Below are 53964 nucleotides of genomic sequence, written 5' to 3'. Positions count from 1 at the left end.
TGCTTACTTACAACCTTCTTAAAGGTCTTCCCTAAGCAGCGGAGGCGCATTATAGGGAGGGATTTTTCGGAGTCAACAACTAAAAAAGATTTATTTTATTTTTCTGACCAAAGCTGCTCATACACCTTGGAAATACCGTCGAACTCACTCTGAAGAGAGAACTTCTCCCGCACAATCTTTTGACCTTCAGCTTTGAAGGACGCCAGATCCGTTCCACCGTCTAAAATGGATATAAGTGCATTTTGCAGTTGATTCTGATCCCCACAGTCAACGAGAAGACCATTCTTACCTTCGACGACCATATCTTCATAGGCACCCGTTTTCGACGCAACGACAGCAGTACCCGAAACCATAGCTTCTATGGGTACAAGCCCAAACCCCTCATAAAGCGCCGGCGCACAGACGATATCCAATGCGTGATAAACCGCGGGCATGTTTTCCAAGCCAACTTCGTTTAACCACAAGAAACGATCTGAAAAACCCGCGGCTGATATCAGATTTATAAGCTGCGTTTTAAACGGTTGGTATTTGGCCGTTGCTTTACCGACGATGACTGCGCAAACATCGTCATACAGTCGCATACTTTCCAACATACTTCGTACGAACAAATCGGTGCCCTTTTCAGGCCGAACACGACCGACAATGCCTACCACCCGCCCCCTTCCCGCCAAACGCGCCAATTCAGGCACAGTAGCTAAACCATGCTCAAACCGCTGAAGGTCAACACCGTGGGGAACAACCCTATAGACGTGAGGAACAAAAGAAGCTGCTTTCGAACTGCACGCAATGACGGCATCCATTTTTTTAATCAATTGTCTTGGATACCAGCTGTGGCGGCGAATAGCCGCGCTGGTAAAGACAATGCGGACATTAAGGTGAAGTAAATCTCGAGCGACTATCGCCCAAAACATTTCATTATTGCGGCGAACATGCCATATGCGAAACGGCCTGTTAAAAATAGGCATCCGCAATATTTTCCATGCTTCATACAAGGTCACGATTGAGTAACCCGACATTGGCTTGCGGAACACCAACGCGGTGGAAAATGTTTGAGTTGTTGCGGGTACCAGTGCTCGAACTGAAGAACTGACGCCTGAAATGCGGTGATGCAAGTCACTCAGAAGCAGCTCTACATTATTGTCCTTGGGCGTTTGTTTAGGCTTTATGGGCTGCCTCCAGGTACTCTTCAGATTGCATTTCCAAAAGACGACTGACCGTGCGCTGAAATTCAAATGACAATTTGCCATCCAAATACAAGTGCTCAACAGCCTGCTCCGCCGTCAAAAGCAATTTCACACTGCGATCATAAAATTCATCCACAAGATTAATGAAGCGCCGGGCGGAGTCATCGTTCTTCCCGTTAAAAACTGGAATATTACTGATCAGTACAGCATGGAACCGTTGAGCAACCTCGATGTAGTCATTCTGCGATCTGGGACCTTCACAGATATCCTTAAAATCAAATAAGACAACGTCATCGCACACCCAGCGGGCTCTTATCTTTCGCCCTAGAATATCCAGATCTGCGTCGGATTTCGCTTCATCGACATCGGGCGCCAGCTTCTGAAAACTGGTCATCAGATTTTGCTCGGCAGCTTCGTCGAGCGGCGAATGAAAAATCTCTACCTGCTTGAGGGTGCGCAATCGATAATCCGTGCCGCCATCGACATTCAGGACGGCAACATGTTGTGTGATTAATTCAATTGCCGGTAGAAACAACTTCCGCTGCAGCCCATCTTTATAGAGCTGATCCGGCTCAATATTAGATGTAGCAATGAGCGTTACGCCTTCGTCGAACAAAGTTTCCAGTAAATTTGCTAAAATCATTGCGTCGCCAATGTCACTGACAAAGAACTCATCAAAGCACAGAACGCGAACTTGTTCAGCAAATTCGCGTGCGACGATCTTGAGCGGGTCCGACTTGCCCTTGTGTACCTTCAATTGTTCATGAACCAAACGCATGAAGTGATGGAAGTGCAGACGATTCTTTTCCGGAAAGGGAATGGCGTCGTAGAAGGTATCCATCAAATAGGTTTTGCCTCGACCGACACCACCCCAAAAATACAATCCCTTCACTTTATCGGGCTTTGCACCTAATTTGGCCGATAGCTTGCCGTACCAGGCTTTTTCCTTGCCTGAACGTTTTATAAGCTGCTCGTAAACACCTTGCAACGCTTTGACGGCCTGCTCCTGTGACAGGTCATGGGTAAAGTCTTTACGGGTCAAATCTTGCTGATAACGAGCCCAAGGCGAATTCATTCGTCACTCCAAACCAAATAATGCGGCGATTGTATCGTGGCCACCCAGACAATCAATGACTGTTAGGCACAATTGTTTAAGCCTTATTAATTATGTCGCACAAATCGGAAGACGCTATACTTGAATCTGTGCACAGTTAACTTTTGGAGACAGATACAATGCAAATGCAATGGACAACTTTTGCTGCCGCCCTTTTTGCTGCTTTTTTAGTCGGCGCCCTGATCAGTCGGGTGCTGTTGAAAAGGGATGGACAGGACCGCTCCGGGTTACGCAGACAATTGGATGAACTGAAGCAACAACATCAATCCTATCAGATTAACGTAACTGAACATTTCAGCCGTACGACGGAATTGATTGAAGAGCTGAACAAAAACTATTCCCGTATTCAGGATCATTTAAATCATGGTGCGGAACAATTCGTAAAACCCGAATATCGACTGGAGTCTGCTCGTTCGGGTGAAACCAGACTGGAAGACCTGGCACCTGTCAGTAAGCCTGTCACAGATGAACACACAGGCCCCCGCGATTACGCGCCCAAAGCGCCGAATGAGGAAGGTACGCTGTCAGAGACTTATGGTCTGAAGCGAACGGATTTCATTACCGATGAAGAAAAACCCGCAAACTGATTGTCTTAGAATAGACATATAGCAAAAAGCTCTTAAACATGTAATTAAAATAACAAAAAGCTTTGGTATAGTTCGCTCACTGTCATCTACTCTGTGAGCGAACCATGGCTTTACAAAACTTTACCCACCTTAAACAGCTAGAAGCTGAAAGTATTCACATCATTCGTGAAGTCGTTGCGGAATTTGATAACCCTGTGATGCTCTATTCCATAGGTAAAGATTCCGCGGTTATGCTGCATTTGGCCAGAAAAGCCTTTTTCCCGGGGAAGCTGCCTTTCAAGCTTCTGCATGTCGATACCGACTGGAAATTCAAGGAAATGATCGAATTCCGCAGTCAGATGGCAGAGAAATATGATCTCGACATTCTGGTTCACAAAAATCCAGAGGGTTTAGCTCAGGGTATCAATCCATTTGATCACGGTAGCTCTAAGCATACTGACATCATGAAAACCCAAGCCTTGAAGCAGGCCTTGGATAAGTATGGCTTTGATGCCGCATTTGGCGGCGCGCGACGCGACGAAGAAAAGTCCCGCGCAAAAGAACGCGTGTATTCATTCCGGGATAGAAATCATCGCTGGGACCCAAAAAACCAAAGGCCGGAACTTTGGAATGTTTACAATGCCCGAATCAACCGCGGAGAGTCCATTCGAGTTTTCCCTCTATCTAACTGGACAGAACTGGACATCTGGCAATACATCCATTTAGAGGGCATCGACATTGTTCCGCTCTACTTCGCCGACAAACGGCCGGTTGTTAATCGTGACGGCATGCTTATCAACGTAAATGATGACCGTATGAAATTACTGCCCAGAGAAAAAATCGAATACCGCAACGTTCGATTCCGAACGCTCGGCTGTTATCCGCTGACCGGTGCCGTTGAATCGACAGCGACAACACTTCCTGAAATTATCCAGGAAATGCTGTTGACCACAACGAGTGAGCGACAAGGTCGGGCCATTGACCATGATTCTTCAGGGTCAATGGAAAAGAAAAAACAGGAAGGCTACTTCTGATTACGGAGCATTACTATGTCACATCAATCTGATTTAATTTCAACCGATATCAACGCCTACCTGGAACAACATCAGAATAAGGAGTTGCTGCGTTTTCTGACCTGCGGAAGCGTAGACGATGGCAAATCAACACTGATCGGCCGATTATTGCATGACTCCAAAATGATCTATGAAGATCAGTTAGCTGCCATTGAAAAAGACAGTCAGAAATCGGGCACAACCGGAGAGAAAATCGACCTAGCTCTACTCGTAGACGGTCTTCAAGCAGAACGTGAACAGGGCATTACCATTGACGTTGCCTATCGCTATTTCTCGACCAGCAAACGCAAGTTTATCATTGCGGACACACCGGGACATGAACAATACACTCGGAACATGGCCACCGGCGCTTCGACCTGTGATTTGGCCATCATCTTAATTGACGCCCGTTATGGCGTGATGACGCAAACACGCAGACACAGCTTTATTGCCCACCTGTTGGGGTTAAAGCATGTCATCGTGGCCGTAAACAAAATGGATCTGGTCGATTACAGCCAAGAACGTTTTGAAGAAATCCGTGCGGATTACCTGGCCTTTTCTGAACAGTTGGAGATTCCTGACATACGCTTTGTGCCTATTTCTGCGCTAGAAGGTGACAATGTCGTCACCATCAGTGATGCCATGTCTTGGTTTGAAGGCGAGCCGTTAATGGCCTTGCTGGAAAACATCGAAATTGCCAGAGATCACAAGCTCGAACAGTTTCGCTTGCCAGTGCAATATGTGAACCGACCTAATCTGGATTTTCGCGGTTTCGCTGGCACGATCAGCGCAGGCATCATTAAACCGGGTGACGCTGTTACCGTATTGCCGTCAGGTCAATCTTCGACGGTTAGCCGAATTGTGACATTCGACGGTGATCTTGACCAAGCGCATGTGGGTCAAGCAGTGACTCTGACATTGAACGATGAAATTGATGTCAGTCGCGGCGACATGTTAGTGCGTAAAGGTGAAAAACCGTTTATATCGCAAGCATTCAAAACGACGTTAATCTGGATGCAGGACTCCGAACTGCAACCCGGTCGACAATACTATTTCAAGATTGGGCATCAACTCACCAGCGGCACTGTTACCCACATTGAGCAGCAAATTGATGTGAACACCATGGAGCGCAGTAAGGTCGATCGCCTGGCTTTGAATGCTATCGCGGAAGTGACTATTCAACTGAACAAACCTGTCGTCGTTGACTCCTATCGGGAAAACCGCAGTACCGGGGCTTTTATTGTCATTGACCGACTATCAAATGGGACCGTTGCGGCAGGTATGATCATTGAGCCCACGGATTCTGTTGAGCGTGGCATGGTGACTGACCAGGACCGGGAAAACCGACATCATCAAAAACCAGTTACGTTGCTGATTAATGACGAAGACGCTGCTGAAAAAGCGGTCGCTCTGGAACAAAGCCTTTTTGCTTTGGGCCATACTGCCGTCATTGTGCGCGCTGAAGATGCATTAACCGTATGTCCGTATATTGAAGCAGCGGGTTTGATCGCTATTGTCGCCGGAGGCCAAGAACTGCCGTTTGGTATCCGAATAGACACCAGCGACATTAAACACGCTATTGAAGGCTTGAATAAGCAGGGAATACTACTGGACCTTTAACAGAACAAGAGGAGCCCACGGCTCCTCTTCTTTTAGCAATATAATGGTCTTTAATTGTTAGACCGGAATCGGCAAATCAATAAACTGGACGTCCAGATCAAATTGTTTTGCCAGATGATCACCCAAGGCCTTAACCCCACCGCGCTCAGTTGCATGGTGCCCAGCAGCAAAATAATGAACACCGCTTTCGACCGCCAAATGAACTGTCGGTTCGCTTATCTCGCCAGAAACAAAGGCATCGACACCGGCGTCAATAGCCGCCTGAAGATAGTTATCCGCGGACCCCGTGCACCAGGCAATGGATTCAATATCATCGGAATCTTCGCCAATATGCAATACATCATAATTCAACACTTCAGACAGTTTGCGCCTCAAACTGGCCCCGGTTTCCGCACCATCAACTTGCCCCAATAAACCAACAGCGCCGGGTAAATCCCCCTCGATTGTCCAACCCATCGTGTTAGCCAATTGGACGTTATTACCAAAAGACGGATGAATATCCAACGGTAAATGGTAAGCAAACAGGCTCATATCATGTTCAAGCAAGGTCGCTATGCGACTTTTCTTGATTCCGGTAATGACTGGGTTTTCTCCTTTCCAGAAATACCCATGATGGACCAGAATTGCCTGTGCGTTGTGAGCGATCGCTTCTTCTATCAGCCGTTGACTGGCTGTTACTCCTGTCACAATCCGTTCAATGTGCTCGCAACCCTCCACCTGCAAACCGTTTGGACAATAATCGCTGATGTTTGATACATCGAGTAATTCACTTAAATAGGCTTGTAGCTCTGAGCGCAGAACAGGCATGATAGAAACCTCTTTGAGTTGTTATGTTTAATTTATTATGTCACCACAAACACGTACAAAAGACTGGATTCTCCCAATTGCCATTGGCCTTGTTGTGGGTTTGGTCATTCTTCTTTACCAGTACTGGCAGAAGCCAATCAGTAGTGAGCGCGAACTCACGTTAAAAACCAGTTATGCAGATATTATAGAACCTGTTTTGCCCTTTACCGTCAGCATTTTGAGCAATCGCAATAGCGATCAGAATATCAGTGCCTTAGCAGAAGACCCGTATTTTTCAAAATTTATAAAACCCGGCCCCAGACAACAAACCAGCTTAGGGTCTGGCATTATCATTAATCGACAGGGCACGGTGGTTACCAATGCCCATGTAATTAAGGAAGCCAATGAGATCATTATACTTACAAATGACGGGGACCTTGTCCAAGTCAATCGAGTACTGATTGATCCAGAGACAGACATAGCGGTGCTGGATACGAACTTGCAAATCAGTGCGGACTTACCATTCGAGATGAGTGGAGAAGACCGAGTAGGAGACCTAGTGTTTACCATTGGCAATCCGTTTGGGATTGGTCAGTCTGTCTCAATGGGAGTTATCAGCGCAACCGGACGACAACAACCAGGATTGACTCAGTTAACAGACTTTATTCAGACCGATGCGGCCATTAATCCCGGTAACTCTGGTGGTGCGTTGATAAACGCCAACGGAAAAGTCATTGGCATGAATACAGCAATTTTCTCGTCAACAGGCGGTTCACAAGGCATTGGCTTTGCCATCCCCTTTATGCACGTGTTGAGCGTTGCGCAAGAACTAGCACGGAACGGTAAGGTAACACGTGGCTACTTGGGAATCGATGTCGCCGAACTGACACCGACAGAATTGGGGGATTTAAAAGCAATGGCAGCCTTAAAGGTGACGTCCATAGCCCCGGGCAGTCCGGCTGCCCAGGCGGGTCTCATGGTTGGTGACACCCTGTTGGAGATCAACAACACACCAGTCCAGAGCCGTATCCAGGCAACGCGAATTATTTCTCAACTGATGCCAGGTAAGCGAACGTCTATTCTGATCAATCGCGAAGACGAACGCATTACGCTTGAAGTTACCCTCAGTGTTAAAAACTGAAGATCCTTAGCGTCGGACCCAGAGGCTTATTGAACAAGGCGGTACATCAAAGGTAAGAGTGCCCGAAAGCTGCGACATTCGCGCACCGCCCTCCAGCTGTTCCCACTCAGACGTTAGCGGTATAAGCCTATCGCGACATTCCAACGAACAGCCTTCACCGCGATTCAACACAATGAGCGCTTGTTCCGATTCCAAAACACGCGCAAACACCAAGCAATCCGATTCCGCGTAGAGGTCAACGACAGCGCCGGAGGCCAAACTGGTCAACGTCGTTCGGTGTTTAATCCAACGCTGGGTGTGCTCAAACAACCCCAGATTCCACTCGGCCTCGTCCCATGGAAAGGTCCCGCGGCATCCTGGATCATTCTCCCCTGTTAAGCCAATTTCTGTCCCATAATAAAGGCAGGGTGTACCGATGTAAGTCATCAGGAAGCCAATTGCGACATTCAGCAACTCAACATTTCCTTTCAGCATGGATAAGAATCGCGGTGTGTCATGACTGTCTAACTGATTGAACTGCAGCAATTGATGTTTAAAAGAAATTCTGGCCCTGGTTTCACGCAACCACTTACCGAATTGCTGTGCGTCCAGTTTTATCGGATGCAACGCAATATCGAGACCGGCAAAAAACGCTCTGACCGGATGGGCAAAGCCAAAATAATTCATGGCGCAATCTTCCTGATCGCCCTGCAACCAGGCTGTCGCTTCAAAGAAATGCTCCCCTAACAACAACGCTTCGGCGTTTTCCGACTTAATAACCTGGCGTAACTCACGCAGATAGTGGTCGTTGTTCTTAGCGCCTGACCCTTCGCCAATCATGTGAACCACATCCATTCGCCAGCCGTCGATATTATAAGGCGGCCGCAACCAATGCCGAATCACGGAATCGCCGCCTGTGATCATGTCTTTCAACACAACGGGGTCACTAAAATCCAATGTCGGTAAATTTTTATGCCCTTTCCAGCTCGCGTAACCGTGTTCGTTGAACACATACCGGGCTTTATCTTGCTCAGACCCGGCGAGTGCTGCCTGAAACCAGGGATGCATGATACTGGTATGGTTGATCACGGCATCCAGAACGACCTTCATCTGGTTGGAATGGGCCGTCTCGATCAGCTGTTGCAACGCGCTGTTACCGCCAAAATGTGGATCGACATTAAAATAATCGATCGTGTCGTATTTATGAGACGACTGAGAGGTGAAAACGGGGTTAATGTACAGTGCAGTTACACCGAGCTGTTCCCGAAGATAAGGCAAACGCTCTCGTAATCCGATTAAATCCCCGCCAAAGAACTCAAATCCGCCGGTTTTATGGTCGGGTTGCTCGTGCCACTGCTTGGCGACGATATCAACGCGGTCAAGATACCGATACTCGCCACTGAAAGGAGACAAAGTCGGGTCACCATTTGCGAAGCGTTCCGGGAATATTTGATAGAAAACCTGCTCCGATGGCCATGCAGGAATATGTGCATCGTGACTAACGCGAAACATGTGAATATTGCGTGGCATGTGGGGCTCTGTTCCCGCCGAACCCAGCCAACAGGAATCATCCTCACCGACAAATTTAAACAGGTACTCCGTTTGATGGGTATGTGGACTCTTAGTCACCTCAGCGTCATAGAAACACCAAAGACCCACCCTTTCCTTCGCGCTCATGGCAACGAGATATTCTTCATTATCTGGCTCAATGCGGACAAATAACTGCTCGGGTTGAGGGTCCTGAACCGCCAGCCGCAACAAGAGAGTCTGCCCAGAATCTGAACAATATCCGTCTATCGCTTCATGAAAGGCCAGTACATCCATCCTGATCACTCTTATTTCATTATTGTGGGGATTATTGAACCAGAGGAGGTCCGGCAAACTAAGGGGGAATTAGCAAAGGGGTGCAATGCGGGTCTGGAATTATACGTTTAACCCGGCGAAACCATGTTCGCCAGGTGTTCACATGGTCATCAATTCAACAAAGAAGTCAGTGCGTTAACCAATAGCTGGTTTTCCTCACTGGAGGATACGTTGATTCGAAGGCAATCGTTCAGGGCCGGGTGCGAGCCGTCCAGTGATTTGACCAGAATTCCTATGTTTTTCAGACCTTCATGGATCGACTTTGCCTGACCAGGCGCTGTTCTGACTAAAATAAAATTAGCCTCACTCGGGAAAACCTGCAGGCTACCAAACGCCGACAGTGAAGCGGACAATTGCTTTCGCTGGCGAACGATTTCAGCGGTTTGATTAGTTAAAACATCATAGTGCTGCAAGGCAAAGGCTGCAGTCATCTGCGTTAAACTGTTGATGTTATAAGGCAGGCGCAACTTGTTAATTTGCTCAATCCAGGCTTCGTGACCAAATAACATACCCAGTCGCAAACCGGCCAAACCAACCTTTGAAAAGGTGCGCATAATCAGCAGATTCGGAAAGTCTTCCAGCCAACTCATATAATCTGCTTCGGTAAAGGCAGTATAGGCTTCATCGATGACGACCAAGCCGGGAGCTGCTTCGAGAATACGACGCAATTTCTCATTGCCCCATAGATTCCCGGTCGGGTTGTTCGGTTGAGCCAGAAAAATAACCGCGGGCTTCTCTACCTCAATGGTTCTCAACATAACTTCCAGGTTTATTTCAAACTGGTCATTAAGGGGAACTCCGACATAGTCCATCCCGACAAACTGAGCGACCATTTTGTACATCACAAAACTGGGTTCCGGTGCCAAGATTTTCCGGCCGTCGCCATTCACAGCCATGGCAATTAATTGTATTAACTCATCAGAGCCATTGCCTAACATCAGGTCGACACCCTCTGGGATATCGAACACGTTTTGAATGCCTGCCTTCACTTCAGGGGCATCGGGATGCGGGTATCGATTGACATGAGCGGCCGAGATCAGCGCAGCCCACTCCTGTTGCATTTTTTCAGGCCAAACAAATGGGTTTTCCATAGCATCCAGTTTAATCATTCCATCGGAATCCGGCACATGATAAGCACCGATCTTCCGAATATCACTTTTTACCCAGCGAACAATCTGTTCGTCTAATTTATCTCGAAAATCAGTCATTGATTCGTTGCTCCGCACTTCGGGCATGCGCTGTTAACAGTTCACCCCGCGCTAACACAGATACGACTTTTCCCAATTCACTAGCAGCGCCTGAAGATGCTCCAATGATCGAGCTGCGCTTCTGAAAATCATACACTCCCAATGGGCTAAAAAACCGAGCCGTGCCGCTGGTAGGCAACACGTGGTTCGGTCCAGCGCAATAGTCACCCAATGCTTCCGAGGTGAACCGCCCCATAAAGATTGCACCCGCATGTCGGATATCGGCAAGCCAGCTCTCCGGGTTATCGATGGACAATTCCAAATGTTCCGGGGCAATTTTATTGATTAACGCTTTGGCATCTTCAAGCTGGTCAACTTTAATAAAAAGACCACGATCATTCAGCGACTCAAGGATCGTTTCCTGACGTTCCATGGTCGGTAGCAGTTCTTCGATAGAAGCCAATACGGCAGACAAATACTCATCACTCTGAGAAATTAAAATGGCTTGAGCATCGTGCGAATGTTCCGCCTGCGAAAACAAATCCATTGCAATCCAATCTGGATTGGTTTGCCCATCACACACAACCAATATCTCACTGGGTCCGGCGATCATATCGATACCCACCTTGCCGAAAACCTGTTGTTTGGCCGTCGCCACATAGGCATTACCGGGACCAACAATTTTGTCAACCGCAGGAACCGTTTCCGTTCCGTAGGCCAGTGCGGCAATAGCTTGCGCACCACCCAGTAAATAGACCTCAGACACGCCCGCGACATATGCAGCACCCAACACAAAATCGCTAACCTGACCATCGGGTGCCGGGGTCGCCATGATGATGTTACCAACACCGGCAACCTTTGCCGGCATTGCATTCATGATGACCGACGATGCCAGCGGTGCCACACCACCTGGCACATAAATCCCCACACGATCCATCGCCGTAATCTGTTGCCCTAAAGTAACACCGCTCTCATCCTCATATTGCCAGCTTTGCGCGACCTGCTTTTCGTGATAGGACGCCACTCGCTGCGCTGACAAAGTCAAAGCCTCTTGTTTTTCGGTTGGCAATCGATGAAATGCGGCTTCAATGGCATCTGCAGTCAACGTCAGTTCGGTCATACTCTGTACCGCAAAACGGTCAAATTTTTCGGAATACTTCATCAGTGCAACGTCACCATGCTGGCGCACATCCGCGATAACATCCGCAACGACTTGCTGCATGGTCGCGTCTGAAACACTTTCCCAGGACAGCATATTTTCTAACTGTTGCTCGAATCCGTCATCGTTAGCATTCAGACGGGTTAGCTCTAATTTGCTCATGCACTCTTCGCCTTTTTTTCTACTGCGGCTGACAACATTTCAACAATGGGTTGAATTTTTTCATCTTTCATTTTTAACGCTAACCGGCTGGCAATCAATCGACTGCTGATGTCAGCGATAAACTCATCTTGCTCCAGACCGTTCGCTGTTAACGTATTCCCAGTGTCTACGATATCAACAATAGCGTCCGCCAAATGCATGATGGGCGCCAGTTCCATGCCGCCATAGAGTTTAATTAACTCCACTTGTCGCCCTTGGGCAGCAAAATATTTCTTAGCAACATTAATGTATTTGGTGGCGACTTTCAGGCGGCCTTGAGGCAGTACCTGATCTTTAATTTTTGCGGTCATTAATTTGCAGCGCGCAATATTCAGATCGAGCAACTCGTACATTTCTTCGGCGCCATGCTCCATTAAAACATCCTTGCCGGAAACGCCAAGATCAGCCACGCCGTATTCCACATAGGTTGGAACATCGACTGCACGGATCACAATAAAATGGACATTGGGTTGCGTGGTTTCAAAAATGAGTTTGCGAGATGTGTAGACATCTTCAAGAGGTTCGATCCCAGCCGCCGCAAACAAGGGTAGTGTTTCTTTGAGTATTCGCCCTTTAGACAATGCGATGGTAATGCTTTGCGCGCTTTGTTGCATGTTAACTCACTACATTCCGTTATAAGCTGCAAAAGGCGCTGGAAAGCGCCTTTTGCAGAATCAATTTACAGCATCAACCCGAAATTCGCCGGATTGACGCGCCTAAACCCGCCAACTTTTCTTCGATGCATTCGTACCCGCGATCCAGGTGATATATTCGATCCACCAATGTATCGCCTTCGGCAATCAGACCGGCCAACACCAACGAAGCAGATGCACGAAGGTCGGTAGCCATGACCGGTGCACCCTTCAGCTTTTGTCGTCCTTCAATAACAACCGTGTTGCCTTTGATCTTGGCTTTTGCGCCCATGCGCTCCAGCTCACTGATATGCATAAAACGATTTTCAAAAACTGTTTCTTCAACCGTGCCCGTACCTTCAGCAACGGCATTCAACAAAGTGAACTGGGCTTGCATATCAGTTGGAAACGCGGGATAAGGCGCTGTTGTAATGTCTACGGCTTTCACCTGCTTACCGTTCATATGAATTTCAACCCAGTCGTCGCCCATGCTGATTTCGGCACCTGCTTCACGCAGTTTGACTATGACCGACTCAAGATGTTCAGGGATGACATCTTTAATACGGACGCGACCGCCTGCGACAGCACCGGCTACCAGGTATGTGCCTGCTTCAATTCGATCGGGTATCACATTGTGATGGCAGCCATGCAGTGATTCGACACCTTCAATGGTGATTGTGCCGGTACCTGCCCCAGAAATTTTGGCCCCCATGGCGATAAGACAGTTCGCCAGATCAACGACCTCAGGTTCTTTTGCCGCATTTTCAAGTACGGTTGTTCCTTCGGCCAATACGGCGGCCATCATAACGTTTTCCGTACCTAAGACCGTGGTCTTATCAAAGAAAATTCGGGCCCCCTTTAAACGACCATTACTGCGAGCGCGGATATAACCATCGATGACGTCAACCTGAGCACCCAAAGCTTCCATCCCTTTAATGTGAAGATCGACAGGCCGACTGCCAATGGCGCAACCACCCGGCAACGAAACATTAGCTTCACCAAAATGTGCCAGCAAAGGACCCAGCACAACAATCGATGCGCGCATGGTTTTCACCAACTCGTAAGGGGCTGTGTATTCAGTGATTCCATCAGCGCTGACCTCAACACTCATGTCTTCATTCAAAACCACATTCACCCCCATACAGCCTAACAAGCCAATCATGGTGGTAATGTCATTCAAGTGCGGTAGGTTGCTCAGTCGTACGGTATCTTTGGTGAGCAGGGTCGCAGCTAAAATCGGTAAGGCTGCGTTTTTGGCACCGGAAATGCGAACTTCGCCATCGAGCTTTCCGCCACCGGTTATCAGTAATTTGTCCAAAAAGAAATTCCTTACTCTGCTTCAGTGGTGGTTTTTAACGACATGGTCACCGCGTGGATCTCACCGGAAGCAATTTGATCATTAAGTACGGCATAAACCATCTGTTGACGAGCAACCGCACGTTTTCCCGTAAAATCATCGGAGACCATGCTGATGTCGAACTTGGCCCCCTCACCTGCCACATTAATTTGGGCGCTTGGAAAGGCTTCGGTTAACAGGGCTTTTACGTCTTCGGCAATCATGCGGGTTCTCAGCAATACTTAAAAAAGGGCGGCCGATTATACGCAAAGCCGCCGCAAATCGAAATGGCTAGCGGGGATATTTCACCAACCATCGTGAATGGCCGGACTCAAATCTACATTGCTTTACCCCTTGCTGCTCTAACGTTGATATCATACGGGTCAAAGCATCATTATGCGCAATACCACACTTCATTTATCACAATGCCTTTCCACCTTTATCAACCAGACTGAAACACCGTATAGATTCGTGCAACTGCATCTATCTGTAAGACTTTTTAACAGGAGGCCGGTCAAGCCAATACATGCATGTTGAGTGCAAACGAATTTAAGATTCAAAGGACGGTCTTGTGGTCAACGCCTCATTTGGGCGAGAAGACTCAGTGCTTCCTGCGTCTTTGATCGCTCGGGTTACCTTGTTCAGCGATCAAAGCACAGACGCTGGATTATAAGTCCCTGAAATTGGTACTCTTGTAGGCTTCCTCAGTGATACGTTCCCATTCGACTATGGTTTTGTCGAGATCGCCTTTCGCCTGCTTGTAGATCTGTTCAAACTGAGTTCGAAATGTCACTCCCAAATTAATGCCATTGAAAATCGCGTTCTGCATTTTCCAATCGTCGCCCTGCTGGCTGTAATACACACTCTGCACCAGTGGGTACTTTGGCCCTTCTGGTGAAACTACCTCCATGTAGACACGCGTATTCCGCAATGTATCTTTCTTGTCATCCTGACTCGGCAATAAATTCACCTCATAGGCACCAAAGGCATAAATACCGCCAGCATAGGTATTCACCAGGCTCCTCTTGAAGGTTTCCAGAAAACGAACCTTTTGTTCGGTGGTAGCTGTGTTATAGGCGTCGCCCATGACACGTCGCGCGATAACTGAATAACCAACCACGGGTTCCAGAATTTCAGAAACTTCATTTAAGTACTGCTGCCGGGCTGTCTCTTCTGTATTGCCTGCGTATTTTCTGACCACACTGAGTACCGCTTGGACGCCCATACGCACACTTTCTTCCGCGCTACGGGACGGCTGAAAAGCAAAGACTGAGGCTGTTATCATCAGACTCATCAGCCCGACCAATGTTATTCGAATGATCCTCAACATAGTTATCTCCATAAAATCGTGTTGAATATAAACCACCAACTGCGGTGAGATTATGGCCTGCCTAACGGAATGTTAACAGGTCCAAGTTTAGTGGCTTCGTGATGAACCGGAACTGAAGATCGCCTGCAAGTGTCCCGAGTCGGAAGTTCATATTGTTTCAGAGGGAATGGGGAGCGCTAGTACAAGGCGCTCTGCGTAGAGAATATGGAGATCTTTTCAAGAAGAGCAACGCCGTAATAGTGTTTTCCATAAGCTCCCTTCGGGCGCGACATTCAAGCACTCTAGCGTTGTTCTGTCTCTTATCAATGGAATCACCATTGACTGCGAGACACGCCTAGCTATAGAACATGAATGGCACGCTGAATTCATGCGAACTTCTGACTCAGGACACCAGGGCCTGTTAATACTAATTTAATCTAGCGATGATACATTCTAAGCCATCCAATCAAGGCACGAGAAGCGACCTTTGGTTACGCTATACCAGCGATGAGCAACAAAGATTGACGGCTTTTTTAGGCGCAACGCTTAGGGTCAGGATCAAGATGCCTTATTCTGGGGTTAGATTCTTTACTGTGTGTGAGAGACAGAAAAACACTCATAGCCATATTTAACAGACGGATAATCCACCCATTTAACTCGCGTTGTTAGATCTATACTCGGCAATATACAGAACGAATGGGTGAATAAATCTGCCACTGTCGGCGATTCACGCAATTTACTTCAACCAAAGGCTTGAAACATTGCATTCCAAGGCCAAAGTCCGTTAAATGCGCCCAATTTTCCAAAAAGGTTTTACACATGTTTTTGTTCTCATTAGCCATCATTGTTGGCCTCGTTTTCCTGGTCCTGAGTGCAGACCGCTTCGTCGCCGGTTCAGCCGCGATTGCCAATAATTTCGGCGTTCCGCACATTATCATCGGTGTTACGATCGTCTCACTGGGCACATCCGCACCGGAAATCATCGCGGCCATCATTGCGTCATTAAACGGCAAAACAGAACTGGCAATGGGTAACGCTATAGGATCCAATATTGCCAATATCGGCTTGGTCTTGGGTATTACGGCTCTGGTAGCACCAATTCCGATCAGCAAACGACTCATCACGAATGAAAACCTGATCATGCTGGCAGTGGCCGCCCTAGCTGGATTATTACTGTTCAATCTTTACCTCGGTTTCATCGAATCTTTGCTACTGGTCGCCGTGCTGATTGCTTTCCTGGCCTGGATATACATTCAGCACACATCGACAGAACAGCCAGAAGCAGATGAATTTGAAGAGGATATCCCGTCTGACATGGCCACCTGGAAAGCCATTCTCTGGTTTGTCGTTGGCTTAGCCGTATTAATTGCCAGCGCACGCCTCTTACTCTGGGGAGCCATTGGTATTGCGGATCAATACGGCATCAGCGAGGCGATCATAGGCGCGACCATCATTGCCGTGGGCACCAGCTTGCCTGAACTTGCAGCATCAGTGGCCAGTGCCTTGAAAAAGCACCACGACATAGCCATCGGAAACATCTTAGGTTCAAATATCTTTAATATTCTCGCAGTGCTGGCCGTGCCTGGCTTGGTTGCCCCTGGCTCATTCGGCAGTCAAGTCTTTGACTTGCACTATTTGTTCATGATGGGCATCAGCCTGCTGCTGTTCACCATGCTTTTTGTACAGGGCAAACGTAATGCCAATTTGGGTCGTTATATTGGCACGATATTTGTGTTAGTGTATGCCGCTTATGGATATCTCAATTATCAAGCCGTTGTGACCCTGTAAGCCATGTCGAACAAAAATTACCTTAGCATCGCAAAACGAACATTTGAACTCGAGATCAAATCGTTACAGACACTGGAAAAAACACTCGACTCCCAGTTTGAGGATGCTTGCAACATTCTGCTGGCTTGTACTGGCCGAGTCGTCGTCACAGGAATGGGCAAATCCGGACACATAGGCAATAAAATTGCCGCAACTCTTGCCAGTACCGGCACCCCTGCATTTTTTGTTCACCCCGGTGAAGCCAGCCACGGTGACATGGGTATGATCACGGCGGAAGATGTGGTTATCGCCCTATCAAATTCTGGCGAAGTCACAGAAGTTGTTACCTTACTACCACTCATTAAACGCTTGGGTGCAAAATTGATCGGCATGTCAGGCAACAATCAAAGCACCCTAGCCTTAGCCAGCGACGCCCACCTTTACACAGGGGTCGAGTCTGAGGCTTGCCCGCTGAATCTGGCGCCAACCTCCTCCACTACAGCCCAGCTGGTGATGGGGGATGCCCTTGCAATCGCGCTGTTAGAAGATAGGGGTTTCAGTGCAGAAGATTTTGCGTTTTCTCACCCTGGGGGCAGCCTGGGTCGAAAGTTATTGTTGAAAGTTGCAGACATCATGCACACCGGAGATGAGATTCCAGCGGTATCTCCCTCCGTAAAGGTTGCAGAAGCACTAATGGAAATGACTCGAAAAAGCCTGGGCATGGTGACCATTCAGAATGACAACCAATTACTGGGGATTTTTACCGACGGCGATTTACGCCGCGCCATCGATCAAAATGTTGATTTTAAAAACACCCCAATTGAAACAGTGATGCATTCTCATCCGCGGACAATCCGGGCTGACATGCTTGCCGCCCAAGCGTTATATCAAATGGAAGAATACAAAATCACCTCGCTGGTCGTCACCGACATTGACCAGGTCATTGGGATACTCCATTTGCACGACATTCTCAGAGCAGGTGTCGCCTGATGCCGACCGTAAAAACCGCAGCTTTATGGGCGAGTATAGCCGTGGTTCTAGTCATTTTTTTTTGGCTGAATCAATCGCCGCAACAAGACCAGGAAGACACCGAGAACGCCTTAGTATTGCCTGACAATCCGCCTGATATATACGTTACTGGCATGAAACTCTCCCGGTTTGATGAACAGGGAAATCTTGTCATGACCACCCTAGCGGACTCACTAGCAGTCTATGAACGTGACGGCAAAAGCCTTTTAATCAATCCTGATGTTATATTGTCGAGTAACAACAGTGAAACTTGGCGGATTCAGGCAGAAGACGCTGTTTTATACAGCAATGAAGACCTTGAGTTCCTTAACAATGTGCGGGTCCAGCAACTCAACACCGATCCAGCAACTCAGATTACCAGTGACTACATTAAAGCTACCCAGCAAGGTAATTTCATTGAAACCAACAAGCAGGTGCATATTGTCAAAGGTAAGCAATCAATGAACGCAATAGGCATGACAGTAAATCTTGATACAATCGAGCCCGTAATCCATTTACTATCTGACGTGAGTTTTATCTATGACCCGTCTTAAACGCTTTCTTAGTATGACCCTTATTACAACTAGCCTGGTCAGTCTGGCCTTTGCGGTTCCAGAGGACCGGGACAAGCCGATTACCGGTCGTGCAAATTCGACTAGCATTGATGCAAACAGCGGTAAGACAGTTTTGGTGGGAAAAGTCGTTATCCGCCAAGGTTTGCTCACCATTCAAGCTGACAAAGTCACCATGCAGAACGACCCCCAAACCAACGAAACCCAGTTCCTCGTGGCTGAAGGCAATCCGGTCATTTTTACCGACACCCCTACACTGGATAAACCCAGTGTAAGAGTCACCGGTCAACAAATTGAGTTTCTGGTTAGTAAAGATCTGGTTATTACCAATGGTGATGCGCAGATTACCAGCGATAACAATCAGGCGTCGGGCGAGCGCATCGAATACAACCTGGTGACCGAATTTATGACTATTGAGGGCGAATGCGCACTTTCTGACAATGAGAGTTGCGAACAGGCTGAATTCATCTTACAACCTGGGAAAAACGACTGATGGCCCTCCTAGAAGCGAGCCATTTGGCAAAAAGCTACAAGAAACGGCCAGTCGTGCAGGACGTGAGCATACAAGTGGAAGAAGCACAGATAGTCGGGCTACTTGGGCCAAATGGTGCGGGCAAGACCACCTGTTTTTATATGATTGTCGGGTTGGTTCCAGCGGACAAAGGCAGCGTGATGATTGGCGGCACGGAAGTCAGCCGCTTGCCCATGCACGCCCGGGCAAAAAAGGGAATTGGGTATCTTCCGCAGGAAGCTTCCATTTTCCGGAAATTATCCGTTGAAGATAACATTCTAGCTATTCTTCAAACCCGGAAAGATTTAAACAAACAGCAACAGAGAGAGCGAATGGAAGCGCTTTTGGAAGAATTCAGCGTTACACATATTCGCAAGAGTATGGGCATGGCACTGTCCGGTGGCGAACGTCGCAGGGTGGAAATCGCCAGGGCACTGGCTATGGAGCCCAAAATCGTCCTGCTTGATGAGCCATTTGCTGGGGTGGATCCCATATCGGTCGGCGATATTAAAGAAATCATTTATCATCTGCAAAAACGAGGAATTGCGGTGCTGATAACAGACCACAATGTACGTGAAACCCTCGACATCTGTGAAAAAGCTTACATTGTGGGCAATGGACACATCATTGCCGAAGGCACCGCTGAAGAAGTTCTCAGCAATAAAACTGTTCGTGAGGTATATTTAGGCGATCAGTTCCGTTTGTAATTACTGTACAAGTCATCAACCTGTGATACCTGTATTGAGTGAGTAATAAGTAAGTATGAAAACATCGTTACAACTTAAAATGAGCCAGCAACTGACCATGACGCCTCAGTTGCAACAAGCAATTAAGTTATTACAACTGTCCACTCTCGATCTGCAACAGGAGATTCAACAAGCTCTTGAGACGAATCCGATGCTGGATGTTAAAGAAGACGATGGGACCGACGGTCCATCATCACAGGATAGCAATAACAACAGCAGCGATGACGGCAACATTGATCACAGTGAAGATGCGAGCAAAGAGCTCAGTGTGCAGGAAACCATTCCCGATGAACTTGCTGTGGACAGCTCTTGGGATGATATATATACACACACGCCCACCAGTCATGGTATTGGCTCTGCTGATGACGATTACAATCTGGAAAATGTCTATGGCACCACAGACTCCCTACTTGATCACCTACATTGGCAGTTGAACCTAACGCCAATGACCGACAGGGACCGGGTGATCGCTGAGTCATTGCTCGAAAGCGTGAATGAAGAAGGCTACCTGTCCAGTCCGGTTGACGAAATATTTGAAGGCTTGCATAAAGAGCTCTCCACCGAAGAAGATCCACTGGAGGAAGATGAAGTTCAGGCCGTGTTACATCGGCTGCAACAATTCGACCCCCCGGGCGTCTGCGCTGCGGATTTAGCGGACTGTTTATCGATTCAGCTCAAACAGTTACCGCCGGAGACACCGAGCCGCGATATCGCCATTAAAATTGTTGAAAACCACATTGAGTTGCTGGGCACCAAAGATTTTGCGCAACTCATGCGCAAGACACGCATTAAAGAAAGTGAACTTCGCGATGTATTTGTCCTGATTCAATCGTTGAACCCACGGCCCGGCAGCTTCATTGAATATGGCAAATCGGAATATGTTGTACCGGATGTCATCGTCAGCAAAGACATCAAGAATAACCGATGGCTGGTCGAATTAAACCCAGAAATCGCACCCAAGCTGCGGGTGAATGCTTCGTATGCATCCATGGTTAAACGCGCGGATAACTCGTCGGACAATAATTATCTGAAAGATCACCTGCAGGAAGCAAAATGGTTCATCAAAAGCCTGCAAAGCCGTAATGAAACGCTGTTGAAAGTCGCCACAACCATCGTTGAACATCAACGTGGTTTTCTGGATTACGGTGACGAGGCCATGAAACCATTGGTGCTGCATGATATTGCCGAAGCAGTCGACATGCATGAATCAACAATTTCACGTGTGACAACACAAAAATACATGCATACTCCCAGAGGAATCTACGAACTGAAGTATTTCTTCAGCAGCCATGTCAGTACGGACTCAGGCGGTGAATGCTCCAGTACGGCGATTCGAGCATTGATCAAAAAATTAATTGCGGTCGAAAACACCCGTAAACCACTGAGCGATTCGAAAATAGCGAGCATGCTCGGTGATCAGGGTATCAAGGTCGCCAGACGCACCATTGCCAAATATCGTGAGGCAATGAACATAGCACCGTCAAATGAACGTAAGAGTTTGATTTAAAGCATGTTTGTAACTTGAAGTTTTGGCAAACAACAGCAATATTTATAACTAAGAACAATTTCAAAGTTACCGACAATTCATGTCGGGTGCGGTGATAACAGTAACGTTGTCACCTGCTATGCTCCAGCCCATTCGGGCTGGCACAGGAAAAAACTGCAAGAGGAGCAGCCTATGCAAGTCAATATCAGCGGTCACCACGTTGAAGTCACTGAAGCCCTCCAGAGCTATGTATCCAATAAAATCGAAAAGCTGGAACGCCATTTTGATCAAATTGGAAATGTACAAGTCACCTTAAGCATCGAAAAAGAACGACAGAAAGCTGAAGCCTCCATCAACGTCAAAGGCGGACAATTACACGCGGATGCCGTTCACGAAGATTTATACGCCGCTATCGACCTGATGAATGATAAACTTGATCGTCAGATCATTAAGCACAAAGAAAAAAACATCGACCGCAAACACGGGAATTAATCCATCTTATGATTCCTTTGCACCAGGTACTGAGCGCCGAACGAACGTATGTTGAAGACTTCGGCGCAAGCAAGAAAAAAGTACTGCAAACAATCGCTGAGCGTCTTTCGAAGACGCTCAGCGACGTTTCAGACATCGAACTTTTCGATCAACTCATCGCTCGTGAACGACTCGGCAGTACCGGAATCGGTTCAGGCGTCGCGGTACCTCATTGCCGTCTCAATGGATTGCACTCCCCTATTGCTGCACTCATAAAGTTGCCGCAAGGTGTGGATTTCGAAGCGATCGATAAAGCGCCCGTCGACCTTATTTTTGCATTAATCGTACCGACCGATGCAACCGACGAACACCTACAACTACTGGCCAGCGTGGTGGAACGCGTCAACAATCCAGACGTTCTGCACGTTATCCGCAATGCAACGACTTCCGAAGCCCTTTATGAGCAATTTATAGGGACCCAACCTTAAACACGAGACACTAGACGGTATGACTTCTGAAGACTTTCGACTGATCGTGATCAGCGGCCGTTCCGGCTCTGGTAAGTCCACGGTACTAAACACACTGGAAGATGCCGGTTTCAATTGTATTGATAACCTCCCCCCGTCAATGCTTCCGGAACTGGTCAAGTGGATGAGCCATTCGGCAGTGAACAAGCGTATCGCGGTGTGTATCGACGTGCGCCTTTCCACCGAAGGTATTGGTGATCTGCCCGAAATTCTGGACAGTCTGGGAAGCCAGATTAGTCCAGAGGTGCTGTATCTGGATGCAGATGAAACCATGCTGCTCCAGCGCTTTTCTGCCACGCGACGCAAGCATCCGCTGACCAATGCGCAAAATTCGCTCGCGGAAGCCATCCGCCAGGAAGGGCAATATCTCGTGCCCATTGCCAACCGTGCGAATCTGAAAATTGACACCAGTACGTTGTCAGTTCAGGAGTTGCGAGAACAAGTTCGCAACCGATTGATTCAAAAACCCAAGGGGCTAGCCCTGCAGTTTTTAAGTTTTGGCTTTAAACATGGGTTACCGAGGGATGCGGACCTGGTATTCGATGTTCGATGCTTACCGAATCCCTATTGGGACAAAAGCCTGCGCATGTTTACCGGCCGAGACAAACCAATACAAGACTTCCTGCGTAATGAAGCCGCGGTGAATGAGATGTATGAGGATATCCGACAGTTCATGACTCGTTGGCTACCCCATTATGAAAATAACCAGCGCAGCTATCTCACAGTTGCCATTGGTTGTACTGGTGGTCAGCATCGATCTGTGTACCTGGCCGAGCAATTGTCTGCTACCTTTAAAGAAATCTACACCTCCACGCACATAAGACACAGAGACCTTGGGCAGGATACAGAGTGATCAAAAAAGAAATCACCGTTATTAACAAACTGGGTTTGCATGCCCGCGCCGCAGCCAAGTTAGTCGCTGCGGCTTCACACCATTCCAGTACCGTCCATGTTTATAAAGAAGGTCGGCAAGCAGATGCCAAAAGCATCATGGCGGTGATGATGTTGGCCGCCTCGAAAGGCTCCAATCTGGTCTTTGAAATAGATGGCAAAGACGAAGAAACCGCTTGGGACGCCATCAGTACATTAATTAATAATCGCTTTGACGAAGAAGAGTAACCTTAAACCTCAGTACACCCCACTATCAAGAGACCCGATATGGCACTAACCCTCGATGAAGCCAAACTTGACCAACATCGAACCGCCATACTGGAGGCGCTGGATAACGATGATCTGGACATCATTGCCAATCTGTTCAGCGACGAGCTTGCTGTTGCCGATATCGCTCACCTATTAGAATCTACACCGTCCAGATTACGGGCCGCGCTATGGGCTTTTGTCGATGAAGACTTGCAGGGTGAAGTTCTTACCAATCTGAATGAAGACATCCAGCAAAGCTTCCTGAGCCGAATGTCAGCCGAAGAAATTGTTGAAACGACTGCGGATATTGAAAGCGATGATCTGGCCGATATTCTGCAGCAGATGCCGGCTGACGTTTCCAGCCGCGTTCTGCAATTGATGCCTTCGGACAATCGCATTGAAGTAGAAGGCTTATTGGCTTTTCCGGAAGATACCGCCGGTGGCCTGATGAACACGGACATGGTGACCGTCCGAGCGGATGTTACGATTGAGACCGTTCTGCGTTACCTGCGTAAAATAGATCTACCTGATCCACTCGATGTCCTCTGGGTCGTCGACCGTGGTCAGCGCTATCTGGGTTCACTCGCCATCACGCAGTTACTAAAATCAAAACCGAATGTTTTGGTCACCTCGGTGATGGATCAACGAATAGACGGCATTCTGGCCACCGAAAGCGAGGAACGCGTCGCTCAGATATTTGAACGACACGATCTGGTGTCTGCGCCGGTCATCAATGACGATGGCCTGCTGATTGGTCGAATCACGATTGACGACGTGGTCGATGTCATTATCGACAACGCAGACCATAACATGATGAGTATGGCTGGCCTTGATGAAGAAGACGATGCCTTTGCACCAGTGGTAAAGAGCAGCCAGGACCGCGCCGTCTGGCTGGGCATTAATATGGCAACCGCGTTCATCGCTGCGGCAGTGATGAGTCAATTTGAAGCCTCAATCGCACAGATTGTAGCACTGGCTGTACTCAGCCCCGTCGTCGCCAGTATGGGCGGCATTGCAGGCAGTCAAACGTTGACGCTGATGATTCGTGGCATGGCAACCGGCCACATCACGCGGGCCAATCTGAGTTGGATGATAATGCGGGAATTAGGTGTTGGGCTCATCAATGGATCTCTTTGGGCACTGGTCATTGGCGGAATCACAGTACTGTGGTACCAACAGTTTTCTCTGGCGTTCGTGATTGCTACCGCTATTCTGGTAAATATCTGTTTAGCAGTCCTCTCTGGCACATTGCTACCCTTTCTCTTAAAATCAGCTCGCATTGATCCAGCTTTATCGGGCAGTGTCATATTGACAACCTTAACCGATGTCTTTGGCTTTTTAACTTTCTTAGGGTTAGCAACTCTATTTCTACTGTAAGGCACTACGAATGAGCGATTTTGACGACACATTTGATGACGACGATATTGAATGGGTCAGCAAGTCCGAAATGAAACGCGAAATGCACAAGCTGCAAGCGTTAGGTGAACGACTGCTAAAAGTAAAAGCAAGCCAGTTAAAAGAATTTCCCTTGTCGGATGAAATGCGCTCTGCCATTGACGAAAGCAAACGAATCAAGAGCCACGAGGCCTCGCGTCGTCACCTGCAATACATTGGCAAAATCATGCGTGGCGAAGATATCGACGCGATTCAGCAATGCCTCGACAGATTAGACCCTTCATCAGATCTGTACTTGCGAGTGCAGAACCAAGCGGAATCCTGGCGCGAAAAGCTGATTCGTGACGCGGCCGCCGAAGGTGAATGGTTCGATTTATACCCAAACACAGATAGACAGCCTTTCCGGGCGCTGGTCCGGGCAGCGCGGAAGGAACAGCCACAAGACGCAGATGCGCCCATCAGCGGTGGCAAAAACAGTAAAAAATTACTGCAGTGGGTAAGAAATCAACTCGCTCAGTGATCTGGAAAACGACTGCCGTCGTAAAATGGATACGTTTCAATGACAGGCAGATTTATCAATGGCAGCGTTGGCTTACATCGACCCTCGCAATACCCGTAAAGGTAAAGCAATGACCGAACAGCAGCTGCAGGAGCGTGAGCATTACGCCGACCTGCTGGAATTGGTAGCCACTCGTCAGGATACCGAAGCTTTTCAGGCAATATTCGAACACTTTGGCCCTCTGATTAAAGCCTTTGGGGTGTCCTCTGGCTTGCACTATCAAGGAGATCATCTTCCTGAAGAGCTTGTGCAGGAGGTTATGCTGTCTATTTGGCGGAAAGCGGCGCTCTTTGATCGACGAAAAGCGGCGCCCTCGACCTGGATCTTCACCATCGCTCGTAACCAACGCATTGATATGCTGAGGAAACTTAGCAAGTATCAAAACGATATTGACGCCGATGACGTTTGGGATCTGGAGGGCGACACTAACCTCTTTGGCGAAATCAGAGAAAGCCGAATCCAGAATCACGTACAGCAAGAATTGAATAAACTGCCCATTGAGCAAAAACAGATTGTCGCCAAGGTTTTTCTTGAAGACAAAAGCCATCAGGAGGTGGCTGACGAACTTAACCTTCCGTTAGGGACAGTAAAAAGCCGAGTACGACTGGCCATGCAAAAACTTAAAGTACACTTGGGAGCAACCGAATTATGAGCAACTGGCACCCAAGCAGCGATCAACTGATTGAATATTCCAGCGGTTCCGGATCTACTGCGCTCAGTATTGCGATTTCGACTCACCTGCATTTCTGTGCAGATTGCCGACATCATGTGAATGAAATTGAAAGTACAGCGGCAGTCGTCTTTGAACAGCAGCAGGCGTTGTCTCTGTCTACAGGCAGCTTCGACAGCCTGATGGCAAAGATCAAACAAGCACCTCAGGTGCCTGCTGTTCAGGAACGCGTGGCGAAATCGCCGACGCGCTTCCCGCCGGTGATTGAAAAGCTGATTAAACGAGACACCGAATCTTTGACCTGGCAGAAGCCGATGAAAAATCTGCGAGTCAGCAGGCTTCTGAAAGATGAGACGGGGATGATCCTTGGCTTACATCACATGACCTCAGGTGGTCGAGTGCCTCATCACACGCACCGTGGCAATGAGATCAGCGTGGTCATTGAAGGGGGGTTTTCGGACGAAATGGGCTCTTATGGTCCGGGTGATTTCATTCACTTGTCGAAGGAACATTTTCACTCACCTCAGGCTGACGCAGATGGTGACTGCTGGTTGCTGTCCATCGTGGAGGCTCCCGTTAAAATTACCGGCCCATTGGGCTGGATAGTAAATCCCTTTCTGAAGCCTTAGTTATTTTTAGCGAGTCGTTTACGGAAGTAAACGACTCGCTCTGTTTCCTCGAAGCCCAGTGATTTGTGCACCACCTGCCTCACCTCGTTGTCTATTTCAGTGTCAACAGCAACTTCCTCACACCCCACAAGACTGAACCACCCTAACGCCTTGTCGACGAGCAACTTGGCAATACCGCATCGTCTGGCCGCTTTTGTTACGAAGATACCTTCTAGGGCCTGTTAACACTATTTTCATGGGCGTTGCCATCGGTCAATACAGTGACAACGAGGCGGAATGCGCTATATGTAGCTAATTACAGGAGCAAATGACAACGATGCCTGTCGCTGAATTGATCCCGGCCCTTCGGGTTACGCCTAATAAACCGTCAATCTTTTTTACTCGCCGCTGTTATGGAGTAACCATACGACGCTTCTCGTGCCTTGATTGGACGGTTTTTAGAACGTAACAACGCTAGATTAAACTAGTGTTAACAGGCCCCATAACCAACCGGTGACGATTGCGTACCATTGACATATTCCATTCGCACCGCCCCCTCCAGAAACCCGTCTGCGATACCCTGGTCATTTGTGGACATCCACTGTTGAAAGCGTTCAGGCTGGCCTAGTAGCTGCTTTATCTCCGACAAGTGCTGTTCAGTTGAACAATGTCCCCACAACTGCTGGCGCAATTCAAGCCAAGAGTTCAGATCCTGAGCTGAAATCGACTTAATCATCTGAAGTATCCAAATTTGGAAAGGTCTGTGAATGCCGGTCTAGCACTTCAAATAACGAATAGTACACAAGCCCGCTTTGTCGGCTGAGGCCGATCTCGCAGGTTCGACTGGTTGAAATTCCATAGTCACAGTCTTTTACTTTCACCGCCAATTCACTAAGCGCGGAAACATTCAGTTCCGGTTGTGTGAAGCCTTTATCACCGGCAAAACCACAACAGCCGATGTCCTCGGGCCGTACCCAATTCGGCGCCAACTTGTTCAAAACCCGAATCACGCTGGCTTCAATGCCCTGCTTTTGAGTACTGCAAGTCAAATGCACCGCCACTTTTGCGGATTCTGGCTGTACCGTTAGGCGATTCAATAAAAACCGATCAATAAATTCACTGGAATCGTATAAATGCAGGCCACGCTTACGAGCAGATTCCTTCAATTGCAACGCGCAGGGGCTGGTATCCGACAAAATGGGGTATCGACCACCACTGGAAACCTCCCAGAGGGCATCCAGTACCTCGTTCATCATCCGGTCGGCAACCTGTTGATGCCCTTTAGAACGGAACGGCTGACCGCAGCACAAGCCGCGAGTCGGCTGCGGATACACAACTTTCAGTTGCGCTTTGGCCAATACGCTTTGCACCGCCTTGGGGATGCTGACCCGGTCATCTTGGGTAGACTTGCCCATTGATTGGCTGACACAGGACGACCAGTAAACAACAGTATCCTGGGCTGTCGGATCAATACGCTCGTTGCGCGCATAGATCGGCTTAGTGCGGCCCGGTGTGGTGGCCAACCATACCGGGGTTCTTTGTTTGGTCATCTTGCGCAGCCCCCAACTCCACCGCTCCAGCCGCTCGGCACCCAATAGGGTTTGGCAAAGATAGCTCATGACTAAGCCTAATCTTGCCCAACTGGCAAGGGCCGCAAAATGACGCGACATTCCCGAGGCAAGAGTCTTGTAGCGGTGATTTTCACGGGAACGCAGTTTCAAAACCAGATTACCGGTATTAATGCCTACCGGACATTTCATTTCACACAGACCGGTGGCCGCACAGGTATCAATGGCCAAGCGGTTGAAATCCCGGTCCCATTGGCTCGGAATTGCCTCCTTTTTAAGCTGCCTGCGCTGGGTTTCACGATATGTCGCGATACGTTGCCTGGGCGTTAAGCTCAGGTTCTTACTCGGGCATACGTCTTCACAAAATCCACACTCGATACAACGGTCAATCGTCTCGTCAGATTTTGTCATGGACTTCAGGTTTTTTAAGTGGACTTGTTGGTCTGAATTCAAAATGACCCCGGGATTAAGAATACCTTGAGGATCGAACAAACCTTTTAATCTTTGCATGATCTGGTAAGCATCAACGCCCCATTCCAGCTCAACAAAAGGCGCCATATTCCGGCCGGTACCGTGTTCAGCCTTCAGAGAGCCTCCAAACTCAACTGCCACCAGTTGGGATACGGCGTCCATAAACTGCTGATAACGCGCCACTTCCTGATCATCTTCAAAAGATTGAGTAAACACAAAGTGTAAATTGCCCTCCAGGGCATGACCGAAGATGATTGCCTCTCTGTAATTAAATTGATCAAACAACTGCTGTAACCGAGTAACACCGTCCGCTAATTGGTCAATCGGAAACGCCACATCTTCGATGATCACGGTGGTACCCGCTTCGCGCACAGCGCCAACGGCCGGGAATGTTCCCTTACGAATGTTCCAGTAGCCTTCAATCGTCGTTACATCGGTAGTAAAGCCGGTACTGTCCAATATGGTTCCATCAGTCAGCACCGACTGAACCAGCTCAATGTTGCTGTTCAATAACGCCGCATCTGCACCACGAACATCGATCAGCAAGACGCCACCGTTCGGTGGGAAATTTTTTGCGAATGCAGGTAAACCTGGCATATGTGCAACAGACGCCAGAGACCTTGCATCCAGCAACTCCACCGCATCCACCGGAGTTGATCGCAGCCGCGACACGGTCTCCGCACAATCAGACAAGTCCACAAATGCCACCATGGCAGAAGCGCGCCACTGCAAGTCTTCGACTGTAGATAGGGTCACCTCACTGATAAACCCCAGCGTACCCTCAGAACCGACCAGCAAATGACAAAGAATATCAACCGGGTCCTCGTAATCGAGAAACGCGTTGAGACCATAACCGGTCGTATTTTTCAGCCGGTATTTGTGACGAACTTTCTCGGCGAGTGACGGGTTATTGAGGAGTTCTTCCCGAATACCCAATAGTCCGGCTAATAATTCCCGATGCGTTTCTCGAAAACGAGCAACATTGTTAGCATCCCGCGTGTCCAACATGGCTCCATCAGCCAGAATGACCCGCAGATCGCGCAACGTGTGGTAACTGTTATGCTTAGTGCCGCAGCACATACCACTGGCGTTGTTGGCAACGATACCGCCTATTTTACAGGCGTTTATTGAGGCAGGATCCGGACCAATTTTACGCCCGAAAGGTTGCAGGGCGCGGTTTGCTTTTGCCCCAATAACGCCCGGCTGCAAGTGAATCACTTCACCCAATGGTTCAATACGCAGTTTCTGCCATTCTTCTGTCAACATAATCAACACGCTGTCCGTCACGGCTTGTCCAGAGAGGCTGGTGCCAGCCGCGCGAAAGGTTAATGGCACTTTATGCCGCTGCGCCAGATGAATGAGTGTGACGATTTCCTGTTCGTTATCCGCCAGAACAATCGCAGCAGGCAGCAAACGGTAGAAACTAGCGTCCGTACTGTAGGCAAATCTCCGGAATTCGTCAGTGATGATCCGCTCAGTGGGTATATGGATATGTAACTCTCGCAGATAAGATTCAAACAAAGATTTTGCTCCCGTTGTTATTATTCTAAATGGCGTTAAAGGGCAGTATTAATAGTTCGCTGATATTGGAGCCAATGCCGTTTCAAAAGCGACAGTCCGTCGCAACCATGAACTTCAAACCTTTGCCAACACAGTGACTCTACCTGTCAATGTTCCACATGCCGCTATGGAATGTAATGCACCAGACCCGACACCACAAATTGTAACCACCTACCACGGCTCCTCCGACGCCACCACGCCCTACTTTAGTCGGATTTGGTCGCCAACAGACTTGTTTCGAGCACCCTGCTGGCACTATAACAAGAATATCCACCAACTGGTCTGACCAATATGACGAAGCTAAACCTGCTATTGGACCAAATGTTGTTAAATATTGAACAGCATATCTGGCCTGTCGATACCAAGCTGCCTTCAGAGCGTGACTTAGCGACGTCATTTAACGCAAGTCGAGCCACAGTTCGCGAAGCGATTACCACGTTAAAACAACGGGGACTGATTCGTTCACTGCAAGGATCCGGGCATTATATCCAATCCTCAGAAACCAACACTCAGGCAGAATTGTTTGTTTGGAACAATGTAGAACTCAGTCATGGGGAATTGCGAGAATACCGCCTGGCTATTGAATCGCAGTGCGCTTATCTTGCTGCCAGCCGAGCAACACAGACGCATCTCAGAGCTTTAGAGCGCGCGCATCGGCACCTGAAACACGCTCATATCACTCAGGATCTAAAAGCAGAAGGATTGGCTGACGCCCGTTTTCATCTGGCGATTGCCGAAGCCAGTGGCAACCGTATATTGGCCCAAAGCCTGAAAAGCCTGTTCTCACTGCTACGGGCGAACGTGACTCAAAACATCGGTACATTATCGCGGCGGCCAGAGACACGGTTACGGCTCATGAAGCAACACACGGCTTTGTTCGAGAGTATTTATTACCGAAAACCGGACAAAGCCAGAACCCTTGCCCAAGAGCATATGGCCTTCGTCGACCGCATCTTAGCGGACCACTGACAACGCAGGCTTCTCCATAGACACATGTACAATGCCATCTTCAAGAAACGCCGAAGAAGACACTTCAAAACCAAACTGCCGGTAAAAATTCGTCAGATAGCGTTGAGCACCGATGCGAATCGGGAAATCCGGAAATAAGGTTTCACACTCACGCACTGCCCTTTGCATCACCTGTTGACCGACTTTCCGACCGCGTTGATCAATGCGATTGGCGACTCGCCCAATCGAACAGGCATCGGTATAGGAGACACCAGGCGTCAGCACTCTGGCAGTGCCCACCAGCTCGCCTTGACGATAAGCTAATACATGCCAGGCATTCTGATCTTTGCCATCCGCATCCTGATAGGGGCAATTCTGCTCTACGCAAAAAACCGACATGCGTAAACTCAGCAGATCGTATAGCGTATTGGTATCCAGTTGCTCAAATGGCAGGCAACGAATCACAAGCGAGTCAGACGTTTGACGATAGTCCATCACAATCGACCGTCCTCTTTCATGCGCTCCAATGTGTCGACAATAGCCTGCGTTTGCGCATCGTACTCGATATTTACTTGATCGCCCTCTGAGAGCTCACCAAAGGTAGTGACAGACAGCGTTTCAGGTATCAGATACACATTGAACTGATCCTGAGTGACTTCTCCGATCGTCAAGCTGCAGCCATTCAGACCGACAAAACCTTTCGGAAAAAGGTACTTACGTTGCTGGGGATCTATGCTGAACCAAATGATCCGGTTATTTTCGGGATATTCGATTTTCGACACCGCAATACAAGCCGACACGTGACCCGACATACTGTGCCCACCAATGTCATCACCAAATCGAGCAGCACGCTCAACATTGATGATATCCCCCTTTTGAAGGGCCCCTAAATTGGTGATGCGCAGCGTTTCCATCATAACGTCGAAATACGCTCGGCCACCGACAATCTGCGTCACCGTCAAGCAAACCCCATTTAGGGCAATACTCGCCCCGATCTGCAAATCGGTCTGCTGCCTTTGCGTTAATTCAATAGAAAAGGTTTTTAATTGGTCGAGCGAACGCTCAATGGAGATGGGAGTTTTGTTTTGTACGATACCAGAAAACATGTTGACGACCCTATGAACGCAAAAACTGTGTTTTACTTCATTCGGGCAACAATAATCAAGGAAAGACGACAACAAACCGCCCTTTAACTATGGCCATATCAGTTTTTGATGCCTTAGATTCAGAATAAAGCCGAGCATTTATCAGGCTAATCCAGCGCGACCTGTATGTCACCTTTCACATAGAACGCAGGCATATCGTAATCCTGCAACTTATTATGCGAAATCATATCTATTAACTCACGGATATAGTGCTCTCCGCGAATACTATAGCCTTCCAGACCCCATGCCAGATACGTGCTGTCGACGGGTAATTTCAGCAAACGAATTTCTGCGCGGATGATTCTTAACATATTGTACTGATGATGCGTGTTAAGGTTGCGAAAGTAGCTGGCCACAGAATCCGACACAGAGTCGAACACTTTAACTTCGTGTTTCGCATCCGAATCTCGCCCACTTGGGACAAGGCCGCAACCTTTGGTGAAACACCATTGGCCAAAGAGATTGTTACCCTCAACCGCAAAACGGCTGGTTCCCCAGGCGCTCTCGTTGGCAGCTTGGGCCAAAACCAGCGAAGCCGGTATGACATCCACTCGCAAGTACATCTCTCGGAAAAACTCAGCAGAGCCTAGTTCCTCATCCACTTTATAGTAGTCGGCCAGTTCACTTAACAACGACTGCTGCCACAAGCTTAATGTGGTATCGCGCCGAATTTCAGCTTCCATCAACTTAAGCCAAGCACGTTCTGCCTGAACCTTTTGATTCATGTTGGCGACGATAGGATACAGAAACTCAAAAAAGGTTTGCTTCTTCTCTCGGACATCTGAGATGGCGGCCATTTCCGGCAATACCGCGGATTCAATCGAAAATTGAGCAGACAACACGGGAAGATCCGCCGCAGAACTGTACGAAACAAGACTAAGGAAAATCAACAGGCATGTAAAAAGAGGTTTCAGAGACAAAAGATAGCCACCTTCCCTGGGTTCATGTGAGGCGCGCGATTATAAACACCAATGATCAATAATCAACCAATCGCGCGATTAGTTATCCTTGCTCAATCCATTGAGGAAGGTACATTTTCTTACCTACGGCGCTTGTCTGAACGTTCAGAACGAATACGAATAGGCTGTAACGTTGGCTTTGACTGGCTTAATACAATCATGGCAACACATAAAACGACAACTGTGACAATAACCATAGACCACCTCTCTTAGCAATGAAGCTTTAATGTCATTATTAGGCTGAATCCTACAAAAACAATTAGCTTTACAAAAAAGTATAGCCTTAAAGTCGAAAATAACCACTTTCTTCAATGGTGGGAAAAAACCAATACCAATTTCAAAGCTAACACCAGCAGTGTCAACGCTGGGAAAAACCAATTTAATTGTTTGCGCCATGCATTCATCGGAAGCTCCTCGTGTATAACAACAGACGAGACCTAGCGCGCTGCAAATCACAGAGATCGAACCTGGCGGGATAATCGATGCTGGCCTCGTCAAAACGGCGCGCACCTTACCAGAATTCAATCTGGAAAAAATACCGGTAACAAAAAATTACACTTACTGAGGTTGATAGCGTTAGCAGCGCGGATACTCAGCGCTGCTTAAAAATTAATCCGACGTTCGGGTGGGGATAGCAGTCGGGAAACTGGTGACGGTCGCACGACCCTTTGAATCACTGATTTTGGGTGTCCCCTCCTTTTCGACTTCGTCAATTCGAACAATCGAATGCATCGGGATGTAAGAGCGCTTAACACCACTAAACTCTTTCTGTAATCGCTCTTCACCAGGATCAACCAACAACTGACTCCTTTCTCCGAAAATCAGCTCTTCAATTTCCAAAAAACCAAACATGTCACTTTGATAAATCTGACTGCAATACACCTCATACAGTTTGTCCTGATTCACAAATTTCACGCGATATACAGATTTAACCTTGTTCATAAGCCTCTGATACGTTCCTGCAAGGTGGGTAGTCTACCCTTTACCTTTCGTTTTTACATAGATTGTTGGGAAATCACTCAACCACAGGTATAATTCCGCGCCCAGAAATTTCAACCTTCAGAGTAGTAATGACCAAGAAGCTTTTTATCAAAACACACGGCTGTCAAATGAATGAATATGACTCAGACCGCATGGCAGACTTGCTGGGCGAGAGCCATGGTTATGAAATGACAGATGATGAAAATGAAGCCGATGTAATTCTGCTCAACACCTGTTCGATTCGTGAAAAAGCGCAGGAAAAGGTTTTTCACCAGCTGGGCCGCTGGAAAACACTGAAAGACAAAAAACCGGGGTTGAAAATTGGCGTTGGTGGGTGCGTAGCCTCCCAGGAAGGTGAAGCGATCTCAAAACGTGCCCCGCATGTCGATATGATTTTCGGACCTCAAACCCTGCATCGCCTGCCCACCATGATTGACGCAACCGATGCCGCGGCAGAACAAGCTGAAAATCATATTGCTCTGGTTGACATTACATTTCCGGAAATTGAAAAATTCGATCACCTGCCGGCACCGAAAAGCGACGGTGTGTCAGCGTTCGTTTCCATTATGGAAGGCTGTTCAAAATATTGCACCTTCTGTGTGGTGCCCTACACCCGAGGCGAGGAAGTGAGCCGACCGTTTGACGATGTCATCGCGGAAGTCGCCCACCTGGCCGGTCAGGGCGTGCGGGAAATCAACTTTCTTGGTCAGAATGTGAACGCCTATCGAGGTCCGAGACATGACGGCGGCGAAGCAGATTTAGCGGAATTGATTACCTTGGCAGCTCAAATTGAAGGCATTGACCGCATACGATTTACCACCAGCCACCCGGTTGAGTTTTCTGATAGCCTGATTGATGTCTATAACGACGTTCCTGAATTGGTCAGCCACCTTCACTTACCGGTGCAAAGTGGTTCAAACAACATATTAATGGCTATGAAGCGCGGCCATCTGGTTGAGGAATATGTTGATAAAATGGAGCGTATCCGAGCTAATCGCCCCGATATCAGTTTCTCGTCAGATTTTATAATTGGCTTCCCAGGTGAAACAGCCCAAGACTTTGAAGACACCATGAATCTGATACAACGCATTGGTTTTGATCATTCATTCAGCTTTATCTACAGCGCTCGGCCAGGCACACCCGCTTCTGACCTTGAGGATGACACGCCTGAGGCGGTTAAGAAGGAACGTTTACAGATTCTGCAACAACGCATTATTCAGCAAGCTGCGCAGATCAGCCGGCGCATGGTCGGGACGACACAGATTGTTCTGGTCACGGGCACCTCCAGCCGAGACCCAGAAGATCTCTGCGGTCGCACTGAAAATAACCGCAACACCTACTTCATTAGCGATGACCACAGCCTCATCGGCAAGTTCGTGCAGGTCCGCATTACCGAAGCGTATGCGAACAGTTTGCGGGGAGAAGTCATCAATGCGGACCTCGCTTATTAACCTAAAAACTCAGTTTATATAACCATCTGATATAAAATCCCAGCAGATTAAACGAAAGTCTTTTTGACATGACGTTGATGCTGGGTATGCTTGACCTAACAGCTTCTGAGGAATTGCACGACTTTGAACAACCCATCTGTTGAAGACAGGCCCGTTGCCGATACACCAACCCGTCTGTTCACTCTCGAACCTGATCACCCTCAACGACTCGCCTCATTATGCGGTCTGGCCAACGATAATTTAAAGCAGATAGAAAGCCGGTTGGATATCCGAATCCGGAATCGTGGCAATCAATTCCAACTGGAAGGTGAAGCAGAACAAATTGTTACTGCTGAAGACATCATCAAGCGGCTTTATCGAGAGACAAAAGGTGGCAAAGATCTGCCACCCGACACAGTGCACCTGTTTCTGCAGCCCGCCGAAGTTTCGCGCGTTCAACAGTCGCGGGAAGAAGGCAAGTTACACGAAGATAAGTTGTACGTTGTCCACACGCCAAAATTAGTTGTTCGACCCCGCGGCACGAACCAAAAGCGTTACGTACACAATGTGCTGAATCACGATATCAATTTCGGGATTGGGCCAGCAGGGACCGGTAAAACGTACCTCGCGGTTGCCTGTGCCGTACAGGCACTTCAGCAAGATCAGGTGAAACGCATTCTTCTGGTGCGCCCAGCCGTTGAAGCGGGTGAGAAACTGGGTTTCCTGCCGGGCGATCTGAGTCAGAAAGTCGACCCCTATTTGCGACCGTTGTACGATGCACTTTATGACATGCTGGGCTTCGAAAAAGTCGATCGAATGATTGAGCGTAATATCATCGAAGTGGCTCCTTTAGCCTATATGCGGGGCCGCACACTCAGTCACAGCTATATTATTCTTGACGAAAGCCAGAATACCACCCGAGAGCAGATGAAAATGTTCTTAACCCGTATCGGCTTTGGCTCCACCGCTGTCATAACCGGCGACCCAACTCAGATAGACCTACCCAAAGGTCAAGCTTCTGGTCTCAGACATGCTCTGGAAGTCCTGGAACAAGTACCCGGTATCAGCTTTACGCATTTCCAGTCGGGCGACGTCGTCCGACATCCGCTAGTGCAACGAATTGTGGACGCTTACGAAGCAAACGAATAATGACGAGCATCGATATCGATTTACAACAGGCAAGTCAGCACGCTGACATTCCTCAAGCCGACATGTTTGCCTTGTGGGTTAAGGGCGCACTAAAAAATTTCCGTGAGAACGCAGAACTGAGTATCCGCGTCGTCGATGAGACGGAAAGCCAATCGCTCAATGCGCAGTATCGGGGCAAAGACAAACCCACCAATGTACTATCGTTCCCGTTCGATGCCCCCCCTGGCATCCCCGCCAGCGAAATAAATCATCTACTGGGCGACCTGGTCATCTGTGCTCCGGTCGTTGCGAGAGAAGCGATTGAACAGAATAAGCTAGCCGAGCATCACTGGGCTCACATGGTCATACATGGGACCTTGCATCTGCTCGGTTTTGACCATATTAATGACGACGAAGCATTAGAAATGGAACAACTGGAAAGGGATATTCTTGCCGAATTAACTATCCCTGATCCATATTTTGGCGAACATGAGGATTTAATCGAGCCATGAGCGACGAACGACCGACGAGTAGAAGCCCCGGTAAAAAGTCATTTTTTGAACGACTGGGCGATGCTTTTACCGGGGAACCTAAAGATCGAGAGGAACTACTCGCAATTGTGCAGGAAGCGCACCAAAACGACATTCTGGATGATGATTCATTACGCATCATTCAAGGTGCCATGAATGTGTCTGATCTTCACGTCCGGGACATCATGATCCCCAGGTCACAAATGGTCAGTCTCGATCATGATGAAACCATCAAAGAGTGGACTGCCAAGATCGTGGCTTCAGGCCATTCCCGATTCCCGGTTCTCGGTGAGAACCCAGATGAAGTCATCGGGGTTTTGCTGGCGAAAGACATGTTATCGTTGAGCCTAAAGACCGATTTCAACGAGGCTGAAATGCAAAAGCAAGTCCGTGAAATTGTCCGCGATGTGAACTTCGTTCCGGAAAGCAAACGGGTTAACGTATTGCTTCGTGATTTCCGCAAAAACCGCAATCACATGGCCATCGTGATTGATGAATATCGCGGCATCTCAGGACTGGTAACCATCGAGGATGTTCTGGAAGAGATTGTGGGTGAAATCGAAGACGAACACGACGATGAATCCATTTCCAATATATATTCGAACGGTGCCGGCGCTTTTATCGTGCAAGCGCTCACACCGATCGATGATTTCAATGAGCACTTCGCGACGAACTTCAGCGATGAAGAGTTCGACACCATCGGAGGCATTGTCATGCATGAATTCGGACGCGTACCGAAGCGTGATGACACCATTACCCTCGGTGATCTAGTCGTCCGTGTCACAACGGCCGATAACCGCAGGGTACGGGCTTTTGAAGTCAGTGTCGCTGGATAATCCACCAGAAAAATGTAAAAAAGGCTTCATATGAAGCCTTTTTTCGTCAAATCCAATGTCTATAGTCAAAACATTCAGTCAGGTAAATTCTCAACACAAATCAAAAACTAAAGCGACTTTTTTGAGAATGGCTGGGTCAACAAAATCAAACGCGGTAGTAATGTTAACGAACCCATTAAGGCGATTGCCATCGCCAATGCGGTCAATAACCCGAAATAAATGGTCGGTTTAAAATTCGACAATGCCAGAATAGAAAACCCCATGATGATGGTTATGGATGTGTAGAAAATCGCCTTCCCAATGGATTCATGACTGCGCTTGAGCGCGCGAGCATAGTTCCCATCGATTTCAAATTCACTTTTGTAACGCACGATATAATGGATGGTGTTATCGACCGCTATACCAATGGTGATACTGGCAATGGTAATGGTCATAATGTCCAGCGGAATCCCCAACCACCCCATAACGCCAAGTACCAGCAAAGCTGCAAGAAGGTTCGGAACGAGCGCAATGGCCGCGACTTTCCAGCTTTGAAACAACACCAAAAACATTAATAATATACCAACAAACACCGCACTTAAGGTCAGGATCTGCGAACTGAACAGACTCTGCAGCATGTTGTTATACAGTACCATCATACCGGTAAGTTGTACTCGATCAGGCGCAAAACCTAGCTCATTCTCAAAGTCAGACTGCATCCGTTTTAACAACGCATCCCGTTGTAAGCCTTGCATCGAATCGAGAATGCGTACACTGACCCGAGCTTCATTGTTCGCTACGGACACATAAGGGTCGACGACGATCGCACGAAATTCCTGAGGAATAACCGAATACAATAACGCCAACTGAATATTGGTCAGTGGTTGTCCATCGTTGAATTCTTCCGCTATCTCAATCATCGTCGCCAAAGAAATTACCTTACCGGTCTCAGGCAGGCTGTCCAGATAACGATGAAGTCTTTTAATTTCTTCAACCTTATCCGTGGTAAACCAATATTTATCTGGGTCGTCTTCACCAACAAAATCATCTTCAAATGAGCCGATTCCACCTTCTTCCATCGCCAGAAAATCTTCCGTCACAAACTCGTCACTGAAATCGTCAGAAAAATCGTCGCTAAAGTCATCAACAAACTCGTCTGAACTGGCTTCTTCCCAGGCATCTTCATTTACAACGCCTGACGAATCACGGAGGGAGGGGCCATCCTCATTAACGAATTCTTCGAGTCCATCACTAAAATGTAGAATAACTTCCAGTGGCGTCGTCCCCCCAAGGCGCTGATCGATAACCGTCATACCTTGGTATATCTCCGTTTTTTCATCGAAATAATCGATAAAACTGTTTTCGACAATCAGCCTGGAGGCGCCGATTACAGTAAATGCTGTAAGAGCGAGACTGCTTAACAAAATCAGCTGGCCATTGCGTAGGGTGAACTTAGCCATCATTTTGGTTAAGGGGCCGCCCTTACGTTCTTCACCGGTACGGCGATCTTTGCCCAGCAGCATTAACATGGCAGGAAAGAGAATAAAGGTCATCGTGAAGGCAACACAGATTCCCACGGTCATCATCCAACCAAAATTAATCACTGGACGAATCCCACTGGCGATCAACGAAACAAATGCCACCCCCGTTGTCAGTGTCATATACACACAAGGAATGGCAATTCGCCGAATAGTAGTCACTACGAGCTCACGTTGATCCCAATAAGGATGCTGTCGCAACAGCTCTCGGTAGCGTACAACCAGATGAATATTCATGGACAGCGTCAGAATAAGCAGCAGTGAAATGAAGTTGCTTGAAATAACGGTCACTGGCCACTGCCACCACCCCAAGACTCCCAGCATGGCAACGACCACAGCGCTGGAGCAGAGTAACGGCAACGCGACCCAACGAATCTGACGAAAAATAACGGCCAGTGTCACAATAATCAACAAAAATACGGCTGTACCAAAAATCAACAAATCACTTCGGACAAATTGAATGATATCGTCTGCAATCATGGGTACCCCGCCAAGGTGTAATTCACCGTAGGATTGGTAGCGACCCATAATTTCCCGGATCTGTTCAATATCCTTATGCAACAATGCGGCGGTTTCTGAGTTATGCTCGAAGATGAGCTGCTCAACTAACTTCAGCTGCACATCAGCACCGGATTCCGGCTGCAGTTCAGCTTGCATACGCAACTCGCGCCGCATATTAAGCAAGTTCGCTTTGGTTTCATCAATCGGGAAATTGATCTGCAGGGCGGTCGTATTCTCATCCAGATTTAGTAATAGATTCACATACAGAGGGCTATTAGCGAGCTCACTTCGAGCCATGGCAATATCTGCTGCTGGATCTTCAAGAGTCTTGATATTGGAAACCAACTCTGACATCGGGACGGGAGGATTCGACAATAGCGGCACATCCATGACGGTCACCACAGACTCTACCCGCTTGATGGTGCGTAGTTCGTTACGCAAAGCAGTCAGTTTGGAAAGCGCTTCGTCACTGAACAGTGGCTGATTCGGCGTAAAGGTTAAAACTAAAAATTCCTGAGACCCGTAACGATCCGATATTTCCCGGAAATATTCCAGAGATTGATCATTTTCCAATAATAGACTTTCGGCGCTCGCGTCCAGCGTAAAATGGCGAGCTTGAATCCCGAGCAAGATAAGCACCAAAACCACCCAGAAAAACAACCAATGAGACCTCTCTTCGATCAGTGTTTCGTAGTACCGCTGCACTTTTCCGAGCATGCTTTAAATCCTTTTCATCATTGGGTCTTTCTTGAATTTAACCGAACTGTCACATTGCAGCAGCCAGTATATAGCCCTGCTATACCGGTTTCACCTAATCGATACGATCAACGCATCCATTGCGAACGCGCGCTACCTAAACGAGAGATTTCCCTTTTGAAGTGCAAGAATTTTCGGCAATGGCACCACACTCGGAAAGCCTCCCAGCATGATACCAAGAATATGTTATGTCACGAGGTGAGCGTGGACCTTAACCGAAACCAACGAGGTACGAGTTTACAATACTGTTCATATCGACCGCCAAACGCTTTGACCAATTGCTTTTCTTCGACCCGGATATAGGAAGTTCGGAGTATAAAAACAAACAGTGCGACCACCAACCAAGGGGTTACGCTACCAACCCATAAAGCCAAACCAGCAATGATCAACACCAGACCAAGATACGCAGGGTTTCTGGAAAATCGGTAAACACCGCTAGTCACCAGAATACCTGCGTTTAAATTGTATTCACCATTGTCATTGATGACACCTTTTTGCCGCAACTCCTTGTCTGCCATCAGGTTCAATGCAGCACCGATCACAATGGGTATGAGGGCGACAAAATTCAGTGGATAATGCAGCACAATAGCGCCAGGACGCAGGAAATGCACAGCAAACACTCCCAGCATCATCAACAGCCCTATTGCTGGCGGGAGGATGGGCGGGCGTTCAGACATAATAATAACTCAACAAGATTTAACTCAGTGTAAATTTCCAGACGCTTAAATTCAGCGGTCAAAAGTCACGAGACCCGAAATTCAATGAGAAGATAACCTCTGGCAAGACTGATAGACGTGACAGGTCACTACATGATCATTCACCATACCAACAGCCTGCATGAACGCATAACAGATAGTAGGACCCACAAAACTGAATCCCAGTTTTTTCAGAGCTTTTGACATAGCTTTACTTTGCTCTGTCTCCGCAGGTATGTCTTTCAAACGGCGAAATGCATTGTCGCGAGGTGAGTGGTCGACAAAAGACCAGAGAAACTCACTGAAATCGCCTCCAGCCTGTTCAAATGCCAGCAGAGCCCGCGCATTATTTATCAGCGACTGGATCTTTAGCTTGTTGCGGACGATACCGGCATTCTGCATCTGAGTCAGCACGTCATTTTCGGTCATCGCAGCCATCTTCTCGGGGTTAAAGTTAAAAAACGCCGCTTCATAGTTAACTTGTTTGCGCAGGATGGTAATCCAACTTAAACCTGCTTGCTGCCCGTCTAGGCACAGCTTTTTGAACAGTTCCGTACGGTCATATTCAGGTCGCCCCCAAACCGTATCATGATAGTGTTGATATTGCGGATCCTCACCACACCAGCCACAGCGTTCCATAGTCGCTCCTTACATTATCACCAGATTATCGCGGTGTATCAGCTCGGGCTCATTCAGATAACCGAGAATGGCCTCGATCTGATGCGTCGATGACCCGATAATTTTTGCTGCCTCCAGGGCATCGTAATTAATCAGTCCTCGCGCAACCACAGTTCCTGCTTCCGATTTAACCGACACACATTCGCCCCGTTGAAAATGACCGGACACTGCTTTGACGCCAACAGCAAGTAGACTTTTGCCCTGACTACGCAATGCATGTATTGCCCCCTCATCGATTACAATCTCACCCTTCATTTGCAGATGACCCGCCAGCCATTGTTTACGTGCTGCGATGGGTTCCAGGTCTGGCACCAGTCGGGTACCAACTGATTCGCCGTGTCGAAGACGAGTCAGTACATTGTCAATTCGGCCCCCGGCAATTACGGTCACCGCGCCCGACCGGGCTGCTAATTGTGCTGCTCGGACCTTCGTTGCCATGCCACCACGACCCAGTTTGCCACCACCACCGGCGACTTCGACAAGCTTCGGATCCGTCGCATTCGCCATTTCTATCAGCGATGCGGCTGGATTATGGCGTGGATCCGCATCGTACAATCCGTCCTGGTCAGTCAACAGAATCAAAGCGTCCGCCTCGACGAGGTTTGCAACCAAAGCACCGAGGGTGTCATTGTCGCCAAAGCGAATTTCGTCTGTGGTGACCGTATCATTCTCGTTTACAATGGGAACCACAGGCATATGCAACAAGGCCCGCAAAGTGTTGCGTGCATTCAGATAGCGCTTGCGATCCGAGAGATCCTCATGAGTCAGCAAGATCTGAGCGGTATGCAATTGCGACTGCTGAAATAGATCTTCATAGGTCTGGACTAACTTGGTTTGCCCGACAGCTGCAGCCGCTTGCAGTAATTCCATGGTGTCGGGACGATCGGTCCAACCCAGCCTTGCCATACCCGCGGCCACGGCACCCGATGACACCAACACGATCTCTATACCGCGTTGCTTTAACTCAGCCATTTGCACAACCCATTGCGCAATACGCTCAACATCCAGTCCCTGCCCATCATTCGTCAACAGGGCAGAACCAATTTTTACGACCCAACGTTTTCCATGAGTCAACGAGGCCTTACTCAATTCGTTTTTCAAGGTAGATTCCCGACAGCCTTTCTGAGGCAAGAGTTTAGATGAATCACTGCAGAACAAAAACGGCGACTTACGCAGAACTTTATTTCAATTTCCCAACAACGTCACCAGGCTTAACTGCGTGTAATTTGCTTAACCGAGAAATATCCGATATCCCAATCAAAAAAAGGTGCCTCTGGCACCTTTTTGTCAACAAGCTATCCGATTAAGGCTCGTAGATAACCTCAACATCGTAATCATCGTCGTCGTCATCCTCACCGGCTGCACGGGCTGCGGCTCGGGCCGCTTTGCGCCGGGAGGACAGCAGTTCAATACGATCACGAGCTTCGGTCTCAACTTGCGCACGCATATCTTCGTCTTCTTCCGCTAACTCAGGGTTCTCTGCCAGTTCGCGATTACGATTTTCCAACCAAGTCATCAAATCACTGGCCAATTCTGCAGTACCCAGCTTTGCCATGGCGGAAATGACATACACAGGTCCCTGCCAATCCAACGCATTGATGACAGATTCCACTAACGCATCGCGCTCGTCTTCTGGTACCAAGTCGATCTTATTCAACACCAACCAACGCTCACGCAGCGCCAATGTAGGACTGAAGGCTTCCAGTTCATTGGCAATGGCCAACGCATTGTCAGCCGGGGTCGATTCATCAAACGGGAACATATCAACAATGTGCAATAACACACGAGTACGCACCAAATGCTTAAGGAAGCGGATACCTAAGCCGGCGCCATCAGAGGCGCCCTCAATCAATCCTGGGATATCGGCCATCACAAACGAACGCAGCTCGTCAACTCTCACTACACCCAGGTTGGGCACCATTGTAGTAAAGGGATAATCTGCAACCTTCGGTTTTGCTGCACTGACCGAGCGAATCAGCGTTGACTTACCGGCATTCGGCAATCCCAGCAACCCAACATCCGCCAATACTTTCAATTCAAACTTGATGTTGCGGCTTTCACCTTCCTTCCCCGGCGTTGACTGACGAGGAGCTCGGTTAGTCGATGATTTAAAGCGTGTATTACCCAGACCGCGGGCGCCGCCTTCGGCAACTTTGAATGTTTCGCCATGGTGCTTAAGATCCACCAGAACTTCATCCGTATCGACATCTATGACCGTCGTACCAACTGGCACGACTAACGTCGTGTCTTTACCGCCGCGGCCAGTCATATCTGACCCCATACCCTGCTGGCCATTTTCAGCCTGAAAACGCCGGGTATATCGATAATCGATCAGCGTGTTGACGTTTTCATCCGCTCTAACCCAGACACTGCCACCGAAACCACCGTCTCCGCCATCAGGACCGCCCTTTGCAATAAATTTTTCACGGCGGAAACTGACACAGCCCTTACCGCCCTTGCCCGCTTCAACTGCAATGGTGGCTTCATCTACAAACTTCATAGTGTCTAACTCTTCATTAATCGTGTTTCAGTTTAGCTGAACTTATGGATATCTCTTTTCAATACTCATTAAGAACACTGACCTGCAAAAAAGGGATACCCATAAGATCGGCACTTCTGCCCTGTGGCAGTCTCTGTCTCTGTCCAAACAAAAAAGCCCCGCGTGAGCGAGGCTTTTTCTGGTTGCTGCGTAATTACGCTACGATGTTAACAAACTTACGATTGTTCTCACCTTTAACAACGAATTCTACCTTGCCGTCTGCTTTAGCGAACAACGTATGGTCTTTACCGATACCAACGTTGCTACCAGCGTGGAAACGAGTACCACGTTGACGAACAATGATTGAGCCTGCTGTAACAGTCTGACCACCAAAGGCTTTTACACCCAAGCGTTTGCTTTCAGAGTCACGACCGTTTCGGGTACTACCACCAGCTTTCTTGTGAGCCATGAGTTATCTCCGTTATGCCTTAATACCAGTAATTTTAACTTCGGTGAACCACTGACGGTGGCCCATTTGCTTCATGTGGTGCTTACGACGCTTGAATTTCATGATCTTCACTTTTTTGTGACGACCTTGAGCGATGATTTCAGCAGAAACCACAGCACCTTTCACAACTGGCTGTCCAATATTGAACTTGTCGCCATCTGCTACTAGTAATACTTTGTCAAAATTGATTGAAGCACCGGTTTCAGCTTCAATTTTTTCAAGCTTGAGCGTTTGCCCTTCGCTTACGCGGTATTGCTTACCGCCAGATACGATTACAGCGTACATGTAATTCTCCAAAATTAGTCGTTAACCGATCCTGTTTTCCATTTCTACCTGCTTCTAAAGGCGACGCCTACGCTGTTGGCACCCTATGGCAGGGAATGATGCACTCCGATCGGGCGGCAGATAATACGGATTTGCCCTCATCGATGCAAGTCGTTTTTTGACCACCTTGACAGCCTCCTGCCAGCACCCTAGCATCACGCGCAAAAGCCACTTACAGACACCTCGTTCAATGGACCAAAAAGCCGTATTTCAGACCGTTGCCAGCGACTTTGACGCCGTCAATAAAACCATTCATGAACAACTCGCTTCCAACGTCCCCATGGTCGAAAAGGTCGCAGAACACATTATTGACAGTGGTGGCAAGCGCCTTCGGCCGATGCTGGTGCTATTAAGCGGCGGATTAGCCGGTACAATAGATACACGACACCACCTGTTAGCTTCTATTATCGAGTTCCTGCATACCGCAACATTGCTGCATGACGACGTTGTTGACAAATCCGACATGCGGCGCGGCAAACCAACCGCCAATGCCAATTGGGGGAACTCTCCCAGCGTTCTGGTTGGCGACTTTCTGTATGCCCGTTCTTTTGAGATGCTGGTCAAGCTGGGCAATCTGGATGTTATGGCACGGCTCTCCGCAACCACCCGGGTAATCGCCGAAGGTGAAGTGATGCAATTAATGAATATCAAAAACCCGAATACCTCTGAACAGCAGTATATGGAGGTCATTACCGGTAAGACAGCGATACTGTTCCAAGCCTCCGCCGAGACAGCCGGCGTTATTTCAGGTTATACACCGGAACAGAATCAAGCGCTGGCGGATTACGGCCTCAATCTGGGGTTAGCCTTCCAACTGATTGACGATGTCCTAGACTACGCTGGAGACTCACAAACCTTGGGTAAAAATGTCGGTGACGATTTAGCCGAAGGAAAACCCACACTTCCGCTGATACATGCGATGGAACACGGTACGGAAGAAGATAGATCCATCATCCGCGAATGCATTCGAAAAGGCGGTTTGGTGCATTTAGATACCGTACTCGACATCATCAAACGCACAGAGTCGCTCGAATATGTTACGACCAAAGCGGAACAGCACGCACAACAGGCGAAGGAATGCTTAAACCAATTCAGTGACTGCTCGTATAAATCCGCTATGTTAGCCTTGGCCGATCTGGCGGTTGCCCGTAACAGTTGATGCAATGGGCTGCTCAGACTGAGCAGGCCCGCTCAATCAAAATCCACTAACGGTCTGCCCCTTTGGCAACCTGACCGTTAACAAAAGCCTGCAACGCCAGAAAATCAATATCTGAGACAAACTTGAATTCAATCCCATATGCGGCGGTACTGTTGGCCAACTCAAAGCGATCCAACTCGGCCCGGATTACAGCTTCGATTGAAATCAGCCGCGTAACATGACCAATGACAACCTTACCACTGATCAGAATCTGATCACCAATAGCACCCACAGGATCTACGGACTCCAATCGAGCACCCGTTGTCGACAAGTCGACAATGGCACCGAAGGTTCGCTCCCAGGTTGCATCTGATTGATTGACGATCGACACCTGAAGATTTGCCAATACGCGTTCAGACTTACGTACCGTACCGACCTCCACTTGCGTCGGCCAACCCAGATGCAGATAGTGCAATGGCGTGGTACAGATGTGCACGACCTGGCTACGAAAGGCGCATGCTACCTTGTGTGCAAAAAAACGGCATATCAATGTCTGCTCTTTGCGCAGCAATAAAGGCCGATTTTCACCCAACATTGGCGTAGTTACCAGCACTGAACGCCCCGGAACCATACCAATGAAGGTACCCTTGTGACGTCGCCCATCACCACCTTCAACCTCAAGGTTTATGTTCAATCCTGCTGCGAGGCGCATTTTGCTGAGATCATTTGAGGCCATTACACGCCGTCACCTTAATACGTTTTGTAAGATAGATCGGACAGAACGCCCGATTCTTGAGTGCTTTCAGCCGTGAGACGAAAACTTTTCTTTCAATACATCATGAATACTTCGACGCCAGGGACGTTGCTTAATCCCAAAGGTCGACAATATTCTCTTACATCCAAGTTCATAGTTTTCCAATTCGTTGACCGCATCAATCATGCCTGGGCTATTGCCCTCTTCAAGGCTTTCAACCTTCACTTCGGTCATTGACTTCACAACAGTTATGACTGTTTTTGCGAACGTATGCATGGTGCACGCGTCACTATCGGCATAGTGATACACACCCCACAATTCAGGTTCCGCGCCGCAGTCGACCTGTTCGGCCATCGCAACCAAAACCTTAGCCGCCGTCATAGCATAGGTCGGGCACCCACGCAGATGACCTGACACCTTCAACGTTTCCAGCCGGACAGCAGCACCAACCAATTGAGTCAGATAGTTACCATCCTGTTCACTGAACAACCAACTGGCTCTTAACAAAACCGTTTTCGACCATCGCTCGACGACTTCCTGCTCAATATCGATATAGGTTCGGCCCAGGGCCGAATGAGCATCGGGCAAGTCAGTTTCCACATAGGCTCTTGAGCTTTTCCCCGCAAAGACAAGTCCGCTGGAAAGCTGAAACAGAGGCTTATGACATTGCGCACAAGCTTCAGCAATGCTGTTGGCCAGACCTAACCAGAACGGTAGATCAACGTCAGTACCTTCGGAAGGCTCTTCAAACAACACATTCACAACATAGCTACAGGATTGCGCAGCAGCAACGATCTTCCCAACCTCATCCGGTGATGCCAATTGCTCGGAAGAACAGGCTTGATAAGGTATTTGACGACTATCGAGGTACTGAATAAGTGATCGACCGACCTGACGATCGCTGCCGAGAATGAGGAAACTGAGAGAATCTGAAAAATCTGGCACAACACACCTAGCTGAATGAACGATGTCAGAATTATAGGCAGCTGCTAGCGAGAAGCACAGCGTTGAAGCAGGATATGGCAATTTGCCAACACCGATTTCTCCGTCGTTCTGCTGACTAGCCCTTGCTGAACTAAAAAAACCCGGTCTAAATCCGGGTCTTTTGGGTATTAATTTAGAATGAGAAACTTATCCTCAAAAAGGGATATCATCATCAAAGTCGTCAAAGCCACCTGGTGCTGGCTGAGCCGGTGGCGGTGTCTGCGTTGCCGGTTTCTGCTGAGGTTGGTTCGAGTAACCACCCGATTGCGGCTGATTAAAACCACCCTGAGCAGGTTGATTATAACCGCCCTGAGCAGGCTGATTGTAGCTACCCTGCTGAGGTGCCTGCTGCCCGAAGCCCTGATTACCACCGCCGTCATTTCGACCACCAATAAATTGCATTTCATTACCGACAATATCGGTTGAGTAGCGATCTTGACCGTTTTGATCTTGCCACTTACGAGTCTGCAAGCGACCTTCAATATAAACCATTGAGCCTTTACGCAGATATTGAGCAGCGTTTTCTGCCATACGTCCAAACAGTGTTATGCGATGCCACTCGGTATGTTCTTGCCGATTGCCCTGCTCATCAGCTCGGCCGATTTCATTGGTTGCTACATTCAAGTTCACAATTTGTGTGCCTGACGCAGTGGACCGGACTTCCGGATCCTGCCCGAGCCGACCCAAGATGATGACCTTGTTCACTGTACCCTTTGCCATAAACGTTCCTATCTGCTATTTCTCTAATCAATTAACTATCCTTGAGATTTACCCTAACCTCAAGGACAAATTCAGTTAGCCAACTGACTCGGTTGGCGTCGTTTGGGTCGATTTGACCGGTTTTACCAAACCCAACAATACAATCCAGACAATCTGTGCGCCAAACCCAACGGCGACAATCGGCAACAGCTGCTGATTCGCAAACAGCAGACCACCTACCATGCCACCTGCAGCCGCACCAATGAACTGCGCCGTTGCGAACACCCCCATCGCTGTGCCTCGGCTTTGCGCTTCAGCCTTGCGACTCAACAGCGAAGGCAATGTTGCTTCGATGAAGTTAAACCCCACAAAAAACAGCAACAATGCCAGCGCAGACGCAGCTCCAGCCTTCACACCGACCAGAGCAACCAGCGCAATGGAAATCAGCACTGCAGCCAAACGCAAAAATTTCACCTGAGCGTTGTTGCGCTCTGACAACATCATCATGGGTGCCATGCCTAAAAAGGCAATGATCATGACCGGAGCATATACCTGTCCGAGATCATCCGCCGCAAAACCGCGATCAACTAACACAATAGGCAAGGCGACAAACAACGCGGTCATGGTCATATGCAGCAAAAATACACCCAGACTCAAAATTAAGACATTTCCGTCTCGCAATACCTGGCCAATTTGAGACGCATGAAATTTACGCTCTTGATGAATCTGCAATCCGGGTACAGGAGGCAGCCACAACAGAACCAACATGCCCAGCAAAGCCAAACCTGCGGTAAACCAGAACAAGCCGGCCAAACCTCCGAAACCAGCAATCCAGGGACCTATCATCACGGCAACAACAAAAGAACTGCCAATAACAGCACCTACTATCGCCATTGCCTTGGAACGTTCGCTTTCGCGGGTATAGTCGGCCAACAGAGCGAGTACAACACTGGATATTGCACCGGCGCCTTGCAATGCACGACCAAACACCAGCCCCATCACATGAGTAGATAATGCAGCCACAATGCTGCCAACCAAAAATATAACCAGACCTAAGACTATCAGGGGTTTACGACCAAATCGATCCGACGCAGCCCCAAACGGAATCTGCAATAACGCTTGCGTAATGCCATAAATTCCCAGTGCCAAACCCAATGTCTGCGGCGATGCCTTCTCCAGATCCATGCCGTACAAAGACAACACCGGTAACACCATGAACAAACCGAGCATACGACTGGCGTAAAGCATTGCGAGCCCAGTCAGAGCTTTTCGCTCCACACTATTAAAAGCCATAGACAACAACGTAAAATATGAAATCGCGCGGATTCTATCAGACTCAGGTCAGTCACCATAGGCCATAATGAGTGTTGATCGCTAAACCTGACGACACTCAAAAAAAACCATTGCAAACTGTACATCCATACAGCACAATTTAGGCGCTTTTCGAATTCACGCACTCGAAACGCAGATCCAAACTTCAGATTTGTCAGTATGACACCCCAGCTTGCTGCCAATCTGAATTAGGCGGCGCAGACTTTCTGCAGCAGACAAGTCTGTGCCGCTGGATCTTATTGCCGAATTATGCTTTCTTTGCGCTTTTGTTTTCGCCAAATTTGAGGATGACATGGACAAAATTTCCGTCCAGGGTGCCCGTACCCACAACCTGAAGAACATTTCCATCGACATTCCACGAGATAAGCTGGTTGTTATTACCGGCCTATCCGGGTCGGGTAAATCCTCACTTGCTTTCGATACCCTGTACGCGGAAGGACAGCGGCGTTACGTTGAATCGCTATCGACCTATGCCCGACAATTCCTGTCGATGATGGAAAAACCAGATGTAGACCACATCGAAGGCCTATCGCCTGCCATATCTATCGAACAGAAAACCACCAGTCACAACCCACGCTCAACCGTTGGAACCACCACTGAAATTTACGACTATCTACGTCTGCTTTATGCTCGAGTCGGCGAGCCGCGTTGTCCTGAGCACGGTGAACCGTTGGAAGCACAGACCATCAGTCAAATGGTCGACCAGGTGATTGCGCTGCCGGAAGGCAGCAAACTGATGATGCTCGCACCACTGATCAGAGATCGCAAAGGTGAGCATTTACACATTTTTAATGAGCTAAAAGCACAAGGTTTTGTCCGCGTGCGCGTTGATGGCACCGTGATGGATCTGGACGAAGTTCCTGAACTGGATAAACGCAAGAAGCACAGCATTGAAGCGGTGGTTGATCGCTTCAAAGCCCGCGACGATATTCAATTGCGTTTGGCAGAATCGTTCGAAACCTGCTTAACGTTGTCTGGCGGAATTGCTCAAGTTGCATGGATGGATGGCGACGGCGAAGACCTACTGTTTTCAAATAAGTTTGCCTGCCCAATCTGTGGCTACGCGATTGCCGAACTCGAACCGCGAATGTTTTCATTCAACAACCCTGCTGGCGCTTGCGAAGAATGCGACGGTTTAGGTTTAAAGCAATATTTTGACCGAAATAAAGTTGTGCGAGACGTGCAACTGACATTGGCAGAAGGCGCCATCGCCGGGTGGGATCGGCGGGCTGTCTATTATTTCAGTCAGCTGAATTCTTTGGCTGAGCACTTTAACGTGGATCTGGACAAACCGTTTGAGAAGCTACCGAAAAAATTCCAGAAGGCCGTTTTAGAGGGCTCTGGGGATGTCGAAATAGACTTTAATTATGTCAATAGCCGTGGTGCCGTTTATAGCCGCACGCACACCTTTGAAGGCGTCATTCCGAATATGGAACGGCGCTACCGAGAAACGGACAGCAACTCTGTTCGCGAAGAGTTATCGAAGTATTTGGCGGAACAACATTGCCCTGCTTGCCATGGCAGTCGGTTGAAAGAAAGTTCGCGTCATGTTTTTGTCGACGGTGTAACCTTGCCTGAAGTTACGCGCATGTCGATTGCCGACGCCGTCCGTTATTATCACTCGCTGCAATTGTCTGGTAACAAAGCGCAGATCGCAGAAAAAATCCTTCGCGAAATTCTGCAACGATTGAGCTTCCTCGAAAACGTTGGTTTGGACTACCTGAGTCTCGACCGCAGTGCCGATACGCTCTCAGGCGGCGAAACGCAACGTATCCGCCTGGCCAGCCAGATTGGTGCCGGCTTGGTCGGCGTTATGTATATTCTTGACGAACCATCCATCGGCCTGCATCAACGCGATAATGATCGCCTGTTAAAAACCTTGACCGATTTGCGGGACCTGGGAAACAGCGTGCTGGTGGTTGAACACGATGAGGACGCTATTCGGATGGCAGACTGGGTTCTGGACATTGGACCAGGCGCTGGCGTCCATGGTGGTGAGATTATCGCTTCTGGTACACCAGAAAAAATCATGAAAACGAAAAACTCCCTTACCGGCCAATACCTCAGTGGCAAAAAGAAAATTGCTGTCCCCACTGAACGTGCGGTTAATGACCCAAAACGACAGTTAGTTGTGCGCGGCGCAAATGGAAATAACTTACAGAATGTTGATCTGTCGATTCCGGTCGGGCTGTTTACATGTATCACGGGTGTTTCAGGTTCTGGAAAATCGACGCTGATCAATCAGACTCTATACCCATTAGCGGCAACCGCACTGAATAAAGCGACAACCTTAACGGCCGCTCCACATAAAACTATTGAGGGTCTTCAACACTTTGACAAAGTCGTCGATATTGACCAAAGCCCAATCGGACGCACACCGCGTTCTAATCCGGCTACGTACACCGGCATTTTTACCGCCATACGGGATTTGTTTGCGGCCACTCAGGAATCACGTTCGCGAGGCTATGCCCCTGGTCGCTTCAGCTTTAACGTCAAAGGCGGCCGCTGCGAAGCTTGCCAGGGCGACGGTCTTATTAAAGTAGAGATGCATTTTCTGGCGGATATTTATGTTCCCTGCGATGTGTGCAGCGGCAAACGTTACAACCGGGAAACACTCGAGATTCGTTACAAGGGGAAAAATATCCATGAAGTTCTGGATATGACCATTGAAGATGGTCTGCAATTTTTTGATGCCATACCAGCCCTGCAACGCAAACTACAAACGTTGACCGATGTTGGTCTGTCCTATGTCAAATTAGGGCAAAGCGCGACAACTTTGTCCGGCGGTGAGGCTCAGCGGGTAAAACTGGCTCGTGAGCTGTCTAAGCGAGACACCGGCAGCACGTTGTATATTCTGGATGAACCGACAACAGGCCTTCACTTCCATGACATTAAGCAATTGCTTGAGGTACTGCATCGGTTAAGGGACAACGGTAATACTGTCGTCGTGATTGAGCATAATCTGGATGTGGTTAAAACTGGCGACTGGATTATCGATCTTGGACCCGAAGGCGGCGTTAAAGGTGGCAAGATTGTCTCTACGGGTTCGCCAGAAGATGTTGCTTTAGACAAAAAATCCGTCACCGGAAAATATTTGCGCCCGTTATTGGAGCGTCAATAAAATATGTTTGCCAGAATGTGTGTCCGTTGACAGCAGATGGACTGGCCTGTGCACGAGTTATTGCGAGCATCAGGCCACGCGCTTTCATTCAAGTCACCTACCAGAGTGACTTACCGCCGCCTCTATTCTGATCTAAACTAAAATCTTTCTTGGCGAGTAACCCGTTTTCTGTCTGCATCGATTAAACGCGATATGCAGATTGCTGCGCTGTGCCACTGTTAAACCGGAACACTATGAAAATGTCTCCAAGTTTTGCCTTGCCTGTGGTTGCGTTTATAACCGGGTTAGGAATGAGTTTTGTCTTACCGGTTATGGGCCTGTTCCTCATTGAAG

General features: G+C 48.4%; 54 protein-coding genes (1 of these 54 running past the window's edge). 26 read left to right on the top strand and 28 right to left on the bottom strand.

The features are described from left to right. Positions 1-95: 95 nt before the first annotated feature. Both IYN85_RS17225 and zapE read right to left on the bottom strand, forming a co-directional pair. Positions 96-965 carry a glycosyltransferase family 4 protein gene (locus IYN85_RS17225; protein WP_196160152.1) on the bottom strand — a complete coding sequence of 290 codons (870 nt, stop codon included), beginning with the start codon at positions 963-965 and terminating at the stop codon, positions 96-98. A 190-nt stretch (positions 966-1155) separates the two neighbouring features. Beyond that, the gene (gene zapE, locus IYN85_RS17220) at positions 1156-2259 is read right to left on the bottom strand and encodes a cell division protein ZapE (RefSeq protein WP_196160151.1); all 1104 of its coding nucleotides are present in this window, start codon (positions 2257-2259) and stop codon (positions 1156-1158) included. A gap of 158 nt (positions 2260-2417) precedes the next feature. Here zapE and IYN85_RS17215 point away from each other — a divergent pair, with 158 nt between their 5' ends. The 3 genes from IYN85_RS17215 (at position 2418) to cysN (ending at position 5536) form a co-directional block, all read left to right on the top strand. Beyond that, entirely contained in the window at positions 2418-2885 is a 468-nt protein-coding gene (locus IYN85_RS17215) for a YhcB family protein (RefSeq protein WP_196160150.1), read from the top strand. A 104-nt stretch (positions 2886-2989) separates the two neighbouring features. After that, complete coding sequence (gene cysD, locus IYN85_RS17210) at positions 2990-3898, top strand: sulfate adenylyltransferase subunit CysD (RefSeq protein ID WP_196160149.1); 909 nt, start codon at positions 2990-2992, stop codon at positions 3896-3898. A gap of 15 nt (positions 3899-3913) precedes the next feature. Next, positions 3914-5536, top strand: a complete 1623-nt coding sequence (cysN, locus tag IYN85_RS17205) for a sulfate adenylyltransferase subunit CysN (protein WP_196160148.1) — start codon at positions 3914-3916, stop codon at positions 5534-5536. 57 nt (positions 5537-5593) lie between these two features. Here cysN and IYN85_RS17200 read toward each other — a convergent pair whose 3' ends face one another. Next, positions 5594-6343 carry a Nif3-like dinuclear metal center hexameric protein gene (locus IYN85_RS17200; protein WP_196160147.1) on the bottom strand — a complete coding sequence of 250 codons (750 nt, stop codon included), beginning with the start codon at positions 6341-6343 and terminating at the stop codon, positions 5594-5596. Between the two features lie 37 nt (positions 6344-6380). On the opposite strand from IYN85_RS17200, the gene IYN85_RS17195 reads away from it, so the two are divergent. After that, positions 6381-7463, top strand: a complete 1083-nt coding sequence (locus IYN85_RS17195; protein WP_196160146.1) for a S1C family serine protease — start codon at positions 6381-6383, stop codon at positions 7461-7463. A gap of 6 nt (positions 7464-7469) precedes the next feature. On the opposite strand, the gene malZ is transcribed toward IYN85_RS17195, so the two are convergent. The 7 genes from malZ to IYN85_RS17160 all read right to left on the bottom strand — a co-directional run bounded on the left by malZ (position 7470) and on the right by IYN85_RS17160 (position 15150). Next, positions 7470-9266: a maltodextrin glucosidase gene (gene malZ, locus IYN85_RS17190; protein ID WP_196160145.1), complete on the bottom strand. Its 1797-nt coding sequence runs from the start codon at positions 9264-9266 to the stop codon at positions 7470-7472. A 149-nt stretch (positions 9267-9415) separates the two neighbouring features. Further along, the gene (gene hisC / locus IYN85_RS17185; protein WP_196160144.1) at positions 9416-10513 is read right to left on the bottom strand and encodes a histidinol-phosphate transaminase; all 1098 of its coding nucleotides are present in this window, start codon (positions 10511-10513) and stop codon (positions 9416-9418) included. Further along, positions 10506-11813: a histidinol dehydrogenase gene (hisD, locus tag IYN85_RS17180; RefSeq protein WP_196160143.1), complete on the bottom strand. Its 1308-nt coding sequence runs from the start codon at positions 11811-11813 to the stop codon at positions 10506-10508. The genes hisC and hisD overlap by 8 nt, the downstream gene beginning before the upstream one ends. Then, positions 11810-12466, bottom strand: coding sequence for an ATP phosphoribosyltransferase (gene hisG / locus IYN85_RS17175; protein ID WP_196160142.1), 657 nt, complete (start codon positions 12464-12466; stop codon positions 11810-11812). The genes hisD and hisG overlap by 4 nt, the downstream gene beginning before the upstream one ends. Before the next feature lie 73 nt (positions 12467-12539). Next, entirely contained in the window at positions 12540-13802 is a 1263-nt protein-coding gene (murA, locus tag IYN85_RS17170) for a UDP-N-acetylglucosamine 1-carboxyvinyltransferase (RefSeq protein WP_196160141.1), read from the bottom strand. Positions 13803-13813: 11 nt separating this feature from the next. Further along, a complete protein-coding gene (locus IYN85_RS17165; RefSeq protein WP_196160140.1) occupies positions 13814-14044 on the bottom strand; it encodes a BolA family protein in 231 nt (76 codons plus the stop codon). 443 nt (positions 14045-14487) lie between these two features. Then, positions 14488-15150, bottom strand: a complete 663-nt coding sequence (locus IYN85_RS17160) for a phospholipid-binding protein MlaC (RefSeq protein WP_196160139.1) — start codon at positions 15148-15150, stop codon at positions 14488-14490. 798 nt (positions 15151-15948) lie between these two features. Here IYN85_RS17160 and IYN85_RS17155 point away from each other — a divergent pair. The 14 genes from IYN85_RS17155 to IYN85_RS17090 all read left to right on the top strand — a co-directional run bounded on the left by IYN85_RS17155 (position 15949) and on the right by IYN85_RS17090 (position 26610). Beyond that, a complete protein-coding gene (locus IYN85_RS17155; RefSeq protein WP_196160138.1) occupies positions 15949-16917 on the top strand; it encodes a calcium/sodium antiporter in 969 nt (322 codons plus the stop codon). A gap of 3 nt (positions 16918-16920) precedes the next feature. Continuing rightward, positions 16921-17886, top strand: coding sequence for an SIS domain-containing protein (locus IYN85_RS17150; RefSeq protein ID WP_196160137.1), 966 nt, complete (start codon positions 16921-16923; stop codon positions 17884-17886). Further along, complete coding sequence (gene lptC / locus IYN85_RS17145) at positions 17886-18458, top strand: LPS export ABC transporter periplasmic protein LptC (RefSeq protein WP_196160136.1); 573 nt, start codon at positions 17886-17888, stop codon at positions 18456-18458. The genes IYN85_RS17150 and lptC overlap by 1 nt, the downstream gene beginning before the upstream one ends. Before the next feature lie 13 nt (positions 18459-18471). After that, complete coding sequence (gene lptA, locus IYN85_RS17140; RefSeq protein WP_196160135.1) at positions 18472-18969, top strand: lipopolysaccharide transport periplasmic protein LptA; 498 nt, start codon at positions 18472-18474, stop codon at positions 18967-18969. After that, positions 18969-19694, top strand: a complete 726-nt coding sequence (gene lptB / locus IYN85_RS17135; RefSeq protein ID WP_196160134.1) for an LPS export ABC transporter ATP-binding protein — start codon at positions 18969-18971, stop codon at positions 19692-19694. The genes lptA and lptB overlap by 1 nt, the downstream gene beginning before the upstream one ends. A gap of 55 nt (positions 19695-19749) precedes the next feature. Beyond that, positions 19750-21240, top strand: a complete 1491-nt coding sequence (locus IYN85_RS17130) for an RNA polymerase factor sigma-54 (RefSeq protein WP_196160133.1) — start codon at positions 19750-19752, stop codon at positions 21238-21240. Positions 21241-21411: 171 nt separating this feature from the next. Further along, on the top strand, positions 21412-21711 hold the full coding sequence (hpf, locus tag IYN85_RS17125; RefSeq protein ID WP_196160132.1) for a ribosome hibernation-promoting factor, HPF/YfiA family: 300 nt from the start codon (positions 21412-21414) through the stop codon (positions 21709-21711). Between the two features lie 8 nt (positions 21712-21719). Next, positions 21720-22178: a PTS sugar transporter subunit IIA gene (locus IYN85_RS17120; RefSeq protein WP_196160131.1), complete on the top strand. Its 459-nt coding sequence runs from the start codon at positions 21720-21722 to the stop codon at positions 22176-22178. A gap of 19 nt (positions 22179-22197) precedes the next feature. Then, complete coding sequence (gene rapZ / locus IYN85_RS17115) at positions 22198-23070, top strand: RNase adapter RapZ (RefSeq protein ID WP_196160130.1); 873 nt, start codon at positions 22198-22200, stop codon at positions 23068-23070. Beyond that, positions 23067-23336 carry an HPr family phosphocarrier protein gene (locus IYN85_RS17110; RefSeq protein WP_196160129.1) on the top strand — a complete coding sequence of 90 codons (270 nt, stop codon included), beginning with the start codon at positions 23067-23069 and terminating at the stop codon, positions 23334-23336. The genes rapZ and IYN85_RS17110 overlap by 4 nt, the downstream gene beginning before the upstream one ends. 39 nt (positions 23337-23375) lie before the next feature. Then, positions 23376-24734, top strand: a complete 1359-nt coding sequence (gene mgtE / locus IYN85_RS17105) for a magnesium transporter (RefSeq protein ID WP_196160128.1) — start codon at positions 23376-23378, stop codon at positions 24732-24734. A gap of 10 nt (positions 24735-24744) precedes the next feature. Then, positions 24745-25272, top strand: coding sequence for a ribosome biogenesis factor YjgA (yjgA, locus tag IYN85_RS17100; protein WP_196160127.1), 528 nt, complete (start codon positions 24745-24747; stop codon positions 25270-25272). 58 nt (positions 25273-25330) lie between these two features. Continuing rightward, positions 25331-25963: a sigma-70 family RNA polymerase sigma factor gene (locus IYN85_RS17095; protein ID WP_230390804.1), complete on the top strand. Its 633-nt coding sequence runs from the start codon at positions 25331-25333 to the stop codon at positions 25961-25963. Next, complete coding sequence (locus IYN85_RS17090) at positions 25960-26610, top strand: ChrR family anti-sigma-E factor (RefSeq protein ID WP_196160126.1); 651 nt, start codon at positions 25960-25962, stop codon at positions 26608-26610. Before IYN85_RS17095 ends, IYN85_RS17090 begins: the two co-directional genes overlap by 4 nt. Here IYN85_RS17090 and IYN85_RS26470 read toward each other — a convergent pair. The 3 genes from IYN85_RS26470 to IYN85_RS17075 all read right to left on the bottom strand — a co-directional run bounded on the left by IYN85_RS26470 (position 26607) and on the right by IYN85_RS17075 (position 30149). Next, the gene (locus IYN85_RS26470; protein WP_196160176.1) at positions 26607-26816 is read right to left on the bottom strand and encodes a GNAT family N-acetyltransferase; all 210 of its coding nucleotides are present in this window, start codon (positions 26814-26816) and stop codon (positions 26607-26609) included. The two genes, IYN85_RS17090 and IYN85_RS26470, sit on opposite strands and share 4 nt — an antisense overlap. A gap of 263 nt (positions 26817-27079) precedes the next feature. Then, a complete protein-coding gene (locus IYN85_RS17080) occupies positions 27080-27325 on the bottom strand; it encodes a hypothetical protein (RefSeq protein WP_196160125.1) in 246 nt (81 codons plus the stop codon). Beyond that, positions 27318-30149 carry an FAD-binding and (Fe-S)-binding domain-containing protein gene (locus IYN85_RS17075; protein WP_230390803.1) on the bottom strand — a complete coding sequence of 944 codons (2832 nt, stop codon included), beginning with the start codon at positions 30147-30149 and terminating at the stop codon, positions 27318-27320. Before IYN85_RS17075 ends, IYN85_RS17080 begins: the two co-directional genes overlap by 8 nt. Positions 30150-30479: 330 nt before the next feature. Here IYN85_RS17075 and IYN85_RS17070 point away from each other — a divergent pair, with 330 nt between their 5' ends. Beyond that, positions 30480-31157, top strand: coding sequence for a FadR/GntR family transcriptional regulator (locus IYN85_RS17070; RefSeq protein ID WP_196160124.1), 678 nt, complete (start codon positions 30480-30482; stop codon positions 31155-31157). Here the strand turns inward: IYN85_RS17070 and IYN85_RS17065 are convergent. The 4 genes from IYN85_RS17065 to IYN85_RS17050 form a co-directional block, all read right to left on the bottom strand. Further along, entirely contained in the window at positions 31143-31631 is a 489-nt protein-coding gene (locus IYN85_RS17065) for a GNAT family N-acetyltransferase (RefSeq protein WP_196160174.1), read from the bottom strand. The two genes, IYN85_RS17070 and IYN85_RS17065, sit on opposite strands and share 15 nt — an antisense overlap. Further along, positions 31631-32242 (bottom strand): riboflavin synthase subunit alpha, encoded by a 612-nt coding sequence (locus tag IYN85_RS17060; RefSeq protein WP_196160123.1) that lies wholly within the window; start codon positions 32240-32242, stop codon positions 31631-31633. The genes IYN85_RS17065 and IYN85_RS17060 overlap by 1 nt, the downstream gene beginning before the upstream one ends. 146 nt (positions 32243-32388) lie before the next feature. After that, positions 32389-33120 carry a glucosaminidase domain-containing protein gene (locus IYN85_RS17055; protein ID WP_196160122.1) on the bottom strand — a complete coding sequence of 244 codons (732 nt, stop codon included), beginning with the start codon at positions 33118-33120 and terminating at the stop codon, positions 32389-32391. A gap of 729 nt (positions 33121-33849) precedes the next feature. Then, entirely contained in the window at positions 33850-34182 is a 333-nt protein-coding gene (locus tag IYN85_RS17050) for a DUF1820 family protein (RefSeq protein WP_196160121.1), read from the bottom strand. Positions 34183-34310: 128 nt separating this feature from the next. On the opposite strand from IYN85_RS17050, the gene miaB reads away from it, so the two are divergent. The 4 genes from miaB (at position 34311) to IYN85_RS17030 (ending at position 38145) form a co-directional block, all read left to right on the top strand. Further along, positions 34311-35672 (top strand): tRNA (N6-isopentenyl adenosine(37)-C2)-methylthiotransferase MiaB, encoded by a 1362-nt coding sequence (miaB, locus tag IYN85_RS17045; RefSeq protein WP_196160120.1) that lies wholly within the window; start codon positions 34311-34313, stop codon positions 35670-35672. Positions 35673-35795: 123 nt separating this feature from the next. Then, positions 35796-36800 carry a PhoH family protein gene (locus IYN85_RS17040; RefSeq protein WP_196160119.1) on the top strand — a complete coding sequence of 335 codons (1005 nt, stop codon included), beginning with the start codon at positions 35796-35798 and terminating at the stop codon, positions 36798-36800. Beyond that, positions 36800-37291, top strand: coding sequence for an rRNA maturation RNase YbeY (gene ybeY, locus IYN85_RS17035; protein WP_196160118.1), 492 nt, complete (start codon positions 36800-36802; stop codon positions 37289-37291). The genes IYN85_RS17040 and ybeY overlap by 1 nt, the downstream gene beginning before the upstream one ends. Next, positions 37288-38145: an HlyC/CorC family transporter gene (locus IYN85_RS17030; protein ID WP_196160117.1), complete on the top strand. Its 858-nt coding sequence runs from the start codon at positions 37288-37290 to the stop codon at positions 38143-38145. The genes ybeY and IYN85_RS17030 overlap by 4 nt, the downstream gene beginning before the upstream one ends. Positions 38146-38252: 107 nt before the next feature. On the opposite strand, the gene IYN85_RS17025 is transcribed toward IYN85_RS17030, so the two are convergent. From IYN85_RS17025 to rplU, 7 genes are all read right to left on the bottom strand, one after another. Beyond that, the gene (locus IYN85_RS17025) at positions 38253-40880 is read right to left on the bottom strand and encodes an RND family transporter (RefSeq protein ID WP_196160116.1); all 2628 of its coding nucleotides are present in this window, start codon (positions 40878-40880) and stop codon (positions 38253-38255) included. Positions 40881-41110: 230 nt separating this feature from the next. Continuing rightward, positions 41111-41596 carry an isoprenylcysteine carboxylmethyltransferase family protein gene (locus IYN85_RS17020; RefSeq protein WP_196160115.1) on the bottom strand — a complete coding sequence of 162 codons (486 nt, stop codon included), beginning with the start codon at positions 41594-41596 and terminating at the stop codon, positions 41111-41113. A gap of 81 nt (positions 41597-41677) precedes the next feature. Continuing rightward, positions 41678-42253 carry a DNA-3-methyladenine glycosylase I gene (locus IYN85_RS17015; protein ID WP_196160114.1) on the bottom strand — a complete coding sequence of 192 codons (576 nt, stop codon included), beginning with the start codon at positions 42251-42253 and terminating at the stop codon, positions 41678-41680. A 9-nt stretch (positions 42254-42262) separates the two neighbouring features. Then, positions 42263-43393 (bottom strand): glutamate 5-kinase, encoded by a 1131-nt coding sequence (gene proB, locus IYN85_RS17010; protein ID WP_230390802.1) that lies wholly within the window; start codon positions 43391-43393, stop codon positions 42263-42265. Between the two features lie 202 nt (positions 43394-43595). Beyond that, complete coding sequence (gene cgtA, locus IYN85_RS17005; RefSeq protein WP_196160113.1) at positions 43596-44792, bottom strand: Obg family GTPase CgtA; 1197 nt, start codon at positions 44790-44792, stop codon at positions 43596-43598. Between the two features lie 193 nt (positions 44793-44985). Next, positions 44986-45240, bottom strand: coding sequence for a 50S ribosomal protein L27 (gene rpmA, locus IYN85_RS17000; protein WP_196160112.1), 255 nt, complete (start codon positions 45238-45240; stop codon positions 44986-44988). A gap of 12 nt (positions 45241-45252) precedes the next feature. Further along, the gene (gene rplU, locus IYN85_RS16995; RefSeq protein WP_196160111.1) at positions 45253-45564 is read right to left on the bottom strand and encodes a 50S ribosomal protein L21; all 312 of its coding nucleotides are present in this window, start codon (positions 45562-45564) and stop codon (positions 45253-45255) included. A 229-nt stretch (positions 45565-45793) separates the two neighbouring features. On the opposite strand from rplU, the gene IYN85_RS16990 reads away from it, so the two are divergent. Then, a complete protein-coding gene (locus IYN85_RS16990; protein ID WP_196160110.1) occupies positions 45794-46762 on the top strand; it encodes a polyprenyl synthetase family protein in 969 nt (322 codons plus the stop codon). Positions 46763-46808: 46 nt separating this feature from the next. On the opposite strand, the gene IYN85_RS16985 is transcribed toward IYN85_RS16990, so the two are convergent. From IYN85_RS16985 to IYN85_RS16970, 4 genes are all read right to left on the bottom strand, one after another. Next, positions 46809-47477 carry a flagellar brake protein gene (locus tag IYN85_RS16985; RefSeq protein WP_196160109.1) on the bottom strand — a complete coding sequence of 223 codons (669 nt, stop codon included), beginning with the start codon at positions 47475-47477 and terminating at the stop codon, positions 46809-46811. A gap of 66 nt (positions 47478-47543) precedes the next feature. Further along, the gene (locus IYN85_RS16980; RefSeq protein WP_196160108.1) at positions 47544-48440 is read right to left on the bottom strand and encodes a sugar nucleotide-binding protein; all 897 of its coding nucleotides are present in this window, start codon (positions 48438-48440) and stop codon (positions 47544-47546) included. 192 nt (positions 48441-48632) lie between these two features. Next, entirely contained in the window at positions 48633-49199 is a 567-nt protein-coding gene (locus IYN85_RS16975) for a single-stranded DNA-binding protein (protein ID WP_196160107.1), read from the bottom strand. 75 nt (positions 49200-49274) lie between these two features. Continuing rightward, the gene (locus tag IYN85_RS16970) at positions 49275-50471 is read right to left on the bottom strand and encodes an MFS transporter (RefSeq protein WP_196160106.1); all 1197 of its coding nucleotides are present in this window, start codon (positions 50469-50471) and stop codon (positions 49275-49277) included. A gap of 331 nt (positions 50472-50802) precedes the next feature. Here IYN85_RS16970 and uvrA point away from each other — a divergent pair, with 331 nt between their 5' ends. Together uvrA and IYN85_RS16960 are read left to right on the top strand one after the other, a co-directional pair. After that, entirely contained in the window at positions 50803-53631 is a 2829-nt protein-coding gene (uvrA, locus tag IYN85_RS16965) for an excinuclease ABC subunit UvrA (protein ID WP_196160105.1), read from the top strand. Positions 53632-53864: 233 nt separating this feature from the next. Next, positions 53865-53964, top strand: partial view of a sugar efflux transporter gene (locus IYN85_RS16960; protein ID WP_196160104.1) — the beginning only. 1094 nt of this gene lie beyond the right edge of the window; 100 of the gene's 1194 nt are visible here — the first part of the coding sequence; its start codon is at positions 53865-53867; the stop codon falls past the right edge of the window.

This window comes from Reinekea sp. G2M2-21, from assembly GCF_015687175.1.
Lineage (GTDB): Bacteria > Pseudomonadota > Gammaproteobacteria > Pseudomonadales > Natronospirillaceae > Reinekea.
The sequence above is the reverse complement of the archived record's forward strand: the minus strand, read 5'-3'. Positions and strand labels throughout refer to the sequence as shown.

Excerpts from the sequence above, each read along its gene's own strand:
- IYN85_RS17225 (WP_196160152.1), bottom strand. The coding sequence starts at position 965 with ATGCCTATTTTTAACAGGCCGTTTCGCATATGGCATGTTCGCCGCAAT.
- zapE (WP_196160151.1), bottom strand. The coding sequence starts at position 2,259 with ATGAATTCGCCTTGGGCTCGTTATCAGCAAGATTTGACCCGTAAAGAC.
- IYN85_RS17215 (WP_196160150.1), top strand. The coding sequence starts at position 2,418 with ATGCAAATGCAATGGACAACTTTTGCTGCCGCCCTTTTTGCTGCTTTT.
- cysD (WP_196160149.1), top strand. The coding sequence starts at position 2,990 with ATGGCTTTACAAAACTTTACCCACCTTAAACAGCTAGAAGCTGAAAGT.
- cysN (WP_196160148.1), top strand. The coding sequence starts at position 3,914 with ATGTCACATCAATCTGATTTAATTTCAACCGATATCAACGCCTACCTG.
- IYN85_RS17200 (WP_196160147.1), bottom strand. The coding sequence starts at position 6,343 with ATGCCTGTTCTGCGCTCAGAGCTACAAGCCTATTTAAGTGAATTACTC.
- IYN85_RS17195 (WP_196160146.1), top strand. The coding sequence starts at position 6,381 with ATGTCACCACAAACACGTACAAAAGACTGGATTCTCCCAATTGCCATT.
- malZ (WP_196160145.1), bottom strand. The coding sequence starts at position 9,266 with ATGGATGTACTGGCCTTTCATGAAGCGATAGACGGATATTGTTCAGAT.
- hisC (WP_196160144.1), bottom strand. The coding sequence starts at position 10,513 with ATGACTGATTTTCGAGATAAATTAGACGAACAGATTGTTCGCTGGGTA.
- hisD (WP_196160143.1), bottom strand. The coding sequence starts at position 11,813 with ATGAGCAAATTAGAGCTAACCCGTCTGAATGCTAACGATGACGGATTC.
- hisG (WP_196160142.1), bottom strand. The coding sequence starts at position 12,466 with ATGCAACAAAGCGCGCAAAGCATTACCATCGCATTGTCTAAAGGGCGA.
- IYN85_RS17165 (WP_196160140.1), bottom strand. The coding sequence starts at position 14,044 with ATGATTGCCGAAGACGTAAAAGCCCTGTTAACCGAAGCCTTTCCAAGC.
- IYN85_RS17160 (WP_196160139.1), bottom strand. The coding sequence starts at position 15,150 with ATGTTGAGGATCATTCGAATAACATTGGTCGGGCTGATGAGTCTGATG.
- IYN85_RS17155 (WP_196160138.1), top strand. The coding sequence starts at position 15,949 with ATGTTTTTGTTCTCATTAGCCATCATTGTTGGCCTCGTTTTCCTGGTC.
- IYN85_RS17150 (WP_196160137.1), top strand. The coding sequence starts at position 16,921 with ATGTCGAACAAAAATTACCTTAGCATCGCAAAACGAACATTTGAACTC.
- lptC (WP_196160136.1), top strand. The coding sequence starts at position 17,886 with ATGCCGACCGTAAAAACCGCAGCTTTATGGGCGAGTATAGCCGTGGTT.
- lptA (WP_196160135.1), top strand. The coding sequence starts at position 18,472 with ATGACCCTTATTACAACTAGCCTGGTCAGTCTGGCCTTTGCGGTTCCA.
- lptB (WP_196160134.1), top strand. The coding sequence starts at position 18,969 with ATGGCCCTCCTAGAAGCGAGCCATTTGGCAAAAAGCTACAAGAAACGG.
- IYN85_RS17130 (WP_196160133.1), top strand. The coding sequence starts at position 19,750 with ATGAAAACATCGTTACAACTTAAAATGAGCCAGCAACTGACCATGACG.
- hpf (WP_196160132.1), top strand. The coding sequence starts at position 21,412 with ATGCAAGTCAATATCAGCGGTCACCACGTTGAAGTCACTGAAGCCCTC.
- IYN85_RS17120 (WP_196160131.1), top strand. The coding sequence starts at position 21,720 with ATGATTCCTTTGCACCAGGTACTGAGCGCCGAACGAACGTATGTTGAA.
- rapZ (WP_196160130.1), top strand. The coding sequence starts at position 22,198 with ATGACTTCTGAAGACTTTCGACTGATCGTGATCAGCGGCCGTTCCGGC.
- mgtE (WP_196160128.1), top strand. The coding sequence starts at position 23,376 with ATGGCACTAACCCTCGATGAAGCCAAACTTGACCAACATCGAACCGCC.
- yjgA (WP_196160127.1), top strand. The coding sequence starts at position 24,745 with ATGAGCGATTTTGACGACACATTTGATGACGACGATATTGAATGGGTC.
- IYN85_RS17095 (WP_230390804.1), top strand. The coding sequence starts at position 25,331 with ATGGCAGCGTTGGCTTACATCGACCCTCGCAATACCCGTAAAGGTAAA.
- IYN85_RS17090 (WP_196160126.1), top strand. The coding sequence starts at position 25,960 with ATGAGCAACTGGCACCCAAGCAGCGATCAACTGATTGAATATTCCAGC.
- IYN85_RS17080 (WP_196160125.1), bottom strand. The coding sequence starts at position 27,325 with ATGATTAAGTCGATTTCAGCTCAGGATCTGAACTCTTGGCTTGAATTG.
- IYN85_RS17070 (WP_196160124.1), top strand. The coding sequence starts at position 30,480 with ATGACGAAGCTAAACCTGCTATTGGACCAAATGTTGTTAAATATTGAA.
- IYN85_RS17065 (WP_196160174.1), bottom strand. The coding sequence starts at position 31,631 with ATGGACTATCGTCAAACGTCTGACTCGCTTGTGATTCGTTGCCTGCCA.
- IYN85_RS17060 (WP_196160123.1), bottom strand. The coding sequence starts at position 32,242 with ATGTTTTCTGGTATCGTACAAAACAAAACTCCCATCTCCATTGAGCGT.
- IYN85_RS17050 (WP_196160121.1), bottom strand. The coding sequence starts at position 34,182 with ATGAACAAGGTTAAATCTGTATATCGCGTGAAATTTGTGAATCAGGAC.
- miaB (WP_196160120.1), top strand. The coding sequence starts at position 34,311 with ATGACCAAGAAGCTTTTTATCAAAACACACGGCTGTCAAATGAATGAA.
- ybeY (WP_196160118.1), top strand. The coding sequence starts at position 36,800 with ATGACGAGCATCGATATCGATTTACAACAGGCAAGTCAGCACGCTGAC.
- IYN85_RS17030 (WP_196160117.1), top strand. The coding sequence starts at position 37,288 with ATGAGCGACGAACGACCGACGAGTAGAAGCCCCGGTAAAAAGTCATTT.
- IYN85_RS17025 (WP_196160116.1), bottom strand. The coding sequence starts at position 40,880 with ATGCTCGGAAAAGTGCAGCGGTACTACGAAACACTGATCGAAGAGAGG.
- IYN85_RS17020 (WP_196160115.1), bottom strand. The coding sequence starts at position 41,596 with ATGTCTGAACGCCCGCCCATCCTCCCGCCAGCAATAGGGCTGTTGATG.
- IYN85_RS17015 (WP_196160114.1), bottom strand. The coding sequence starts at position 42,253 with ATGGAACGCTGTGGCTGGTGTGGTGAGGATCCGCAATATCAACACTAT.
- cgtA (WP_196160113.1), bottom strand. The coding sequence starts at position 44,792 with ATGAAGTTTGTAGATGAAGCCACCATTGCAGTTGAAGCGGGCAAGGGC.
- rpmA (WP_196160112.1), bottom strand. The coding sequence starts at position 45,240 with ATGGCTCACAAGAAAGCTGGTGGTAGTACCCGAAACGGTCGTGACTCT.
- rplU (WP_196160111.1), bottom strand. The coding sequence starts at position 45,564 with ATGTACGCTGTAATCGTATCTGGCGGTAAGCAATACCGCGTAAGCGAA.
- IYN85_RS16990 (WP_196160110.1), top strand. The coding sequence starts at position 45,794 with ATGGACCAAAAAGCCGTATTTCAGACCGTTGCCAGCGACTTTGACGCC.
- IYN85_RS16985 (WP_196160109.1), bottom strand. The coding sequence starts at position 47,477 with ATGGCCTCAAATGATCTCAGCAAAATGCGCCTCGCAGCAGGATTGAAC.
- IYN85_RS16975 (WP_196160107.1), bottom strand. The coding sequence starts at position 49,199 with ATGGCAAAGGGTACAGTGAACAAGGTCATCATCTTGGGTCGGCTCGGG.
- IYN85_RS16970 (WP_196160106.1), bottom strand. The coding sequence starts at position 50,471 with ATGGCTTTTAATAGTGTGGAGCGAAAAGCTCTGACTGGGCTCGCAATG.
- uvrA (WP_196160105.1), top strand. The coding sequence starts at position 50,803 with ATGGACAAAATTTCCGTCCAGGGTGCCCGTACCCACAACCTGAAGAAC.